This is a genomic window from Pseudomonas fluorescens (genome assembly GCF_002837185.1).
Classification (GTDB): domain Bacteria; phylum Pseudomonadota; class Gammaproteobacteria; order Pseudomonadales; family Pseudomonadaceae; genus Aquipseudomonas; species Aquipseudomonas fluorescens_AM.
On the sequence record NZ_KZ478001.1, the window covers coordinates 1 to 57671 of the forward strand.

The following is a 57671-nucleotide window of genomic DNA, read 5'->3' on the forward strand; positions in this document are numbered from 1 at the left end:
ATGGCCCATTGCGGCGGCCCACGGATTCAAGCCTGCGTTCGGGCACACCGAGCCTAGGCGAGGTGCCGAGTGGTGGGGCAAGAGCCTTTTTGGTTACTTTTGGGGCTCTTTTCCAAAAGTGACCCGCTGTAAAAGCGGAACCCATAGCAGCCGTTACCGCAGAAACGGATATGTACTCGGTCTGATCCAGCATCCTGGTCGGCCCGGAGGCCGCCATCGGGGGCAAGCCCCCTCCCACATTCGACCGCATTCTTTGGGCCAACTGGGTCAAATGTGAGAGGGGCGACTCACTTGCCCCCGATGCAGGTGATGCGGTCTTATTCAGTTGCCCATAAAAAAGCCCCGAACCAGTCGGGGCTTTTTCATGTGATCAACCTGTAGGACTTACTTGCCCTGCCAGCGTTTCAGCACCAGGGTGGCGTTGGTGCCACCAAAGCCGAAGCTGTTGCTCATCACGGTGTCGATTTTCACATCTTCAACGGTCTTGGTCAGGATCGGCATATCGGCGACGACCGGGTCGATCTCGTCGATGTTGGCCGAGCCGGCCATGAAGTTGCCTTCCATCATCAGCAGGCAGTAGATCGCTTCGTGAACGCCGGCGGCGCCCAGGGAGTGACCCGACAGGCTCTTGGTGGAGCTGATTTTCGGCGCGTTGTCACCGAATACCGCACGCACGCCTTCCATTTCCTTGGCGTCGCCGACCGGAGTCGACGTGCCGTGGGTGTTCAGGTAGTCGATCGGGGTATCCACGGTGGACATGGCCATCTGCATGCAACGGATGGCGCCTTCACCGCTTGGCGCAACCATGTCGTAGCCGTCGGACGTCGCGCCGTAGCCGACGATTTCCGCGTAGATCTTCGCGCCACGGGCCAGAGCGTGTTCCAGCTCCTCGACCACCACCATGCCGCCACCGCCGGCGATGACGAAACCGTCACGCTTGGCGTCGTAGGCGCGGGAGGCCTTCTCCGGGGTTTCATTGTACTGGGTGGACAGCGCGCCCATGGCGTCGAACAGGAACGACTGGCTCCAATGTTCTTCTTCACCGCCGCCGGCGAATACGATGTCCTGCTTGCCCAGCTGGATCTGCTCAACGGCAGTTCCGATGCAGTGGGCGCTGGTGGCGCACGCAGAGGAGATCGAGTAATTCACGCCCTTGATGGCGAACGGCGTGGCCAGGCAGGCTGAAACTGTGCTGCCCATGGTCCGCGTTACACGGTACGGGCCGACGCGTTTCACGCCTTTTTCGCGCAGGATGTCCAGCGCTTCCATCTGGTTCAGGGTAGATGCGCCGCCGGAGCCGGCGATCAGGCCGGTACGTACGTTCGACACCTGATCATCGCTCAGGCCGGCGTCGGCGATTGCGTCTTTCATGGCCAGGTAGGCATAGGCGGCAGCGTGGCCGACGAAGCGATAGATCTTGCGATCGATCAGTTCTTCGAGGGGCAGGTCGATGGAGCCGGAAACCTGGCTACGCAGACCCATTTCGGCATATTCCGGGTTGAAGCGGATGCCAGGGCGACTTGCACGCAGGTTAGCGGTGACGGTCTCTTTGTCATTGCCCAGGCAAGAAACAATGCCCAGACCAGTGATAACGACGCGGCGCATGCGGATAACCCTTAAAAGTTGTCAGTGGAAGTGAATACGCCGACCCGAAGGCCTTCGGCAGTATAGATCTCGCGACCGTCGACAGTCACCGAACCGTCGGCGATGGCCAGGTTCAGCTTGCCCTTGAGGACGCGCTTGATTTGAATGTTGTAGGTGACTTTCTTGGCGGTCGGCAAGACCTGGCCAAAGAACTTCACTTCGCCCGAGCCCAGGGCGCGACCGCGGCCCGGCAGGCCTTGCCAGCCCAGGTAGAAGCCGACCAGTTGCCACATGGCGTCAAGGCCCAGGCAGCCCGGCATCACCGGATCGCCTTCGAAGTGGCAGGCAAAGAACCACAGGTCAGGGGTGATATCCAGCTCGGCGACCAATTCACCTTTGCCGTACTTGCCACCTTCTTCGCTGATATGGGTGATGCGATCCACCATCAGCATGTTCGGGGCGGGCAGTTGCGCGTTACCTGGGCCGAACAGCTCACCGCGACTGCAGCGCAGCAGGTCTTCCCGAGTAAAGGCGTTTTGTTTGGTCATGCGAGCTCCTCAATAATCCCATGCGGCAGGGTAGGGCAAATCTTCCCGAACCGAATGAAGCGTTCATGCCTCATAGCGGCAGCCTACACATAGACTATTGCGTTGTAGTGAAAGTCACAGCGTCAAGGTACTCAATGTACACTTGTTCACTGAAATGTTAAACCGGACCTGTTTATCGGCCCGTTCGGGTGCCTAAGACTGCCGCACTTTCGTCCTCCACGCCAGTCGGACTTGGCTTAGCCACGACAGCTAGTGCACCCAGCGCTGGAGGATTTGCTGCAAATCCGTGCGTTTGAACGGTTTGGCCAGGTAATCGTTCATTCCGGCAGCCAGACAGGCTTCGCGGTCGCCCTGCAAAGCGTTGGCTGTCAAGGCGATAATCGGTAAATCGGCGCAGCCCGGCAGTCGGCGAATTTGCCGAGTGGCCTCGTAGCCGTCGATCAATGGCAGGCGGCAGTCCATCAGGATCGCGGTGAAGATCAGGCTTTCGGCGCTGCGGATCGCCTCGGCGCCATCGGTGGCCAGGCTGACTTCGAAACCCAGGCTGCGCAGCATGGCTTCGACCACCGTACGGTTAACCGGGTTGTCTTCCACCAGCAGTATATGCCGCCCGGCGCCAGCGCTGGTTTTGCCTACGGTGTCCGGGGCGATGGCAGGCAGGCTTTGCTGATCGATGGCCAGCGGAATTTCCAGGGTGAATACCGAGCCCCGGCCTTCTTCGCTTTGGGCGCGCAGGGTGCCACCCATGCGTTCGGCCAGGGTGCGGGCGATCGGCAGGCCGAGTCCGGTGCCTCCGTAACGTCTTGAAATAGAGCTGTCGGCCTGCTGGAACGCATCGAACATCAATTCCAGGCGCTCGGCGCAAATGCCGATACCGCTGTCGCGCACGGTGCAGGTGAACCACACCAGTTCATGGTCCAGGGTTTGCCAGTGGGGCTCCACATGCACGGTCCCGTGCTCGGTGAACTTCAAGGCGTTGCCGATCAGATTCACCAGGATCTGCCGGATACGGGTCGGGTCACCGCACACCCGCAGAGCCTCCATGCCCGGCGGAATCGACAGCTCCAGGGCCAGCCCGCGCTGCTGCGCACTGTGCTGGAACGCTTGGGCGCAGCTGCTGATCAGGTCGGCCAGGTTGAAGGCAATATGTTCCAGCTCCAGCGCGGCCCGTTCGATGCGCGAGAAGTCGAGGATGTCGTTGATCACCTTGAGCAGGTGCTCGGTGGACTCGGAAGCCAGCGCCGCGTATTCGGCCTGCTCTTCGGTCATCTCGGTGGTTTCCAGCAGTTGCAGCATGCCCAGCACACCATTCATCGGCGTGCGCAGTTCATGGCTCATCATCGCCAGGAATTCCGATTTGGCATTATTCGCGCGCTCGGCTTCTTCGCGGGTCTGGATCAACTGGGCCATGGCCTGCTGCTGCTCACGGCTGGCCTGATTGAGGCCTGCGGCCAGGTTGTTGATGTGCCGTGCCAGGTCGCCCAGTTCGGAGTCGTCGACAATCGGCAGCGGCGTCTTGTAGTCGCCCTGCTGGATGGCCTTCACCGCGTGGCCCATGGCGCTGATCGGCTGCGACAGGCTGGCGGCCAGGCGTCGCGCCAGGAGAAAGGTAAACAGCAGCGCGAACAGCGCCAGAATGCCGGCCTTGAACAGGATTTCCTGCTGACGCTGGCTGAACGCGTCGTTGGACATACCGACAATCACTCGGCCCAGGTAGTCCGCTCGCGGCGCCTTGGGTTCGTTGAGGTTGTCCTGGAAAAAGTCATTGCCCAGCTGGATATGCTGCAAGCGGATCGGTGCCTGGAACACTTTCACCGACAGCGACCGGTCGTGCTTCTCCGACGGCTGCTCGACATACACCAGAATGTTCTCGGCGCTGTCCTGAATCTCCAGGAAACGCACGTGGGGCGTGGCCAGCGTCGCGCGCAGCAAGGCGTCGAGCACATCGTTGTTGCCGGAAATAACGCCATACTCGGTGGCAGGCGCCAGTTGGTTGGCGATCAACTGGCCGGTGTGGTCCAGCTCCTGGCGCAAGTCCTGGATACGCACGAAGGTAAAGAAGCTGATCAACAGCAAGGTCAGCAGCAGTGCAGGCCCCAGGGTGATGAGTTGGGTGCGGGTGTTAATGTCCCAGCGACGGCGCAAGGTCATGGGCGTTCATCTCCTTCGGCCAGGCGGGCGGCGACGGCAGCTTCGTCGACCTGTTCGGTGCCCAGTGAGCGTGCGACTTGCGGGTTGCCCACCACTTTGAAGTGTTGCGGGTAAAGCGTGCGCGGCCAGGTGGCCGGCGGGTGGTCCAGCAGGCGATCGAGTACAGCGAGCCAGTCGGGCTGGTCGCTATAGGTGCTGGCCAGGCTGCCGGCCCGGACAAACCCGGCATTGGGCCCTATCAGCGGCAATTGCTGGGCATAGCTGCTGAGCAACAGGTTCTTGGCGGTTTTGGGGTTGTACAGTTGCGGGTCGTCCAGGCCCAGCAGCACGTCACTGTTCTTGAACAGGGTTTGCAGGGTGCGGCTGTCGTTGGTGTTGTCCCAGCGTTGGGGCACGATTTCCAGGCCCAGTGGCGCGGCGTACCGGTCAAGCTCAGGCAGCAGGAATTCGCTGTCGGCGCCGTAAAGCACGCCGATCCGTCGGGCCTGGGGCAAGATGCTGGCGATCAGGCGCAGCTGGCGCGCCAGCGGCGGGTCGCTCCACAGCAGGCTGATTCTGGCCGGGTGCGCGCTGCCCAGGCGCTGGTGAGCTTGCAGGCGGCTGATGCGCAGCACCAGGGTCGGTGGCCCCTGGGTATCCTGCAAGCGCCAGTCGAGGCCGGGCAGGTCCAGCAGGATCAGGCGGGTAGTGGCGGGCAACTGGCTCGGCGCCGGCAAATCTTCAAGCAGGGTGAAGACGACATGGTCTTCGGGGCGCTGCCGGGCGAGGGCCTGGGTAAATCCCTGGACACCGGCACTGTCCTCGGCGGCGGTCAGCAGGATATCGGCGCTCCACACGGTGGGGGTGAACAGCAGGCACGCGAGCAGCAAGCCGCGCCGCCACAGCCGTGAAACAAGAGGGAGGGTCATCCGTGACTGATCGCCCATGTCAGAACTCTAGCTGCGCGCTGAAGTAGAGCACATGGCGATGGTCGTAATGGTTGTCGGGCCAGGTGGTCGGCTGATTGTCGAGGCGTTGTTGCAGCATGCCGGCCAGCTCCACGTTGGTGTTGCCCAGTGCAATGCGCTTGGCCACCCGCAGGTCGACCCGTTCGAAGCGATACTCGTTGAGTGCGTCGTCACCGTAATAGAACAAGGCGCTCGACCAACCGTGGCCCCATTCACGCAACCAGCCGGCCGAGCCGCTGTTGCGTGCGGTCTGCGCCTTGTCCAGTGGGTTGCTGGCGCTCGCATCGACGTAAGCATAGGTCAGGCGCAGGCGGTCGGCGTCGCTGACGCGCCAGTCGAACTGTGATTCGGCACCGGTAAAGCGCGAGCTGTTGGCGTTGCTGGCGATGTATTGGTTGTTGCGCAGCGGCGAACTGATCATGTCGGTGATTTCGTCGTAGAAGAGCTTCACGTCGACATTCAACCCGAGGTCGGCAAAGAAGCCGTTGTAGCCCAGTTCGCGCGAGCGCATCAACTCTTTATCAAGATTGCCGGGGCCGCGTGTCACCACAAAATATTGCCCGGAATTCTGCCCGTAGACCGGCGAGCTGAGGTTGGTGACGCGGTAGCTCCAGTTGACGTTGTTCTCGAACATATCCGGCGAACGGATCGCCTCGGAGTACACCGCCCGCAGGCCGTGGCGCGGGTTGATCAGATAGTTGACCGCCACGCGAGGCGTCAGTGAGTTGCCGCTCAAGTGGGTGTCTTCGTACATCGCGCCGCCTTGCAGCAGCCAGTGTTCGCTGGCCCGCCATTCCAGGTGGCCGAACAGGCGCCAGGTGGTGTCGTCCAGCGTGCCGTTGAAGTAGGTGTCGGAGTCGGCGCGGTCGTAGCGGTAATTCATCCCGCTGACCAGGCGCAGGCTGTCGGAGAGGCTGAGGGTGTCTTGCAGCTCCACGTCGTAGCGGCTCTCCCTGGCACTTTGGTCGATATCGCCGCACACGCTCTGGTTGGCGCCGTTGCGCCACTGGTCCAGTACCTGGTTGCCCAACGCCTGTTCGGCGGCGCTGCCGGGCGGGGCGCTGCCTTGGCTGAATTTATCCATGTGCCGCGCCAGCTGTTCGGCGTAGTTGGGGTTGAGTTGCCACAGCCGGGTCAATTCCGGGCTGAACGAGACCTTGGCGTCACAGGCTTTCCAGATCTGCCGACGGTCCCATTGCTGGGCCGACCCCTGGATATACAGGCTGTGATCGGGGTTGATGTCGAAGTTCCAGCGCATCGAACCTGCGTAGTCCTTGGCGGTGACGTCGGAATTGGTACCGCCCTCGGTAATCCCGGCGAATACCGGAGCGTAGGTGTAGGGGCGCTGATTGGTCCCCTCCTTGGCATCCAGTTGCCAGTCGATGCTCTGTTGCGCATTCAACGTCTGGCTGACGGCCAGGCTGAAACGGCTGAGGCGGCGGCTGTCGCGGCGGTCGGCGCCGACGGCATCGCGGTCAAAACCATCGTCTTGCTGTCCTGACAGCGACAGGCGCAGATCGCCGGTTTCCCAGCCCACGCCCTGGCTGGCATAGACATCGTTGATCCCGCGTTCACCCTGGATGACCTTTACCCGCGTGCCCTGGCTGTTGGCCGGTGAGCGGGTGAGGATATTGACCACCGCCATCAGCGCATTGGCGCCGTAGCTGACGGTGTTGGGTCCCCGAAACACCTCGATACGCTCAATGTCTTCCATGGCGACCGGAATATCGCTCCAGTCCACCGTGGCCAGGCCTGCGCGATACACCGAGCGCCCGTCGATCAATACCTGCATGCGCCGCGCATCGCTGGCGCTGCTGCCGTGGTAGTTCACCGCCGCCTGATTGCCGGTGGTGTAGCCGACCATCATCCCGGGCACCAGGCGTAACAGCTCGGCAATGTCGCGCGCGCCGCTGGCCTTGATCAGCTCGCTGTCGATCACGGTCATGCTGCCGGGGACGGCGGCGGCCGATTGCTTGAGGCGGGTGGCGGTCAACACCTGCGGCAGCGGTTGGCTGTCGAGGAACAGGTCGTCAGCCGACGCACTGGCGCTGCACGCGAGCACCAAGGGCAGCATCAATTGCAGGGATGAGCGGAGAGGAGGGCCCGGATACACGGCACGGCCTTGATAATTGCGGATAGCCGCCCATGTTAACTGAGGTCGGGCATTTTGCCAGTCGTGAGACTTGCAATTACTTCACTCAAGTGTGGCATTTTCCGACAAGCGCACGAATTCACGCGGGGGCTGGCCGCAAGCGGGTCGCCCCGTATAATGCCGCCATCGCCACTGGTATGGATTAACGGATTGCATATGACTGAACAGCGCCCTATTGCGGTCCTGGGAGGCGGAAGTTTTGGTACCGCCGTGGCTAACCTGCTGGCTGAAAATGGCCACGCGGTGCGTCAGTGGATGCGTGATCCCGAGCAGGCCGAGGCCATTCGCGTGCACCGGGAAAACCCGCGTTACCTTAAAGGCATCAAGATTCATCCGGCGGTCGAGCCCGTTACCGATCTGCTGGCAACCCTTGCCGACTGCGACCTGTGCTTTGTCGCGCTGCCCTCAAGCGCCTTGCGCTCGGTGCTGGCGCCCCACGCCGAACGTCTGGCGGGCAAGCTGCTGGTCAGCCTGACCAAGGGTATCGAGGCGCAGACGTTCAAGCTGATGAGCGAAATCCTCGACGAGATCGCACCCCAGGCGCGCATCGGCGTGCTGTCCGGGCCGAACCTGGCGCGGGAAGTGGCCGAGCATGCGCTGACCGCCACGGTGATCGCCAGTGAAGACGAGCAGCTGTGCGAGCGCGTCCAGGCGGTGCTGCATGGCCGCACCTTTCGCGTTTACGCCAGTGGTGATCGCTTCGGCGTCGAGCTGGGCGGTGCGTTGAAGAACGTCTATGCCATCATCGCTGGCATGGCCGTGGCCCTGGGGATGGGCGAAAACACCAAGAGCATGCTGATTACCCGCGCCCTGGCTGAAATGACCCGGTTCGCGGTGAATCAGGGCGCCAACCCGATGACGTTCCTGGGCCTGGCGGGCGTCGGCGACCTGATCGTTACCTGCTCGTCGCCCAAAAGCCGTAACTATCAAGTCGGTTTCGCGCTGGGCCAGGGTTTGAGCCTGGAAGAGGCGGTGACACGCCTGGGCGAAGTGGCCGAAGGGGTCAACACCCTCAAAGTGCTGAAAGCCAAGGCCCAGGAAGTCGGTGTGTATATGCCGCTGGTTGCCGGGCTGCACGCGATCCTGTTTGAAGGACGCACCTTGAGCCAGGTCATCGAGCTGCTGATGCGCGCCGAGCCGAAAACCGATGTCGATTTTATTTCCACCAGCGGTTTCAACTGAGGAACGCGGCATGAACGATTCGAAAGCAGCCCCCAAGTATGAGTCCATTGTGCTGCGCATCCTGTGGATGCTGGTGTTTGCCCTGGTGTGGCAGGTGGCGCAGTTCCTGCTCGGCGCGTTGGTGATTGTGCAACTGATTTACCGACTGATCTACGGCGCGCCGAACCTGGGCCTGATGAACTTCGGCGACAGCCTCAGCCAGTTCCTGGCGCAGATCGGTCGCTTCGGCAGCTTCCACACCGAGCAAAAACCCTGGCCGTTTGCCGATTGGCCAACCCCGCGTGCACCGGAAGGCGAAGCCGCTCACAGCGTGCCGCCGGCACCGCACCCGGTGCGTGATGAAGAGCCCAAGCTATGAAGCTGTGGATCTTGCGCCACGGTGAAGCCGAGGCACACGCTCGCACCGACGCCGAGCGCAACCTGACCGCGCACGGCAGGGCCGACGTGTTGCGCAGCGCTGCGCACCTGATCGGCCAGCCGCTCAGCGCCATCATCGCCAGCCCCTATGTGCGGGCGCAGCAGACGGCGCACCTGGTGCGCGAGGCGCTGGGCTTCGAGCCGGACATTCGCACGGTGCCGTGGCTGACGCCGGAGGGCAACCCGTTGCAGGTGTTGGAACAGCTCGAGACCGATGACAATGTGCTGCTGGTCAGCCATCAGCCGTTGGTGGGTAGCCTGATCAGCGTTGCGCAGCATGGTCATCAGCGCCAGCCAGAGCCGATGCACACCGCCAGCCTGGCGGAGCTGGAAGGGGATTTCCCGCTGGCCGGGCTGATGAGCCTGGTCAGCGTAAAAAATCCGTAGTCGATATCGACAGGTTGTGTGTGCGCTCTCTGATTTGTGGCAGGATTAGGGTCGTAATAAAACCAATAAGGACACCCCTATGAGCCTGTGGCGCACGCAACCGAATATCGAACAACTCAACGCGAGTCAGAAAAACACCATCGGTGAATTGCTGGACATTCGCTTCGAAAGCTTCGACGAGCAATCCCTCACCGCCAGCATGGTGGTCGACCACCGTACCCATCAGCCCTACGGCCTGTTGCATGGCGGCGCCTCCGTGGTGCTGGCCGAAAGCGTAGGCTCCGTGGCGGCCTACCTGTGCGTCGATGCCAGCAAATTCTATTGCGTGGGCCTGGAGGTCAACGCCAATCACCTGCGCGGCGTGCGCAGCGGCCGAGTAACGGCGGTGGCCAAGGCCATCCATATTGGCCGCACGACCCAAGTGTGGGACATCCGCCTGACCAATGACGAGGGCAAGGCCAGTTGCGTTTCGCGCCTGACCGTGGCCGTGGTGCCGCTGGGCGAGCAGCCACCGGCGCGATAGGCATGGCGTGAGTGTCATCATTCCTGGCGGTTACGGTCATTGCCGTAAGGGCCGGGCATGGTGACAATCGAGGTCTGTTTCTGTAGAGCGAGCCGGTATGTCGCAGCACGTGTTTTTCGCCCACGCCAATGGCTTTCCGTCGGCCACCTATGGCAAGTTGTTCGACGCCCTGGCCCCCGAGTATGCAGTGGCGCATCTGCCGCAGCACGGCCATGATCCCAGGTTTCCGGTGGACGATAACTGGCAGAACCTGGTGGATGAACTGATCCATCATCTGCAGCAGCAACCGGAGCCGGTATGGGGCGTCGGCCATTCCCTGGGCGGCGTGTTGCATTTGCATGCCGCGATGCGCTGCCCGCAACTGTACCGTGGCGTGGTGATGCTGGACTCTCCGGTGCTGACCCGCGCGGATCGCTGGGTGATTCGCGCCGCCAAACGCTTTGGCTTCATCGACCGCCTGACCCCGGCCGGACGCACCCTGGGCCGCCGTGAGGAATTCAGCGACCTGGACGCCGCGCGCGCTTACTTCGCCGGCAAGACCCTGTTTCGGGGTTTCGACGCCGAGTGCTTTGAGGCGTATCTGCAACATGGCCTGCTGCAAGTGGGCGACCGTCTGCGCTTGCGTTTCGACCCGGCGACCGAAATCAGCATCTATCGAGGCGTGCCTCACACCAGCCCCGGCCAGGTGCGCCAGTTGAAAGTGCCACTGGCGGTGGTGCGCGGCCGTCAGAGCCGTGTGGTGATGCGCCATCATGCCAGCGGCGTCGGTCGCCTGCCCATGGGTGAAATGCTCACCATGCCCGGCGGCCATATGTTTCCCCTTGAGCGACCCCAGGACACCGCCACGTTGATCAAGAGTGTGTTTTCCCGCTGGCAGGCCCGTGAGCGCAGCTGCGCATGAGCACGCCCGTGGAAGAAGTACGCCTGAGCCTGCCGCATATCGAGCTGGCCGCGCATCTATTTGGACCTGAAGATGGTTTGCCGGTCATTGCCCTGCATGGCTGGCTGGACAACGCCAACAGTTTTGCGCGCCTGGCGCCCAAGCTGCAGGGTGTGCGCATTGTCGCCCTGGATATGGCCGGCCACGGGCACTCGGCGCATCGTCCGCCGGGAGCCGGTTATGCCTTGTGGGATTACGTGCACGATGTATTGCACGTGGCCGAACAACTGGGTTGGCAACGTTTTGCATTACTTGGCCATTCCCTGGGCGCCATCGTCTCCCTGGTGCTCGCCGGGGCGTTACCGGAGCGCGTGACGCATCTTGGATTGATCGACGGGGTGATCCCGCCGACTGCCGACGGCGAGAACGCAGCCGAGCGGCTGGGCATGGCCTTGCAGGCGCAATTGAGCCTGCAAGACAAGCGCAAGCCGGTGTACGCCAGCCTGGACCGGGCGGTCGAGGCGCGCATGCATGGCGTGGTCGCGGTCAGCCGCGAAGCCGCAGAACTGCTGGCCCAGCGCGGTTTGATGCCGGTGCCGGGTGGCTATACCTGGCGCAGCGACAGTCGCCTGACCCTGGCATCACCGATGCGCCTGACCGACGAACAGGCCATGGCTTTCGTACGACGAGTGAGCTGCCCTACGCAGTTGGTGGTGGCGGCTGAGGGCATGGTGGCGAAACATCCTGAATTGCTTTCACGGCTGCCCTTTACCGTGACGACGCTGCCGGGTGGTCATCATTTGCACCTGAATGACGAACCCGGTGCGGTTCTTGTTGCAGACTGTTTCAATCGGTTCTTCTCCGCGCCTTGACTTGGCGCGGTCAACTGCCGAGGCTGGGCGGATTGAAAGGGAGTCAACCATGCACCATCTTCAAACCGCTGCGACCCTCCATGGCCACGGCTCAGTGATCCGATGAGCCTGGGTAAAGGATGTTTACGTGCCCTTGGGCTGTGCTGTTTCAGCCCGCTCGTGTTCGCCGCCGATGTGCCGGGAAGCCAGGACTTACCGGCCATTGCCCGCCAGGTGGACGCGCAGATCGTCGACTATCGCCCCGCTGAAGACCGCGAACGCATCTACCCCATGGGCGCGATCCGCAAGATCAGCGGCCAATTGCGTTCCGAAGGCCAGGCCACGGCACGCGGTCAAACCACGGCGATCACCTACGAGCTGCCTGCCGAACACAGCTCCAGCGCCGCCTTTACCGCCACCCGCGAAGCCCTGCAGGCCAAGGGCGCGCAGTTGCTGTTCTGGTGCCAGGCCCGCGACTGTGGCGAAAGCAGCCTGTGGGCCAACGAAGTGTTCGGCAACGCCAAGCTGGTAGGGGCCGATGGCCAGCAGGAATATCTGCTTCTGCGTCTGGCGGCCCCGCAGGACAACGCGCTGGTGGCGCTGTACGGCATCACCCGGGGCAATCGCCGCGCCTATCTGCATGTCGAGCAGATGGACGCCAGCACGCCGCTGGGGAATCTTCTGCCCACCTCGGCAACGCTGTTGCGTGAGTTGAAAAGTACCGGTGAACTGGACTTCCCCGCGCTCGGCGCCGAGCCAGACGACACGTGGCTTACGTTGATCTCCAGGGGGCTGAACCTCGACACCACCTTGCGTGTCAGCCTGTCCGGTCCCAACGCCGAAGCCTGGCGTCAGGGGCTGATCGACAATGGTGTGCGCGCCGCACGCCTGGAAAACAGCCCGGGTGACGCCGAGGGCCTGCACGTGCGTCTGATACGCTAACGTCACTGGGCGAACGGACCCGCGCTGTTCGCCTAAGCTGTCTTCTGCCGACTCTTTTCGAGATACCCGATGCCCAATAACGATCGCCTGCTGGTGCAAATCCTGCTACTGGTGCTGTTTGGTGCCAGCTTCTGGGTCATGGCGCCGTTCTGGTCGGCGCTGTTCTGGGGCGCGGTGCTGGCGTTCGCGAGCTGGCCGCTGATGGTCCTGCTGACACGTGGGCTGGGTGGCCGTGAGTCGCTGGCAGCCGGTATCCTGACCTTGGGCTGGATGTTGCTGGTGGCGCTGCCGCTGGTGTGGCTGGGGTTCAACCTGGCGGACCATGTACGCGATGCTGTCGTGCTGATCAAGGATATCCAGGTCGACGGCCTGCCCAATGCGCCCACCTGGCTGGGCTCGATCCCGGTTATCGGTGAACGGCTGGTGGCGACATGGGACAGCATCGACCAACAGGGCGCGGCGCTGATGCTCAGCATCAAGCCGTACCTCGGCCAGGTCGGCAACTGGTTGCTGGCGCGCAGTGCGCAGATTGGCGGCGGTATCCTCGAACTGACCTTGAGCCTGGTCTTTGTGTTCTTTTTCTACCGCGACGGACCGCGCCTGGCGATGTTCGTGCATCGGCTGCTTGAACGCCTGATCGGCGACCGTGCCAGTTACTACATCGAACTGGTGGCGGGGACGGTGCAACGGGTGGTCAACGGCGTGATCGGCACGGCTGCGGCCCAGGCCGTGCTGGCGCTGATCGGTTTCCTGATCGCCGGGGTGCCCGGTGCGCTGCTGCTGGGCGGCGTGACGTTCCTGCTCAGCCTGATTCCCATGGGCCCGCCGCTGGTGTGGATCCCGGCCACGGCCTGGCTGGCGTGGAAGGGCGACTACACCTATGCAGTGTTCCTTGGCGTATGGGGCACCTTCATCATCAGCGGTGTCGACAACGTGCTCAAGCCTTACCTGATCAGCCGTGGCGGCAACCTGCCGCTGGTGATCGTGTTGCTGGGCGTGTTCGGCGGCTTGAACTGCTTTTTCCAGACAGGGTCTCAAGGATCAAAAATATCTGCATACAAATCAGTAGCTTGATAATTTTATGATCTTGGAGATTTGACACCGTTTATTCGCAGGCTACGGTTAGGACGATATGTCCATTCCGAGTGCCGTCATGCGCGTCGAGATCACCAAAATTGCGATCAAATTCTCTTGGCCTTCGCAACGCGCCAGGAGCAAGGTCGGCTCAGCTCAGATGAGATTTGTTCCGGGGATGGACAAGGAACAGCTTGAGAAGGTCGCCGATGCCATGACTTCTCTGTGCAACGGCATGAGCATATCCTTCATAAAGTTCTTCATGCATTCTTTGGCTGAGATCTTTAGGAAGTTAACTAAGTCTCCAGGCAAATGGCCCGTAAGTGAAGAATGGCCTCTTGCGATTTATAATATTTATGCAGCTCAAATTCTTGAAGGAAAGGGGTCTCGTTCAGTAGAATCCAGCAGAACTCGTTGGTCTGGAGTTAAAAGAGTCTTTGAGAGTTTGATGCTCATCGGTTTAGTGCCAGCCATGAATCTTCCTGGTAAGGCTGGAACTAATAGTAAAAAAAGAAGCGATCCCAGCGCAGCTGAAGTATTGGGTGAGAGTTACGTGCCTATATCGCCTGTAGGGATTTCGGATGTGACAATTCCTAAGTCCTATCTATGTGATTTGAACTACTCAAAAAATGATGAAGACTTTTTTGGCGCCATGCAAGCGCTCCTTCAGTCTGCCTCGGATACCGTGTTTCAAGTATCTAGAGCGTACTGGGATGAAATGCTGCGCTGTCATGAGGCAGGCGAGATTCTCCGAAGATCAGTAAGTCGGTCTGATTTATTGGTTGCTATGGAAGATTCGCAGTGGCAAGACGGTTCCCATAGTTGGAAGAATCATATCGCTTACCCTGGGACGCGCGAAGGATTAGCCTATTTCCTGGGAGCGATAGAGTATCACTTCTTTGAAACTGGACAATTTACGCGCCTTGGTTTATCTGAAGCGAGGGAATTACCATTTCTACGGAGCTTAATGGGGAACTCCCGAACGCCTATATTGTTCTATGAGGGCTTGAGGAAGGAGTTGGGTGCGAAGGATGATGCAACCAATACGTTATGTAGAGCTCTTGGAGTATTAACTACTCGAGATTGCGCTGCCGCTACCTCCATCTTGATTCACGAGCAGCCTAGGTTCAACCCCGAGTCAATTGAGCGGGCAGATGCCTACGACAGCAATGGCAAAACACTTATCTCAATCGTTTCTGAGGCACTATGGTTCGAAAGTGTTGGAGCACATACCAAACTCATCGAGTTCACAATACCAAAGGAGCGTGCTAAGGCTAGGAAGGGCGGGCTTCTGTCACCGATAGCTTCTGAGATGTTTTTTGATGTGGAACGCCTTACTAGCCGCCTTAGGGAAAAAGCTAAATGTGACCAGCCAGATATTTCTAGGAAGCTCTTTCTCGTCGGCTCTCAACATGGTTTTGGCCATGTTGGCCGGGTCGGCACTTATTTTAATTCTCGTCATAAACCTAGCGTATTGGCAAAGATGAGCAAGGAGCTTGAGCAGGCGGGTTTTGATAGCCACAATTTTCAGCTATCAAAGGTCAGAAACACTCAAGGCATTCTCGTCTGGCTCCGAACTGGATCCTTAGCTGCAATGGCTGCATCGATGGGGAATTCCATCCAGGTAGTTCTTGAAAATTATATTCCTGACTGGGTTTACCGTCGGATGTTGATTCGCGTGGCTCGAAGGTTTCAGCAAAAATTGATAGTCCTAGCTACTGCTGGATCTCCTTGGCAGCTGTCAGTTTCGGATTTTTATGATCAAGAAGGCCTAAAGAATCTGGTGCTCGAATTGCTCTCGACGGGGCACCCAGGAAGTCCGCTTGCGAAGGCGTTTCATAAAGCGTACGCAAGTTCAGATGATTCTGGTCTGGCCGCCGTTCCGGAGGGCGAGGCCTACATATCGTTATCTCCTGAATCAGTAGCGGCCCTCGAGGTTTTTGTGCGGGCGGGTTCAAGCGCGGGTTACCTGGGGAATGATGACCTCGCTACGAAACTCTACGATCTTTATGATTTGATCTATGCAGCTGTTCAATCTGTCGAGCTAGATAACGTTGATTCAGCTATCGCTGAGTTGATTTCCGGAGGCTCTCGGGCGCAGCTCAAAGCTATTTGGAAGAAGTCTCGAGAATACGTTTCGGTGTTCGAGGCCAAAGTCAAAAACCCGCTGATTAGGGATTCTTAAGATGAAATATTCTGCGGGTCAAATCTCTGAACAAGAAGTTGAAGAAATGCTCGCAGAGGCTCGAGCTATCTTTTTTCCTCCCGACTTTCCTTCCGCCAGTGGTGCCGATTGGCTTTTAGAGGGTAGCTTCAGTTCGGCGCTTTGGAAAACCAAGAATGGCGATAAAGAATTCTATGATGGTCATTGGCATCATACCTGCAATATTGATTTTAATCGGATGCTGCCTGATTACTCAACCTTAATGGATGTTGACAACGCAAAATGTCTCGATGCACTCCAGAAGTGGGCTTTCGCGCTTCGTTGCGGTTGGGTGGGCTCTGCTGTAGCTCCTGCTCGTTGGGCATATGCATGTAGCTGGGGCTTTAACTTTACTTCATGGTTGTATCTTCGAAAGGAAAGCTTTAAGCCTACAGAAGTAGGTTTTGGTCTTGTCGAAAAAGATGATGTCAAGCTTCTCATGGAGGAACTTTCGCAGGGTGGGTGGGTGCGCGCGCTTAAAATTATTCAGCGTAGCTATATCGCCATGTACAAGCTCGCGTTTGGAGTTGATCCTGATCCCTCCGAAGTGGATATGCTTCCAGACGTAAAGGCAAGCGTATTGCATCGAATAGTGGAGTCGTTGGAAAACGATGGCTGTTACATTAAACGTGATAAAACGGATCAAAGAATCATTTCTCGGACTTATTTGTGTGAACAAATAGGTTGTACTATGCGGGTTCTGGATGGCCGCGAAGTACGAAGTTTTCTGCGTTTTTTTGAGCATCAGGAGAATATGAGCAAGGTTCTTATCCCGGGCGCGCAGCGCACAAAACATCCTAACGCCAAAAATCTATTGCTTGATATGGACATAGTGCGCCCTACTCGGGCTGCGATGAATCAACATGTCAACAACTGTCAGCAGTTTTTCGCCGGCGGTTCTATGCCTGGAATTGAAATGCCGTCTCTGACTTTCAGGCGTGGTGAGCTGATAAAAGAGCTTGAGCCAGAATTAGCGCCTGGGGTGCATCAAAAACTGGTTCCATTGTCACAAGCACTAGCCTCATTGAATGAGGCAGCTTTATGGATTTCAGAATATGGCGATGCTTTAGTGGATGTCATAGCCAATCACCTTGTGGATCGAGCTATTGTTGATATCGATTTTGTAGATCTCGCATATGGTGCTAGGTTCAAATTGAAGCAAGAGGCCTTCACGGCACAAATCTGTAAATTGGGTATGAAGGAGCAACATGTCCCCGTCGGCTTCGGTTTGGTGAAATCGCTAGGGTTAATAGCGCCGCATCTAAGCGGCGAACGGCAGCCAAAAAAAGGGAGCCTTAGCCTAACGCAGGCTCTCTATATCTTAATCGGCGCATGCGCATACGCAATTGCAGTAATGAAGCCGATGCGAGACGGTGAATTGGGGATGATCGAATACGACTGCGTACTCCGAGACGATAAGTCTGGTGGGTGCTTCCTTAAGGTTCCTGTTGAAAAATCTGGTGACTTAGGATTATTAGACGAAGCGCTTCGTCCTATTCCTTACCTTACATACAAGGCTATCACCATTTTGCAAAAGCTCGGCGATTTCACCGCTAGGTTTTTCTATGGTGACGATGCGCGTCCAACTCGGCTTTTCTATTTTCCGAGTCTAGAGGGATTCAGCCCTCCGGTGAATGGTGCACCGAGAAAAAGGATCAACAGGTGCATGGATTGGCTTTGTGAATATATTAACTTTCCTCTTGATGCGCATGGTCGTCGTCACTACTTTCGCATTCATGAGCTCAGAAAATTCCATCTTCTAATGTTGAACTGGGACGACCGACTCCACGGTTGGGAGTGTGGGGCGTGGATGGCTGCCCATAAGGACGCAAGTCACATGCAAGCCTATACAGACGCTAACGTTGATGGCAGGGAATTGTCAGAGTGGGAAGCTGAGTATGTCGAAGAAAAAATTCTAGACTTGGAGTTGAATGGTTCGATCGAGCAATCTGGTGACCTGGCGAAACTGTATGGCAAGGTTAAGGCGCACTTCAATGTCAACAAAGTTTCGAGCCTTCCTGGTGCCAAGTTTAAATCGTATCTCAAAATGATGCTTGCGTCAGGAGATTTTGAGGTGGTGCCGATTGAGGTTCCAGGTGCGGATGGGATGATGATTGACTTGTTACTAATAGCAAAGGAGATTGTTAATGAATAAGCTTGAAAACGTGAGGCGCAGATTGCAATGGCTTCATCGAGTTCTAGATGAGGGGCTCCTGTTGAACGAGACAGAGTCTTCGGCTTTGAGAACGGCCAAGGGTTTCTGCGCTTTAGATGTCAGCGATGAGTTTTCTCCGATTTCATACAATACTGTAAAGAGCGTGTTAACGAAAGCGGGCCTCAAAGAGTTTAGGGCGCACCCCTATGGAAGTAATCTACAGTATTTCCTAGAGATGAGGGCGGCCTGCTACGAATCTGTGAAAGATATGAAACCCTCGCCGCTTGAGAAGAAGGCGCTCACTGTCGCTGATTGGAAGGAGCATTATAGGAATGTGCTTTGGCATGGTAATTTATGTTCGGAAGCTTACTTGGCTCTACGCCGAGACATACAGGGTGTTTTGGATCGATCCGCAGATCAAATGCTCGATTATAAGCGTATTGAACGGGCTTTGCAGAAGTCATCCGCAACATATTTTAAAATAGTCTCCGCAACCCCAGAGCCTTTTTCACCTGAACTTAAAGTCGTTTAGGAGGGGGTATGAATAAACTTTACCATGAATATGTCAACTGTTTGTTGCCAAGGGTTGGGCGAGCTGTGCCGAAACTGAAGCCTTCCTTCGCAATAATGACTTGGCCAAATGGAAAGCCTTGCTCATTTGTGAATTTTTGGCTGTCTGACTTGTCGAGTTCTACAACCGGTCAAACAGTTAAACAATATTGTGTCAACATTACGCCGCTCATACGTTATTGTTATGATTTTAAGATCGATATTATTGATTTTTCTGATGCTGACCTCTACAAGTTAGTAGGGGTAGTGGCTAAAGAGCGGCGTTCAAATGGTGAACGGCAAAAACAAAACAATCAAGTAAATGCCGTTATTGATGCTATCATATTGTTCTATGTATGGCTTCGAGATGTCGGCAGTCCTCGTGACTTCAAGCAAGCTATTGGAGATATCGCTCAATCACCAAACATTACAGTGAAGTCTGTGAAAGCTCGCTTTGGAAGAATAGGTTATGAACATGAGTCGCACTTGGCGCCAAACACTGATCTTCACTCCAAGCATCCCATGCCACAGTCCTCCATTTCTGCTATTGAAGACCAGATTTTTTTGGAATCTGAGCCAGACTACTATCCTGGGGTGACGAGGCATAAATTTCGGCCTAGCTCAGGCGCAGTTAATGCTTTCCAAAAATACTTGTTTGAAAGACGGAGCTTCACTGTTTGGATGTTTAGGCGAACAGGGTTGCGCCCTGATGAACTGTGCTCCATGCCTTTGTCTGATAACCTGAATGTGCTAAAATCTAAGTTGCTCTACATACCGACTAGGAAAAGACGTTCAGATGGGCTTACTCTACGGCCTTTCAAAATATCACCAGACGCCGCTCTGACAGTTTGCCACTATCTATCTGCTCGTGAAGAGTACGTTCAATCGTTGGTTGCTGCGGGGTGTGCTAATTCCATCGGGGGTGTCATGCTTTTGACAGAGGATGGAAACGGCCTTAGCGCAGCTTCCTTGACTCGTGATTTCAGTCGAGTGGTTAAACGGGCCGGTTTGTCCGATGTTCGGGCTTGTCTATCAATGTTCAGACACCGGTTTATAACTATGGAAATATTACTGCACCTGAAAGAGGTCTTGAGTGATAAAAAGCCTACACGGGCTTTGCTTTCGCCACCCGTTATTAAGAGTCTAGAAGAGCGGATCAGGAAGAAGACGGGCCATGGTCTAGGTTCTTCAATATGGACGTATTTTGATGCCGCTTTAGACATGATCAACCTGTGGACGGATGTTGATAGGGCTATCTTGAATTTAGGTCAGCTAGATGATATTGAGGATAAAATGCAGCGACTCAAATATAACATCAGAGATTCCTCAACAGAAAATTTAGCGTTAACGGAGCAACTCCAGGCGCTTCAGAAGGAGGTCTCGGCTATGCAGGCGAAATTAGCTCTTGGGCGCTGATTAGGTAGTTACTTTCTTTTCCATCAGGGGGTGTTATGGCGAACAATAGCCAACCGAAAAAAGGCTCAACTGAAATTGAGTGTTATCTGGAGTTTTTTGGAAAACTACCGGAGTCAGGAGTGACGCTCGAACTGGTGGAGTGTGCTGAAAAATTCGTGAAGATTTTGGACGAGTACGGGCGCAGCGTGCGAGACGCCGTGTGCTTGCTTGATCCAATTTCGCGTCTGCGCCTTCACACCCCGGCACCAGCAGTGACTGTAGGAACCAAGAATCGCACGAAACGCCTCAAAGCATATACCAACCCGCACACAGGCGAGGTGGTCTACAGCAAAGCGGGCAACCTTAGGATCCTTCGCGAATGGAGGAAACAGTATGGCGCAGAAGCAGTCCTATCTTGGCGAAGTTGAAGGGAGCAGGTCGGCGTCCCGTTACCCATGGCGTGTTCGTGGAGTTGGACAATTAAGGCTAACCGCATTACCAACCCGCCAACTGGATGTCTGCCGAGCAGACAGGTGATTCTATTTAACTATTCCAGCAGCCACGACCATGGCATGGCCTCAATTGGCAAGTCGCTCCCCGCATTTCCTCTTCGTCATTCCTCACCCGCTGGCTTCTCCGATAGCCACAGCCTGTTGATCGTCGTCCACGCGTAGCCGAGCTCGCGTGCAGCTTCGGCACGACTATAGCCCTGAGCTTTCAATCGCTGAACCTGATCCTTCCTCTCCCGAGCTTCTGCCGCAACTGGCGCTTCGAGCTTCTGAGGTTCTGCAGGAAGAACGGTATCCGCCAACCCCAGTGCTTCCATTTCAGCGATGGCTGAAAGCATCACCTCGCGAGGAGTCTGGTGTTGACTGGCTGCTATGACTAAGCCGAAGAAAGTTGCAGCATTCACATGTAGGGCGTCAGCCAGGGCTTTCGTGGAGTCCACGGTGGCTGTGGTTTTCGACGCCTCAAGGTTGCTGACAAACGACTGGGCAACCTCGCTGGCGATCGCGTGCTGGTGCAACCCTTTGGATCTGCGAAGTAGTTGGAGTACGGCTGCGTAAGGGCGGCGCAGTGACATCTTGGCGACTCTTCAAAAAGAGACGGTATGCCGCGTTTGCCAATAAACATACAAATATATATAGTGATCCGTATGTTGATTTTGCCTTTTCCCTGCTTTTCGTATCACCGTGCCTTCGTCCTCGCTGTCAATTGATGCATAACCATGATGGAGCGTTAGCTTGACCGGCCCAGTCCAGAGTGAGCTTTTCCTGGGAGGCAGTGAACCCCGACAGGGCTCTTCAGCTTCGGTGGAGGAAATTGTTGCAACGCTGGCTGTACGTGCGCCACCCAAGGCTTATTGCTTGGTGGAGGAGTGGACAATCTTTCGAGCTGATCTCACGCCTGCAGAGCTCACGCGTGTTCATGCCGCTGATCACCTACCGCTCATACTGTTTGCCCACAAGGTGGTAGTGGACTCGCGAGCTCGCTTTCAACCTGGCGATTGGGTGCGTTCTAGCATGTGTACTGCTTTCGACGACGGCATCATGTTCGAAACCAAGAATACGATTTACGTCCTGATGGGTGCGGGGCATGAGCAAACTGCCAGTCTCAAGACCATTTTTTCCTTTTTCTAATTTCCGTTCTATATGAGCTCTGCAAAGCAAAGGACATCCCATGTTCAGAACACAAAACTCAGATCTTATCGGCGTCCCGGGGATCTTTGGTGAAGGGCTTGCGCATTGGCATAGCGTGTCACGAATTCTCAGAACTCACTGGTACCACCTCACCGTCCGCGTGAGCGAGCAGGGGCGAAGCACTGAACTTACTCACATGATTGAGGGTGAGCATAGGCTGCAAAAAATGCTCGTTACCCAGAGCGCTGAACAAGAGATAACTGATGTTCAGGTTATGACGCCGGCATGGATGAACATGCGTGCAGGATGGGGATTGGAGCGCGTAACCAAAGTGACTGTAGGCTACGACAGTGATTTTGAGGTTTGTCTGATAGAGGTTGAGGGAGGGGCTGTCTACCACAACTCGCACCGTCCAGGCTTTCAAATCGATTCGCTGACAGACCTTCGCCCAATCTTCCTCTCGAGCATGATTCGATCAGTCTGAAATTACCAAGATTCCCGCACGATACCAGCGCGTCTGGTGGCGTGCGCAATTCTTGATAACGCCCTACGAACTACAACTGGAGCGCAATCATGCTCGACACGTTAGACGTCAATTTTCATGGGAAACGCCATACTGATTTCGATCTCACACGAATTATTAAGGCTGAGGCCCAAGGCTTCGATTTACCGGTAACGGCCTATCTGTGTGGAGTTTCAATTAAGGCACGTGCAGGCATCGGTGTGGTCTTCGGCCACAAGCGTAAAGACCAATATGGTCGGTTTGGTGATGGTCATCTGATCAGGACTTCTGATGTGTTGAAAGTCGAGCGCGAAGGGCGCTTCTGGGTGATGACGACCGAGAATTCGCGCTATGTGCTGGCCACGTTTCAGCGCGGCAATGGTCGTTCAAGCTTGCGTGAGTTCTTGCGCCTCTCCCGAACGCTCCACCCAACACCTCGGCTTCTGCAGTGATTTTTCGTCGGGCTATCGACGATACATCTCCCTGTCCAAACTGATCCTGAGGGCAGGTCATGATCGTCAAGAAGGGAGACGTTCTTACTTTGGCCTCAGGGGTCTTTGAGTCGTATAACCGTGAGGGGCCATTCATTGCCGTCCATGGTTTCGATCTTGATGCGTTTGTTTCGGAGAGGACTCATGGGGGCATGAAGAGGTTAGAAGTGGATGATCTACTTGAAGGCATTCCCGCAATGCTCATTGAGCTAGGGCTTCTTACAGAGTTGCCATGTCGCAGGATCTATCTCGGAGCGATGGGGGAGATCGATATCAAAGCCGAAAAGTGTGGCCCTTAGGGCACGTTTTTGTACGCCCCTTCGCCCGGGAATCAGGGTATCTCTGTCGTCTAATGCCAGCATTTAGTGGCGTGCCCTGCGGGCTGGCTGTCGTGAACCGAGCCTCGTGCCGAGTCTCGACCCTTCGGGCGTCCATCCTCACGCCTTCGGCTTTAGGCCTGCGCGCTCCGCTTGCCAAAAAAGCAGCTACGCGATCCCAGCAATACGGACGATGTTTCCACTAGAAAAATACGTGGAGACCCTCGCTGGAGATGCTGCTGCTCTGAAAACGCATGGGCGGGGCACGTAGGTTGTTGTGACGTCTACTTCGCCGGTTTGGAGCTTGGCTTCTACCTCGCTTTCAAGTGCGCCGCGTATCAGCCGCCTCTCTAAAAAGGGTGAGCATTCCTCAGACACTGTGAATGTCATGCCCTCAGGGTCACCGGCTGATCACTCTAATCGTTGTCGAAGATCTGCCAACCGTCCTCAAGGGGGAAGATCGGGCTATGTTGAAATTTTCCAAACGGTGACTGTGCATCGTGTGGGAGGAGCGGAAACGAATTCCGCCCATCCAATAACTCTGGGTAGATCTTGAAGATCTTCAGATGGTGCAAGGGGAGCGTCTGAATGTACGCAAGGAGATTGCCTAGGTTGATGCCCACTTTAGGGTTACCTGGAGCTTGAAGTTCAGCAGTCATTGCTTGCGAGATGTTCCACTCGACCGCGTTGATCTCGATGCCGGGGCGGGCGTCAGGCCAGGACGACGACAGTTCTTTGGCGTGATGGTAGCTTTTATAGCCAAGACCTTTGGCGAGAATACTTAGTGCTTGGGAGTGATTGATGGGCTTCAAGCCGGGCCAGGTTTTGAAGAGAACGCGAGCGGCTTTCTTCAGACCTGTGTGACGTTCAAGATCAACAGGGAAAACGGGAAGGATCATCGCAAACTCCGGTCGTTAGCGGTGTCGGCTGCCCGCGAATGACGACTGTCGAATGCGTGGATATGGAGGGTGTATCACCTGTGACAACGCCTTTGCGTGCCGACCGCGCGATTCAGGTAGTCGCTTGGCCGGATGCTACTGTTGCCTGGCTTACGGGTCAATAAGGGAGTGAGCTGTTGCTGACGCACGCCTTGAGTCGCCGTAGTCGTTCCTGATTGTTCTGTGTTGTCCCGAGCAGATTTAGCTCGATCAGTTGACTACGCCCAGGAACGCATAGCCCTATGTGATCATTGACTTATATGAGCGCTGAGGGGGGCGAAATTCGGCCTTCGAAAACCTTTTTAAAAGCTCGACAATCGGTTTAACAGATCTCCGAGTTGCGTCTCAGCATACCTAGCTTTCAGCTCTTCAAATTTCGCGGTTTTGCGATCCGCGGTGAGCAAGCTAACCCCATGCAGTGCGTTAACAAATTTCTGAGACTCGCTTATTTCGGCCATGAGTGGCAGCCAGGTCGACCGTGCTTGTTTGATCAGGGTCTCGGCCTCAAGACTTAAACCTTGGGACTCAATGAGTTTGTTCTCGTGAAGTGTTTTGCTGAGGTTGGCCAAGGCGTGCTCGAGCCTCTGCAACTGATCTGTTACGAGTTCAACTGCATCAAGTGATGTCGAGCGCCCGTCGACATAAATCTTGTCTTCCTGTACGCAATAGATCGCCAACGGGCCATCACCGCCACCGGTGCAATCAAGCGCCAGTACATTTCCGAGGCGCAGAGGGGAGGGTATCCAAGTGTGTCCGACGCATATCCTCCAAATGCCTTTAACGCCCTCGCGATAGTGCTTGATGATGCGCTCACGCCCCCACAGTGCGATCTCTGCAATTTGAGCGTTATCCAGGCTTCCGACAAAATCACTCCACGCCATGCCAGTGGGAACATCTGCATGCACGACCCCCACAAGTCCTTTCGCGGTTTCGATCTCGATCGCTAGAGGGAGGCTTTCAAGTCTTTCAATAATCATCGGCTTTGATTCATCAGCGATCGTCGACCACCAGCCAGCTCCCTGTGAGGCATATCGGGCACTAGGGTCTCGCCGATACGCGTCTATCAGCATCCATTCGTGATTGCCTTGGATTGTATAAAACCAAGGCTCACCGAGTAGCTTTAAACCATCCAGAACGCCGGGGCCACGATCAATCAGATCACCTACCGCTACGACCCTATCAACCTCCTTGTCGAAGCCGAGCGCGTAAAGACCTTTGTGAAGATCGATAGTCTTAAAATGGATGTCACCGACCACGAAGTCTCTGCCGTGGTCGTTCTTGGCTAGCCTCAGAACATTGGTCATGTCGTCACGAATTTCCTACGCTGATTGCTGCGGAGAGGGCGATTTCATGAGATATGCTGGGTCTCAAATTCGCAGCAGCGAGACATACGAATTATACTCTGCGAAGCCCTTCTCCATGCTCGTTTGCCAGCAGTGTCGGGGCTGAGAATTATCCCGCGAGGTATTTTCTCTGTCATATAGCGTGCATCTAAATTGTTCGGCGCCGGCGCTCGTTACCATTGAGTACATGGCACGGTTTGCACAACGCTTGGAGAGTTGCGGTCTGGTGAGCATCATGGAGGAGCTGTAACGCAGGGTGTCCTGGCGGCAAAGAGAACGGCTCTTTGTCCAGCCAGTCAAAGCGGGAAAATATTTCCTCAATCTGGGAAGTGCTGAGCGTCTGAATGATCTGGGCGACCATAACCTTGAACTCGGGGGACACATGGTCAACTTCGGTAGACGGATTGTTCTTGCATCGTTCACATACAGGATGCGTCGCTCTGTAGCTAGAAATTGTAGGATGCGCAGCATCCCGGAGTGCGCGATCCAACCAAGCCATTTCGTCTCGAGGGTTGATGCACTGCGTCCATGAGACTCCGTGCCAGCCATGACCCGGAAAGTAGCCTTGGAAATCGTAAACCGCTCCTGGGCGGGGTAGCTTTCGAAAGCGGGTAGGGCGCAGATCTTGCGCTGCACAGTGGTAATGTTTCTGATGAATTAGGTCGGCGATGATGGAGGACTCAAACTCTTGACCGAAATCGACCTCTGCGATCTTCCCCTGGATCATCTCTTTCAGTTGCGTCTTCGTCATTCCCTGGAAGAACTCTTTGCCTCGGCTCATTGTAATTCCTTGAGTACGGTGTTCGAGCAGTGCAGCGAGTAGCCAGTCACCGGGATAAGTGGCTTGCAATGGTGGTCGGCTCAGAGAGCGAACGGTAGGTGTGAGGCTCGTTGGCCACCCGCCAAGGCAAGGATCGATCAACCACCTGCGTGAGCAGGGCACAATTGGTCTGATAGCGAGTCATCGTCTCTACACGCAAGCCTCACTGCCTCGGCGACGCTGAGAGCGCGGGTAGGTATCCAAAGATTATCCATGACCAAATATCTCTGTTGTGTGACTTGATTGCGCAGCTTGAGGGCTTTCAAAATGTCATCAATGACTTTTAACGTAGCGTTTGCAGGCTCTGTCTCGAACGTGATGTCGAACACCGCCGCATCCAACTGCAGGTAGTTTTTGCTGTTAGTCGGAGGCATGATAAACGGGGTGACTTTATTAGCAGGTAAAATCCACCCATTCAGTTCGTCGAACTCAGTCACTGGAATCCAGCCACTGTTGCCACCTGGCAGCTCGTACCCCCCTGCGCCGGAAGCTTTTGCGACAATCGGGCGAGTGGCATGTGCAATGGGCTTTTGCGGTGGGTAATCTACTTTGAAACGCTTAACGATTTGATCTGCTGAACTATCGTTTTTCAGGTCGAAGTCGTAATAGCGGCCATGTGGTTTGACGAACGATAACGTTACGTCCCCTACCAAAAAATTGTAGGTTGTGGTTATCGCCAAACTGAAAAGTCCAAGCGATGCCACGGCAGCGATCGCTTTCGTGAACCATCGTTTTGGACGACCGTATGGGATTGGCCGCTTGAACGATTTTGGTGTTTTTGCTGCGCGTCGGTTTGCCAAGATTTCGAATCCATCGCTGAGTGAGTTTCATCCCTGTGGCCTCAAGCGCGAGGCGCGCTCGCGGTACTGAGATGAAAGTCTATCAGCTGGGGCGCGAGAAGGTAGGTTGCCGGCTTTCACGCCACGTGGAGTCAACGAGCTGCTTTCCTTTTTGTCATGAAATCTATCAGATCTTTCACAACAACATTAGCGGCGTTGTCGCTTGATAGCTCGGAGGCTCGAATCCTTCTGACCTCTACGCCTTCCCACGTCAAAGGAACCAAGCGCTTATCAGCATCGGCAGGTGATTCGCGATGATAGGTATCTCCGTCGACCTCTATAATGAAAGTCAGACCTTTGAACACCACTACGAAATCGGGCTCGAGACGATTGTAGGCTTTGCCTATCCGTACGAAGACTGGAAGCGGAGCGACTGCGAGCTGTGCTCGTGTCATTGCCGTGAATAGAGTGACCTCAGCCTGAGAGCGAAATAGAAGCCCCTGATGTTCCCTCGATGCAATATTGTCGCTTCGCACTCGTCCCTGGTTGGTGACACCTTCACCTTTCACATATCGGATAGCTTCTTCTCGCCAATTTTCGGAGGCTTCCCCAATACGTGGGGCAATGGTCACCCCATTTAGGGCCTCGTCATGAAGGGTTGAGTAGAACGGGGTCACTACGTCATAAATCGCTTTACCGGTAGCTTCGCGTTCTACATCTGTCATGGCGTAGTACAGGGGGATTGGAAGTGCCACCATGAGCTGCCAATAATTGACACCGAAATCGGTGTTGATCAACTCAGCTGTGCATTCGCCTGATACCAAAACGGCAATTGCACGAGCATCTCCCAGCAGTTTGAATGCCTCGACCGCCCCTGCTGCCAGATCTTCCATGTTGAACGGTGAAAACATCAAGTGCCTCCTAGCCTATGACGAAAAGGTGAGCATCTCGCCTGCAGAACTTTAAGTGATTCATTACGGTATAGCTCCCCCCAAGGGTTTTAGCCTTTCCACGCATGCAGCGAGCAGGTTTGATGCCTAGCAACGTGGCTGACGAACTCGCCGTGCTGAGTTCTTCGCTCGTCCCATCGCTTCTTTGAGCTCTTGGGTCGAGGGCGTAGCTCAGAGGTAGTCAGCACGAGCCTCTGCTTCGCCCTAGAAACGCCTACGAAGAAAACACATCGTTCTTCTGCAAGCTTGCCCCAGAAGGCCTGTGTTTCAACTCCAAGGAGGATTACAGAGTGAAACTCTAATCCTTTGCTCTTGTGCATTGTCAGGAGCCTGACAGAGTCGCTATCGGACAATCCCGCCAATACCTTGAGTAGATTCGGCTCTTCGGTAAGCTGGGCTCGGATACGATCTCGGACGTCGTGTACGACCTCGGTTAGACGTTGGCGCGATTGGTAGTCGGGCGAGAAGGCCGCTAAGTCGGATGCGCTCAGTCCCTTTAACAGCTCCAAAACAAGCTTCCACCAGGAAACATATGGAGTGTGAGTCTTGCTGTCGGCGACGACTTGTCTTTTGTGAGACCGAAATAATTCTTCGAATATCTGGGGCGCGCTGCCTTTACTGTTGTCGTCTTCAAACGGCGCAAGCTGCGACATCAACCTCGACCATGCCTCGGACTGCCCGGGCTCGTATAGGCAGCTTAGGTAGTCAACCACGAGTCCTACTGCAGGTTCCTTAAGCAGATCTTGTAGCTCGTGATCATTGCGAAACGGTATGCTTTTTCGCGAAAGTTGCTCCATCAACGCTTCAGCATATTCCTCTATTTGGCGAGGCATCAGGATCGCGATTTCGCTAGGTGGAATGCGCTCCTCAACTATCCAATGCTGAATGATTTCTGCGAGAGCCTCAGCCTCTTCAGCGGAGTTTCGGAAGTGACCGGTGAGTATGTTACCGCCGTTACCATCTACGAGATCGTCAGGCATCACAGCGGCAGCTTCAATCTCTCGGATCACATCGTTCTGCATGCGCAGCAAGCGAGGTTGAGAGCGGAAGTTCAGAAATAGTCGAAGAGGGCGGGCAGCGAAATCATCAGCGTAGGTTTTGAATATTTCATCCAATGCCCCCGCCCAACCCATGATTGTTTGCTTGGTATCACCAACGGCGGTTAGAATTATCGAGGTATCGTGAAATAAGAGCCTGATGAGTTCGTATTGGTCGCCAGTGCAATCTTGAAACTCATCGAGAAACACGTGGGAATAGGTTGTGCGTATAGCATTGAGGGCGACCTCACTGTCCCTCGAAATTCTCAAGGCAAAAGGTAAGAGCTGCTTGAACGTTACTTGTTTTCCGGGGACGTACTCGGGCCCGATTACGTAATCTTGGTCTAGCGCTTCGTCCACCAATATAGGCCGAAATTTATCGATAATTCGCTTTGCAAAACCGTGAAAAGTCACGCTATCGAAGCGTGAAGCATGCTCTACTCCGCAACGCATTTGTATCCGTTGCTTGAGGTTCCGACTCGCGTCTGTTTTGAAAGATACAGCGAGGATTCTTTTAGGGTATCGGCAGCTGTTGGTGCGCAGGAGGAAGTCGGCACGTTGAGCGAGAACTTCAGTTTTACCGGCGCCAGGCCCAGCAGTCAGTACGACTGATCTTTCGCATTCCCGAATGACCTCCCAAGCACTTTTCTCCAGGAGAATCCCTGGGGAGGGAGTCCACCGATCTGGATTGATCATTCAGGCGACTCCTCCAGCTTTGCAATCACTCTGTCGGCCAATCGGTCGAGGGCTTCGGGAAGAGAGGCTAGGAGCTGCTCGTCGGTAAGTCGTCCGAGCGCATCCAGGTGTGCAGCTGGTTTGCTACTCAGTTTGAATAGTTTGTGGTAAGCAGCGAACCAACTCTGCTCTACCTCGTCGTATTGCCCGGGGTTGAAATGGTTTTCGCCGAGCACTGATGTAAGGCTTTTTGCAGTAGCTGGAAATGCTTCTGCTCTGTATGCCTCAGGAAAGGCGGCTAGCATCGCAAAATCTAAGTCCAAGGGTGCAGAGTAAAATACATCGCGCTTTTCGAGTTCTGCGAACAAACTAACTTTGCAGTTGTTGAAAAAGTGATGGGACTTTATAGGTCGCTCGGGATCATCCCAAGCATGCCGAATCCAATCATGTGGAAGGTTGAGGTGAGGTGCATGCGCATCGAATTGATCTCGAATGTAACTTATACGACCCCACCCACCCTGATGGCGTCCAGTATCGAGATCTAGAAGGGTGATGTAGGGAGTACCGATTGCCGATAAAAGTTTCCAGAAGTGGTTCACGTGCCTCCCCCCTAGTGGAGCGATGGCTACCGCAAATTCGTCAACAGGAGCCCCCTTAGCCTGAAGAATCCTCGGAAGGACGATTTCCTCGCTGTCACCTTCACCCAAAACGACCAGTCTTGCGAAATACACCTCAGGAAACGCCTGAACAGCCTCTCTCACAAATTTGTAAGCATCACTGCGTTTGGGGGGCAGCAAGATCTTCGTGACTTGGGTTTGTCGATTGCTGTTAAGTCGAAGGTATCGGATGTGCTCCGGCTCTACTCGACGCAGCATCGACGGCGCTTGCGTTGCGATCAATGCTTGAGCATCAAGACCTACAGAGGATTTCAGAGAGTTAACGATACGGCCCAGATAATGAGGTGAGAGACTATTCTCAGGCTCTTCTACCGCAAGGATCGTGAACGCTGGTGGCTTGAGTTTGTGGGGGTCAAATGAGGTGTTTTTGCCTGATCTGACTTCCCTCCCAATCGCTAGTGCCGAGAACACAAGAGACAGATACAGCATGGATTTTTGTCCATCGCTCAGACGTACAAAATCCACCTGATTTTCACCATGACCTGGGCTGAACGAAACAGACAAATGCCTGAGCAAAGACTCTATTTCGGAGTTTTGAAACGTCAATCGCGGGGAAGCAAAGAAGTCGCCCCTGTGCAACTTTTGCCAAGCAGTGCTCAGGCTATCGCTCAACGCTTGCACAGACTTATTGCCCGTAAGGCACTCGGTAATTTGCTCCGTCAATCCTGCAACGGTTTCGCGATCGTCATTCCAGTTGGCTGCCCGCAGTAGCCTACCAAGAAGGGCCGTGGCGCCATACGCCACGTGGTCAGATGGATCGCGGCGTGCGGGAAGGTAATGAAGGTGGATTTTATCTCGATGTCTCTTCGGGACTGATGCGGTTGATGTAGGTTTGCCTGCATCGTCTGTCTTTGTCACAAACAGAAAACGCTCTTCGATTTCACCGTCCTCGTACATCGTCGCTTCTAAACGAAAGCGTACTCGTGGCACATCGTCGAAGGTGCGTAAGGCCATCTGATTGAAAAACTCTGGAACGGTATCTGCGTCCTCATCGTCCTGTGTTTCTTCAAAGCTGAAATCGGCCTCGAGCGAAAGCTCCCTTTGCTCTGGTGGATTTTCCTCAGATGCCGGGACGTGGAAGTCAGAGCGGCGGATACGTCGCAGATTTGATTCAAATGCGAACATCCGACAGAGGCCTTGAAGCGTTGTTGTTTTGCCTGCCCCGTTAGGGCCTAGTAAATAGGTCACATCTTCAAAAGTAACCTCTTCCCCTTCAGGCCCAAAGGATTGGAAATTGTTCACCCGCAGACTGCACAGCTTCATCGATAGCTTCCTTACTGAATGTCTGGTGTACACGCTTTCCCAAGATCATTGCATCCGGCCTTTGGTGCGGCTGTACAGTTTCAGAGCTGACCGGGAATAAATTTACACAAATTTCAAAAGGCCACCATCGAAATCGATTTTCAAAAACGGAGATCTATTATTTGAGAACAAAAAAAAGCTGCGTCGGCCCAGCCTTCCTAGGCGCGAACGCTAGTGGGTTTTTTGCCTTTCTTTTTAGGTGTTTTGCTTTACCTTTTCCTGGCGTGGCTGTCTTCGGTGTCACGATTCTGAGATCAAAACTTGGGAATAATGTGTGCTTGCGGCTCTGTTTAAATGCTCGTTCGTTGGGCCGTTACTTACAGGAGGGTTTAGAACCTGATGATCGTGATGGCTTCGTCATCATTAACGCTGCGAGTGGCAAAGACATGGTCGATATCCAGGATCGCAAGCCATTGGTCTTATCGCCTGAGCACGCTTGTGCACGGATCGATGCCGACACCTCAGCTGACGGGCTCGCGAGTCAGCGATGTAGCACTCCCGACCAGCTACCTTCTTTCACTGGTGCAGGGTGGGCAAGGATGTAGGTAACTTCCGGAACCATGGCCCAAATCCGATTGACCCAATTTCTCTAGCCTCGGATTTCGATGACTGAATTGAACCTCGATCGGGCGATAATGGCGGGGGTGGCGAACTCAGCCGAATCGGGGGATATCCGATATCTACGAACTATTCCGTATTAAAGCTTACTTATAACTATCACCAGTTTAATTTTTGACGCCGCTACAATCTAAGTATAAATTACGGATCTGCAATACACTCTTAGTTACCTATCTAATCGAGACCTGTCATGTCCAAACTCGCAGAATTCCGCCAGCTAGAAAAACACCTCGCCGAACAGCTCCAAGCTCTCGAAGCCCTCAAGGGGGATGCAGGCCTCAAGAAAGAAATCGAATTCGAAACGAAGCTGCGCGATTTGCTCGCAAAATACGGCTACAGCCTCAAGGACGTGATCAACCTGCTTGATCCGCAAGCCGGTCAACGGGCTCCAGTAGCCGAGTCCAAAGTGGGCAGTCGCAAGCCTCGCCAGTTGAAGGTTTATAAAAACCCTCACACTGGTGAAGTCGTCGAAACCAAGGGTGGTAACCACAAAACGCTTAAAGATTGGAAATCCAAGCACGGCGCCGCGACAGTTGAGTCTTGGCTGAGCAAGTAATCACCTTCTGCAAGGAGGCCCTTATGGGGCCTTCTTGCTCACAATTTTACTGTGCGGGATCAGCTATAACGCTCGTTGACGAGTAATATCAGCAGTCTGATGGTCAGACCGTACATTCATATGGTTGACTTAAATCTTTGGCGATACTCACTTGGAGTTACGCCAAAAAACTTCCAAAATTTCCTTATCAAACTTGCCTCATGTCCCAGTCCCGTCAAGTGTGCGATTTCCTTGAGAGGGCACTCGGTGCTCACCAGCAAGTGACGTACGGCATCAACTCTTAGTTTTTCGACCATCTTGCTCGGGGTCTGCCCTGTTGTTGTCCTGTACCTTCTTATGAAGGTACGCTCGCTCATATGCATTCGCTTGGCAAGCGCCGCGATAGACAAGTCTTCTACAAGGTTTTCATTTACCCATGCATGCAGATCAGAAAAAGTGCAACTTCTGGTTTGCAAATCTAAGCTAGAGCTAAACTGACTCTGGTCACCAGGCCTCTTTAAGAATACGACTAAGTGCTTCGCGACTTTCAAAGCTAAAGCGTGCCCTAAATCAGCTTCAACAAGTGCTAAGGCTAAGTCAATACCTGAGGTGACACCAGCTGACGTCCAAATGCGTCCATCGTTGACAAATATAGGCCCACGACGAAGTAAAACATCTGGATGAGTTTTCTCAAGTTCATCATACGCAGACCAGTGGGTTGTAACTTTGCAGCCTGAGAGCGCTCCGGCTGCGCCTAGTCCAAACACTCCTGTACAAACGGAGACCAGACGCGTCACTTTCTCAACGTGAGCCTTAAATACAGCGCTAAATTGGGGATGTTTACAGAATTCGTATATGCCTAACCCACCAGGAACGATTAGCGTATGTGGGGCTAGTGAGCTCTCATCTAGAAGGGCGGTGTGGATATAGGTATCAGGAAGCAAAGCGGCTACGCTATCAAGCGAAACCATCGATAGATGGTAGGGCGGAGCTTTCGGATCTGAAAAATAGTTGGCTGTTGAAAATACTTCTAGAGGGCCGGCCAGGTCGATCAAATTAGCTTGGGCAAAAGCGATGAACTGAATCGTTTTAGTTAGCATTCAGCGGATTCCTGCGCACCTATGTAGTGCGCATGAATCCATTTTTGGCGTGAATCGTCAAGCTGTTGTCATTTTTTTCGGACGAAATGATAGCGTATTATGATCACATCGCCACCTTCCTTGAGCCAACGTTAGATTGCAAAAACGGATTCTTTTAACAGTGTTATCGGTTTTAGACACGCATATGATCTGAATTGCGCGTAAATACATCTTCAAAGCGAGGGATAGTTAGCCATAAAATTTTGGTTCAGCTTCAGCGCGCTCGTCGTCATGGAAGACAAGAAAATAATAATTTCATGATAGTCAACGAACTCTGCTGGTTTCCTATAATGCCTAAATTAAAAAAATATATAGAAGCAACACAAAAATGCGAAGAACTTACCATGCAGATGGTAGAAGATGTAGGTGGGATTGTTTTTTCAGTGCGGGCGCTTGAGCATACCTTTTTGCTCGCTAATCTTGAGGTGGAAAAAGCTGCGCAACTCGACGTAAGTGATACCAATAAAACTACCTCGTTGCCTTCCTATATGCTTGCTAGAGAGTTGAAGAAACTGAATTTTTCACTTGAAGCATTGAAAACGTCTATTAAGCGTAACATCGGCGAAAGCCTTAGTTATCTCAATTCACTTACAGCCAATCTCGAAATGGAGATTCCGGATGACCCGGATGATCCGCTTTGGGAGGCATTTCGTGACTATAAGAAAGTGTTGATTAAAAGTGTCCGAACCTTGAAGAAGCTTGATGATGAATTATTTAATGCGGAAATTAGTCTTGTCGACGAATCGTGACGAAGCGCACTAGCATGCGAGCTACTTCCGTATCGCAGTAAAATTAGTTAAGGTTATTGCCTAGCGCAATAATATGCATTATTTCTATTAAAATACTTGTCCAGGCTAGCTAGCTTGTGATGAAAGACGACTGTCGGAGTCGCTATGAATTTCAAGAATTTAGGTATTTCAACTAAAGCTACTTTATGTTTCGGAAGTATCACTGCCATTCTCATTTTCTTAGGTGTTTTCGCTTACGTGCAGCTATCTCACTTAAGGGCCGCCGGACAACAGTTAGCAGAAAATGCTTTGCCGAGTACGCAGACTATCGATGATATCCAAATCTCCTTGCTTAACGCCCGGCTAGAAAGCATCAGGATGCTTGCTAACTCAACAAATGTGGCGGGGAAAAGCGCCGCCGAAGCTAAAGTCCAACATTCGGTGCAAATATTAGAAGAGCGTAGCGATTACTATCGTAAGAACCTCATGGCTGGTGAGAAGGATCGGGAGCAATTCGAGGCTGCAGATCAAGCAATGAAGATTTATATTGCAGGGCTTGCGCAATTGTCAAAGCTTGACTTGTCTGAGCATGAGCAGGCCTTGATATTTGCTAATTCTACCCAAGCGGATAATGCCAGCTCATTTCAGGAAAAACTTAATGTTATTAGGCAGTTCAATGCCGAACAAGCAAAAGCTTTGGGGGTCGAGGCGGACGTTGTTTATAATGAAAGCGTGAATGTACTTGTTACTATTGTTGTCGTTTCTCTTTTGCTTACTATTGTTTTAGCTATAGCATTGACGCGCAGTATAGTAAAGCCTGTGGGGGACTCGCTCAGGCTTGCTGAGGAAATTGCGTCGGGGGATCTTACGCGGCGTCTTGAAATTACGGGCACAGATGAGGTTTCTAGGCTAATGGTTGCCCTCAATCTTATGTCTAAGAATCTCCAGGACACAGTTTTAGAAATTTCTGAAGCGTCCATCCAGCTGAGTTCAGCTGCAGTCGAAATGACCTCCATAACTGAGGCTGCGGATCGGCATCTTCAGCAACAGAATAGCGAAATTGAACAAGCTGCCACTGCTGTAACAGAAATGACTTCCGCAGTTGAAGAAGTTGCTCGTAACGCAACCTCTACCTCCCAAGCAGCCCAGGAGTCTAGTGAGGCGGCTAAGCTCGGTAATCTCCGTGTTTCCGAAACTTTGTCTGCCGTAGAGACTTTGACAGAGCTCGTGGAAAGCTCCGCCTCTCAGGTGACAGAATTGGCGGGACAGGCGGAAGATATAAGCCAAGTCGTAGGCGTAATCAGAAGTATAGCGGAGCAAACCAACCTGTTGGCTTTAAACGCCGCAATTGAAGCCGCACGCGCAGGCGAACAAGGGAGGGGGTTCGCTGTTGTTGCTGATGAAGTGAGAGCGCTCGCGCATCGAACTCAAATTTCCACCTTGGAAATAGAGAAAATGATAACAGCAATTCAGAGTGGATCCTCAACAACAGTCGATTCAATACGTCGAAGCACTGAAGAAGTTTATAATACTAAAAGGACAGCTGAGGGGGCGGGTCAATCATTGCGGCAGATCACGGATTCCGTTCTTCAAATCAACGAGCGTAACCTACAGATCGCAGTCGCATCGGAGCAACAAGCACACGTCGCTAGAGACGTTGACAGGAGCTTGTTGAGCATTAGATCTTTAGCGATCCAAAGCAGCGAGGGTGCAAATCAAACAATTAAGGCCAGCAATGAACTCAGTCGGCTAGCGGTTAACTTGAACCATCTCGTTCAAAAGTTTAAAGTTTGATATTGGTGCATTTGAAAATACTTTAAGAGCTGCTTTATTGGAATGCGCGTACCAGGCGCGGTACCCTAGGTGAGCCCGCAGCAAAGCCCAGGAGCCGCCGCTGCGTGCTCGCTGATCTTCCAGCCGCCACCAATCACCTCTCTCAACTTGCTCGCACCTAATAAACCCGTGTGTGTCACGATTTCTTACGAAGAGAGGGCTGTCCTATGAACGAAGGATGAATGAAATATTTAAGACTGTAGTATTTGCAAAAGGATTGATAATTGGTGAAGCCACACGCGTATGCAATTTCTTTTGGAGTGAGGGAGTTATCCTCCATGTTTAACATACGCCTCGCTTTTTCCAGTCTCTGCTCTCGCAAAAAGACGATAGGCGTAGTGTTCTTAAATTTCTTAAACCCCATTTGCAGAGAGCGAACGCTAAGGCCTGCATGGGTGGCGACTTCGCACACGGTTAAGTGTGGGTCTACACTGGATACCATGTATTCTGCAGCCATGTTGATTAAGTGAGGCGTAAGCGTGATGGATCTTTTGGGGCCCAGGATACTCAAAGTGTAATTGTTACGAAAGTTGCAGAGAAAAAAACCTATCAAGCTTTCTTTTAGGCTGTCAGCAACTCTTTTTACAAATATTGGTGATTTTTCCGAAAAATCTAAAATGGTTTCTACGAGTCTTTGGATAGAATTAATCTGCCATCGTTCGCTTGTTCTTTGGTCGAAAAAAATTCTCGATTTAGGGGAGTAGCCTAAGATCAAGGTAAGTTGTTTTGCCATGTCAGCGTTGGAAATATATATCGTTGTGTAGTTTATTCCCTCGGCATAATTCGCGAGAAATATTTCTCTCTGGTCAGCGATTACGAGAGCTCCTCGCTCGACCCTGTGTATTCCATTATGGTTGCGCCATTGCATAAAGCCAGAATGTGGAACTGTAATAGAGAAACCATCCAGTTCGTTCGACGTTCTATATCCCCATCCAGACTGGCTATAAGAAAGACTTACGAATGACGTGCCCATAACACAAATCCTTTTTTCATAGTCTAGCGTCCCGTTCAAACCCGGAGTTATCGACATGAAATTATCGTAGCTTTGGAAGTGCTCTGACGCATCCCCTATGTCATGAAAATGTAGTTTGTTAGCGCCGTAGATATCCATCATTCATTCGTGGTCACAGAAAATTCTATTATAGCTTTTGCCCCGCCCTGCATTCAATTCCGTTTTTATTGCATTTGAATTGATAATCAAAGAAAAGCGCAATACTAAAGAAAAGCGCAGAATTATTTTTGCTTGTTGCTGGTGTTTATAAAAAGTCATATTTATCCTGGTCGCGAGTTGACGGTAGCCCTCTATTTTTAGCCCAATGGCTAGTTGATATTTAGGTGTGGATTGAGCTTGAGGGGTAGAGAGTTATCCATTAGGTTTTGCGCAATAACTATTCATTTCGTTATCATTTACTAAGGGCTGATCATGTTTAATAAAGCACTGAAAAGAAAACTATCCGATTTGGAAGCTAAAAGCAGCGAGCTTAACGAATTGTTTGTGGCTCTTGATCGGTCAACGGCTATCATTGAATTTAATGCAGAGGGAAATGTGGCAAGTGCGAATAATAATTTTTTGCGCTTGTTTGGTTATCATGCTGACGAGATTTTGTGCAAAACGCACAAAGACTTTTGCCTGGCGAGCTTTGGCCGAAGCCCTGAATATCCTTCTTTTTGGCAGAGGCTGCAGTTAGGAGAGTCATTGTCTGGCACCTTTCCTCGGATTACGAAGATTGGTGAAGTTATTTGGATTGAAGCCACTTATAGCCCACTGTTGGGCGCATCTGGGAAAGTCGAAAAAATAATAAAATTCGCCTTTGATGTAACGGAGCAAGTCGCTCGAGATTCAGAATTGCGCGCGAAATTGAATGCGATTGACAGGGCGATGGCAATTATTGAATTTGACACATGTGGAAATATAATATGTGCAAATCAGAACTTTTTAAATGTTGTGGGTTATGATGTGTCCGGATTAAAAGGGAAGCATCATAGTTTGTTTTGTGAGCCGGAGTTGACTCGCACAGAAGGATACATTGATTTTTGGCGACGCCTGAATGCGGGCGATTTTTTTAGCGGCCAATTCAAAAGAATAGCCAAGAGCGGCAAAACGGTCTGGCTGGAGGCAAGTTATAATCCTGTTTACGATCGTGATGGGAAGTTAATCAAGATTATAAAATTTGCTAGCGACATTACCGCTCGCATTGAGAAAATTGGCGAAGATGCCCAAGGTGCATCACGTGCGTACCATATTTCCGCTGAAACTGAGCGAGTTGCAAAACAAGGAGCGCAGGTCATTCACGAGACAGCGATTGAGATGCGCTCAATAGCTGAGAGCATTGGAATATCTGCGCGATTGGTTGGAGAGTTGGGGGATAGATCGGAGCAAATAACGGCTATCGTCAACACTATACGGGGTATCGCTGAACAGACCAACCTACTTGCGCTGAATGCTGCAATCGAGGCAGCACGTGCCGGTGACCAAGGTCGTGGATTTGCGGTAGTGGCGGATGAAGTCAGACAGCTGGCGGGACGTACAAGCCGCTCTACAGCGGAAATTGCAGAAATGATCGGTAGAATTCTTACTGAGACACGCGACGCGGTGGCGAGCATGGTTTCTACGCGCGAACGTGCACAGCGCGGCGTGATGCTGGCTGATCAAGCGGGAGAGGTTATATCCCAAATCCAAAGGGGAACAAGCGATGCGGTTGAGGCGGTGAGCATGTTTGCTTCTAAATGTGACTGAAAGCAATCTATTATAGGTTGAGTTTAGTAGACCCTCTGATAGGGCGTCTCCGGGTGTCAAAAATACTAGCAGGAATTTCTGCGCTTCAGTTGCGAAAGGCTCTCGAGTCGGCTTTTCGACCACTTTCGTGCGATTGTACATTGAGCGCAGATGGCACCCTTACTATCAAACTTTACGAACCTTGTTCTGGTCGTGTGGATCTTCTTGTTACCGCTGTCCGTGGTGATATCCTTGCGTCCAGTTCCGCACTTTCGTCGCTGATCGAAGAGCTGAGCTTTGAGATCGACGCTTGCCGACGTTCGTTCTCTCAGATCGGTAGGAGATAAGTCTTTTTCCATACCCCGACATTCTTTCCGCTCGTGTGCCTTCATCCTGCTCACGGTAAAATATTCATACCGATTTACCCGGAGCGACCGAAATTGTTTGCTAAAAGGCGATAAAGTCGGGTGGGAGACATCCCGTGCTATACTTATGCGTGCCCACCGTGTGTTTGGCACCCATTACTTTCGAGTGAAGTGATTAGATGAGAATGACCTCGTTTGGTAAACTCTAACTTGCATTAATGGACTGATTGAATGCCTCACATATGTTTTTCCAGACTCGAAGGGTCGGGCACGCCAAGCAAGTCCACATCACGTTTTATTTCTGTGCAAAGATCGGATTGCCGCGACGCGCAGCTTCGATCCGATAGCGTTTTTTTGAAACGTACCCAGACGAATACTGCTTTAGCGTCGTGACTCATCACTTTGATGGGCTGCTTTCATCGCTTGCCATCCATGTGTAATCCCTCCACCCGCTCGAAGCGCTGTCGCTAACATGATCGCCTCGGCTACATCTTGCTTCGACGCCCCCGCGCTGATGGCTCGCTTCGCATGGTCGGTAATGCAAGAAGAACACTGTGTAGTCACTGCTACGCCAACAGCGATTAATTCCCGCGTGGCTAAATTCAGGCTACCGACATCCTTGTTGAATACAGCTTTGTCAAAGTTGAAAAATGCCGCGACCATTTCGGGGGCAGCCTCTTGGAGATCTCGCATGAAGTTAGCATCAGCCTGATGGTTGTGCATTTTTGTATACCTTTAAATTCATTATTGGAGCGTGGAATTTGATGCTTGGTGCTGCTTGATTGAGTTCACGGTCATGCGGTGGCCAGACTCAAATACATTAAGCCCACGCTGTGTCAGCTTCCTACCGACCGGCGATGGCGGCTCGTATGCAGCGAGAAAGGCCAGACGCTCAGCCGCACGTTGTGTAAGCCAGTTGGCTGACAATCGCTTTTTCCGCATTTTTCCCAAGTCGGAATTAAGTGCTCTGATAATTCGTCGCTGCAGCCATGTGGCCTTGGGCGGCCCTAACAGATCAAACCCTGCGTACAGCAAGCCGAGGCCCGCTGCGATTCCCAGTCCCGTGGACAGGCATTGATCGACTGCAAATGTCATGTAGTTGCTCGGCTGAACAAGCACAGCCAAGGTGAGGCAGAAACCAAGCCCGTAGGGGGCGAGTGTCGGTGACGTCATGCTCATCAGCCCCAGAAAAAGAGGCGCAGAAAGCACCAGGATCAACATCTCGAAATCGCCCGAACCCTGCGCAAGCGAACTGAGTACAAACAGGATAGCGACAGGGATGGCGATCAAGGCTCCCCCAGTAACTTGGCGGTTGCCACGCGTGGCACTGGGTGTGAGGAGAATGCCTGGGAGAGCAAGACAGGTAGCACGATCATCATGATGAGTGCGGCTTGTTCTCCTGACAGAGTCCATACCCCGATAGCGCTCAGGAAAACAAGTGAGCCCAGGCGGTAGATCTGCCTCGCTCAACGGTGCAGCGCATCGTAGGAGCGCTGGAAGAGCAGGTAATGATTCGGAGTGAAGGAGCCGGAGGAATCAGTCTCGGGGCGGGTTTGTTAAGGCTTGTCGCGAATGCCCATGTCGACCGCATGACTGTCGTTCGCCCTTGGCTGCATAAGCTGAGCGAGGTGGTTCAAGAGACGGTTGTATTTTCGAGGCCTGCCGGCATCCAACTGATCGTTGAAGACCGTGTTGTTGCTGATCGTGAGTTACAGGTGGTGCCACGTCTTGGCCAGTTGGATACCCCGTTGTATGGGACATCTGCTGGACGGGCGCTCTTGGCTCTAGACAAAAATGAGGACTTAAGGCTCTGTTTGCAGCTGAAATCGCTACGAAGCAGGAGACGGCGGTATTGCTGACGCTGCTGAAACAGTTGGACAATATTCGCAAAATCGGGATTTCAAGCGATCACGGTGAACTCATCGAGGGCATCACCACGACAGCTGTCGCGCTGGATACAGTGTTAGGCCGTTTTGCAATCTCAATGCCAATCCCTACATTTCGTTTCGAAAGGGCTCGCGATACCTACATTGAGGAGTTATTGCGTTCCAAGGCTGGAGTGTTCAAAGAGATCGGTATAGTCGGCTAGCGCACAAGCGGGACGATCCTGACAAGGTATAGTCCGTCTGAATCTGAGGCGATGAATGCTTAACTCGTTGCCGGCGCCATCAAATTGCTAGTGCGTTGATGATGAAGGCAAGGGCCCCATGGGGCCCCGCAAAGTCAAGTCGTCGCGCGGTTAGGCCGACAGGTACTCGTCCACCGATTTGACAGTGGCGTAGCCGAACTCAAAGGCTGCCATCATCGTTGCATGTGCATGAGCGGCTGGAACGTTTACACCACCAAATTTGAGATCCAGGGTCGCGCAGGCATCGTGCAGCACAGTAACCGGATAACCCATATCCGCTGCCGCACGTACTACGGCGTCTATGCACATGTGGCTCATCGCGCCTATGACCACGATTTCCTGTACGCCTGAGCCATCCAGCTGCTGCTTTAGATCAGTTTCTCTGAAGGCGTTGATGTGTTTTTTTACGATTACAGGTTCATTACCTTGGGGAGCTACATCTGGTTGAATTTCCGCACCTGTGGATCCCTTTGCAAAGATCGGAGCGCCTTCAGCGGACTCATGCCGTATGTGGAAAACAGGAAATCCCGTATCACGGGCGTGGCTGATCACTCGGATAGCATTCTCGACAGCGGTGTCGATCCCGGTCAAAGGTAGCTTGCCAGTGGGTAGGTATTCGTTTTGCAGATCAACTACTACAAGGCCACGTTTCATGAACGATCTCCGGTCAATTTATCCGAGCTTAGGGAATGGGTGGCGAAGGCTCAGATCGGCAGGTATAGCACCTGCCTTATTCCGAACCCAAAAGGTTTGAGTCAGAACTCCAGTGAAGCGCCATCTTCCGGAATATCGACCCGGCTCTCGATACCTTGCTTTTTGACGTATGTGCGCAGCTCTTCACGAGTCAGGGACATGTGGTTAATTGCGTCCATGTGCACTGCGACGATTTTCGCGTCCTTCGCAGCCTTTGAGGCGCGTAAAACGTCTTCCTCGCCCATGATGATCGATCCCTTATAGCCGGTCATCATTGCTTTCCCGGCATTCAGTACGATGACTTCGGGATGATATTTCTCAATGGTCTGGTCGACCTCTTTACGCCAGACAGTGTCACCGGCCAGGTAAAGGGTCTTGTAGCCTGGAGCTTGAAAAACAACGCCCATTGCTTCGCCAAGAGGCTTCGCTAAAGCGGGTACTGCATACATTTCGTCGGTGCCATGCTGACCACCGGTCTTGGTGATTTTGACGCCGCCGAATTTAGCTTCGTCAGTCAGTACGCGCACATTCTTGAAGCCTTGGGAGCGAATCAACTTCGCATCGTCCTCATGCTGCGTGAACAGAGGGATGTCTTTCGGCAGTGCTTTTTGTGCGGCATCGTCCCAGTGGTCAAGATGCGTATGAGTGACGATGACAGCGTCTACACCAGAGATCACTTTTTCGGGCGACTCAGTCAGATCAACCAAGGGATTGCGCAGGTCACTACGGTAGGTATTTTCAAATCCTGGGTAGGTACCCTTTTTGGACAGCATCGGGTCGATCAGAAAGGTCGTGCCGCCGTAGGAGATTTTTACCGTTGCGTTCCGAACTTGCTGCAAGTCGACTTTATGGGCCGCGTCCGGGGAATTGAGAGTCTCGGAGCTCGCAAATGCCGATGAGGTTGCGGCAGTGCAGGCAAGGCCAAGGGCGATTGGAAGTGTTTTAAAGTTCATCTCGTTAATCCTGTTATTGCATCAGTGACTCCATTCTTGCCCAATACTCTGGGACTCAACAGTGGCCTGAATGACAGATTGCGATATAATCGGGCCATAAAACCTGCGCTGTTCTCGAATGTGAGGCTGACTGATGCAATCCACACGCGTTGCTGTTCTGGCTTTTGACGGAGTCAGCCTGTTTCATCTTTCCGTCCCTGGAATGGTGCTTGGAACAGCTCAATCTGCACCCGGTGAACCTCATTACGAGGTCAGTTACTGTGCAGAGGCTCCGGGAATGGTGATAAGCGACCAGGGCATAGGCTTAGCGGTCGATCATGGCCTGGAACTGATGGAGGCATCCGACGTAATTGTCATTCCGGCGTGGGGTGATCATTCGGTCGCAGCGTCTGCAAAGCTTGTGCAAGCCTTACAACGTGCAAATTTCCAGGAAAAGCTCATCGTCGGGCTATGTCTGGGAGCATTCGTGCTCGGCGATGCCGGGCTTCTTGATGGCAAAGAAGCAACCACTCACTGGGCAGTCAGAGACGAGTTTGGGCGACGGTTCCCAGAAGTTCGTTTCAGGCCTGAAGTGCTCTATGTCAGTGATGGCAACATCATTACCTCTGCAGGAACCGTTGCGGCAATAGATTGTTGCCTTCACTTGGTACGGCAGCGGCTCGGCGCCGATGTAGCGAATCGCACCGCAAAAATGCTGGTGACACCGCCGCACAGGCAGGGCGGCCAAGCTCAATACGTTGAGCATCCTGTGCCGCAGCTATCCAGCGAGACTCACTTGTCTGATGTGCTGGCATGGGCTCGTATGAATTTGGCCAGTGATCTGTCGCTCGACGTAATGGCGGACATGGCGAAAATGAGTAGGCGTACCTTCACTCGTCGATTCAGGGAATCGACTGGCAGTACCGTCTCAAAGTGGTTGAATGCTCAACGCGTTGTCAGAGCGCAGGAGCTGTTAGAAACGACTGACCTGCCTATCGAATGTGTAGCCGGTGAGGCAGGATTTGGAACGCCTTTATCGTTGAGGCAGCAGTTCGCTGTGCACCTCGGCACGTCGCCTTCTGAGTATCGGCGAATGTTTTTCCGTGAAAAAAAATTGGAAGAAAAAAAAGCGAACTAGGTGTTTTTCCAAGAATCAAGCTCGATATTACGCTTAATATATAAATACTAAGTTATTATAGTATTCAGTCCGCCGCTTAATGTGAAAAACCTTTCAGAGAAGCGACTTAAACCGCTCTCGATATTCCTTGGGCGTGACGGAGTATTTTTTTGTAAAGTTACGAATAAACGTTGACTCGTCACCTAGCCCACACTTATTGGCGATTGCTTTGAGTGGCGAGTTTGACGTCACAAGTAAGTGGCAAGCCGTTTCTAGGCGAATCTGCTCGACCATTTTACTCGGCGTGCAACCTGTGACTTCACTATATTTACGTGCAAAAGTTCTTTCACTCATGTTCATAAAATTTGCTAGTGAAGATATCGATAAATCGCTATTAAGATTGCTATTTAGCCAAGCGTGAAGGTCTGAGAATTGACTGCTTTTTGACTGTAACGTCAAAGATGAGCTGAACTGATCTTGATCGCCTGGCCGTTTTAAAAAAACAACCAGATGTCGTGCTACTTCGAGTGCAGCAGAATGCCCCAAGTCAGCTTCAACCATTGATAACGCCAAATCGATCCCGGAAGTAACACCCGCTGAAGTCCATAAGTCCCCGTCATTAATGAATATAGGGCCACGCCTTACGTTTACAAATGGAAAGTCTGTTTCCAATTTGTCATAGGCAGACCAATGAGTAGTAACGTGTCGCCCGTTTAGTTTTCCAGCTCTCGCTAGCGCAAATACCCCCGTACAAACGGAAACTAGACGCTTTGCATTTTCAGCATGCCTTACAAAATGTGTAAAAAACTTTGGATGATCACAAAATTTGTGGATGCCAGGCCCGCCTGGGACGATCAGCGTGTGCGCTCCCGGTGTTTCCGCTCCCAAAACCGCAGCGTTTAATGAGAAATTAGAGAAGATCTCAGTGGTTCTACTTAAAGAAAGGATCGATAAGGAGTAGGGGGGATGATCCGGGTCTGCAAAGTGGTTAGCCGCAATAAAAACATCCAAAGGGCCTGCTAAGTCGAGAAGGCTAACTTCGGGATAAGTCATGAACTGAACAGATCTTACAAGCATTTGTGTTACACCTTCCGGGAGAGCACCTTGTGGGTTCTGGTGATTTTGGCAGAAATCATCAATTTTTTGTCATGTTTTTAACTTATTTTCGTCTATCGTAACTTTAACCTAGAACGCTGCAGCATAGCCCAATCTCACCTAGGGATAAATTTAGTAGCACTTGAACATCCTTGTGCCATGTATTGGCAATTCGCACGGCCTAATTATTTTTTCGATTTGGAGATTGGTTTTATGTCGGGGCTTATGAAGAGCGCTATGGGGTTCGAAGTGAACATGGATGATGAATTTTCAGATAAGATTTGTAATATTCTTGGGCTGTTGGAGAGTGGTTCTTCAGGTGTTGCAGGATGTGAATTGAGGAAGGTCGCCGAATCGAATAGTTGGATTATTGAATTTTTTTGGCGCGACGAACAATCTATGCATGCTCATTTTCGATCATGTCAACTGCAAGAACTGATTAAGCTGTTGGCTTCTAGATCGCGTAAGATTGTATTCGAATGCGACAGTGAATGAGCCTAATACATATAGATTTCTCAGGCGATTAGTTACCAACCAGCTTTCTCTTAGTTAATCGGATTGCGGTGAGGAAGGCGCGCATTCCCTGGAGCTGTTGAGGCCTAATAGGCCTCAACAGAATTCCTCCTCAGAAGTCCAAAGTCACTCCTGTGTAAAGCGCACGGCCATCACCCGGGGAATGTAGGGATGCCTGGGCACCGTCCGGGTCATACCAAACATATTCATAATAACGATTTGTAAGGTTTTTCAGCTGTAGGTCGACACTAACTGATCGTGTCACTTTGTATGTTGCGCCGAGGTTCATCAGCACGTAACCGCCATACGTCCCTTTTTTATTTTCCCGTTCTAGGTAGTAATTGGTCTGGCCGTTCATCCAGGCCGTCAGATGTAATGCTGGTGTCGCGTCGTAGCTGATTCCCGCGTTGTAGAGGTGATGCGGGATGTGGTCGATTTCCTGACCTTTGCTGTTAGGCAACGTGGCACTCGGCTGGAGTATTTTCGAATATTGCCAAGAGTAGGCCATCCAGATATTGGTGCGTTCGTTCGGATACAGGTTCATCTGCAAGTCGTAACCCCAGCGCCGTGTTTCACCAACATTATCGGATTCGCCGCTTGGGTCGTTCAGCCTTCGACTAACTTCCCCCGAGGCCTCTTGCTGCCAATAAGCAACGCGCCCGTCTACCCAGTCATCCGGCGTGAACTTGATTCCGGTTTCCCAGCCCTCGTTGATCGAGGGTGCCAGATCGGTATCCCGGGGAGGTATCTTGTAAGCCGCCGCCCCGGTGCCCACTTGAAAGGTACGTCCCCAGTTCGCATAGAAGCTGGCAACGTCCCAGGGAGAATAGACAACGCTGATCTTCGGCTGCTTGATCAGCCCGTAGTCGTTGATGTCGTAATCTGTGCCGGTCATTTCATTAGTGAAGTCGCCCTGGATCTTGTCGACCCTGTAGGCGGGTACGATCTTCAGAGACTCGAAAGGTTTGATCTCTGCCTGGACATAAGCGCCATAGGTGTCGAAGTCGAACTGTTGGTCGCGGGTGGTAGCTAGACGTGTGCGGTCTCTAGTGCGATAGCGCTCACTTTTATTTTTCTGCTGCTGTACGTCTGCGCCTCCTTCCAAGGCGAAGTCGTAAAGCCAGCTGACTTGCGGTCGCCAGGTCACGGAGGTTAGCGCGCCATATTGCGTCTCGTAAGCGTCGCGTTCCTGTTGAGCGCTGGTGCTCCAGTATTGCGTCCAACGCCTGTCATCGAAGGTGTTGACGTAGGTCTTCGCTGACCAAGCGAGGTTATCAGCCAGGTCTGTATCAAAATGCAGACTGACTTGGTTCATGCGACGCGTACCCTTGTCAGTAGCGTTGAAGCTGTTGGTCATTTCCGGGTGATGACGTGCATCGTCTTCTCTTAGATAACCTGGCTCCTGAGCTTCAGTTTCGTAGTGACGAGCAATAAGGCCGATACGGTAGCTGTCATCGTCCGGCGTGTAGAACCATTTGCCAGACATTGAAAACTTGTCGGCTTCGGCATGATCCCGGTAGCCATCAGATTTTTGGTAGGCGAAAAAGTAATTCTGAGTCCAGTTGCTGCTCTCAATTCCCTTGGCCAGCTGTGCTTCTTGGGTATTGAAGCTTCCATAACGCAGCCGCGCCTTGTTGTAGTCGCCACCTGTGCGGGTGAACATGTTGACGTTGCCGGCAATGTTGTTCAGACCATAACGCGCATCGCTGGTGCCACGCACCACCTCAATGCTGTCCAGCTCCATGGGGAAAATCATGTCCATGAACGGCATATTGCCGTCGTTGCTGTTGCTCGGAATGCCGTCGATCAAAAGCTTTACGGCATTCACTTCGCCTTCACCGTTAAAGCCACGGAAGGAAATTTTCCCTGAGGTCGTGCCTTGGTTGAATTCGGTGAGCATGACACCCGGTGCGCGACTGAACAGTTCCCAGCTGTAATTTACTGGCATTTTTTCGAGGATGTCTCCTCCGAGAATATCCACCGAGCTGAGAACGTTGCTGGTACTCAAAGGGCCGCTTGCCGAGCCCTGAATGCTAACCGCACCTAGGGTCAGGGTTGAATTTTCGATTCTGCTGGCTTCAGCTAATGCCACTGACAGCGGGCTCAACGCGAGCACGCCTATAGAAAGCAGGGGCCAAAGGGGGCGGGACACAGACAATGCCTTTGCAGGGCGCAAAGTGGTTGAAGCAGGCATAGCACGCACTTCCTGATGATCAAGAAACTTTAAGGGCGTTCAGCGTCCATCGCAGGCCGCTAGAAGGATTTAAAGAGAGCAGCACCGCATGAGGTCAGCGGTGTTGTGATCAGGCGAAAGGGGATGCGCGTGGACTTAGGCTTGGCCAACGAACTCTCGGATGTAGCGTGGGCAACTCAGGATTTTCGAGGGCGGTATTGGGGGTGTACGGCGGTAGGTAGTGCCGGTAGTAGTTGGACGGTAACGCTGCAAGTCCCGCATGACCACAACAGCAGTCGCCGTGCTGCATGACAGGTTTCGATTGCGGCAGCTGCAGGGCATCAATTACTTTGCCGAGGTCTGCAGGAAGGGCGCTCAAGTTCCCACCTGAACAAAAACCACCCCAAAGCATCAGGCGCACGTCTGGTGCCTGTATCGCACGACTCATCGGCATGGCGAACAGATTGAGCAGGACAGCCAGACAGGCAATCCAGGGACGGAGACGTTTCAACGAGCTCATAAATGAAATCGCCGCGAAGGGGCAGCTATTTAGCCCGCTTTAAAGAGTGAAGTAAATTTTTCCTGGGTGCGCTATTTCGCCACAGGTCATATTGGATCGCAGGGAAGATCTCTGCGTCCAAACAAGACGCCTGCACCAACTGGTAAGCTCGCTCATCAACTTGTTGGATGATGGCTATGTCTCTACGCGCACTTCGAACACTGCTTGCTATTGCCCAACACGGTTCTTTCGTCAGAGCAGCGGACGCCGTTCATCTCACCCAGTCAGCGGTCAGCCTTCATGTTCGGTCATTGGAGGAGGATTTCAACGCGCTCCTGTTTGACCGTTCACGACGGTTGCCGGTACTGACGGATGCGGGCCATATCGCCGTGGAGCGCGCGAGAGAAATTCTAGCCTTGTATGACGGCATCTCCTCTGAGCTTGGCGGCGACAGCGAGTTACGGGGCAGGCTTAGAATCGGCGCCATCCAAACAGCACTGGCAGGCGTTTTGCCCCTCGCACTGTCTGCATTGCGCGCCCTGCATCCGCACCTGCGCATCACTGTTGCGTCGGGCATGTCTGCTGAGTTGGCCACGCGCGTAGAAGCGGGCGAACTAGATGTTGCGATCACCACAGAGCCGGTGAAACCACACCCTTATGGCCTGGTGAGCACGGTGCTTTACGAGGAAGGTTTCTGGATCATCGCGCCTGTGTCACTCGCGCATGAGGACTTGCAGCGTCTTCTCAAAAGTCAGCCGTTTATTCGCTTTGATCGTCGTGCCTGGGCGGGTCGAACCATTGAGCGGGAGCTTCGCACTATGCGGATGCGGGTGCAGACCAGCATGGAGCTTGATAGCCAAGATGCGATTATCCAGATGGTTTCAAGCGGACTTGGAGTATCCATCATTCCTCTCGCTCAGCAACAAGTCGAAAGCCTGACCACACTCGCCTTTGAGCCGTTCGGCACGCCTCAAAAAACCAGGCGCGTTGTATTACTGGAGCGCGAAGAGCGTCCGCTTAGGCGATTGGCTTCAGCCCTGGCGAACGCCGTGAAAGCTTATTCTCCGCACACCGACCCATGAGTGATAGTTGTTGTTTGCTGAATTTTAAATCGTTTTTATTTTAGAGTCCGACTTCTTATCGTGGTGCCCATCCAGACGCATTCTTGAGGGCGACATGAGCACTCCACCTACCGCAGACAATATCCTGCAGTCTCCTATCCTGATCATGGCAAAGCGAGCGGCGTTGATGCGAGCGCAGGGTAGGGATGTCATCGACCTGACATTGGGCGAGCCAGACTTCAACGCGCCGCCACACGTTCTTGAAGCTGCGCACGCTGCGCTCAGCGGTCGCCTGACCTACTCACCGTCTAACGGTATTGAACCACTTCGTCGCGCGATCCGAATGCGCATGAAAGAAATTCGAAACCTCGATTACGCCGATGATCAAGTGGCCGTCGGCTGTGGCGCCAAACAAATCATCTACAACGCTTTTCAAGCGACCCTCAAAAGTGGCGACGAGGTGATCGTGCCCGCGCCCTATTGGGCGAGTTATCCCGCCATGATCAAGATGTGCGGCGCGCGACCGCTGATTGTTTCGACTACAAGAGAACAGGGTTTTCGCCTCACTGCAGAGCATTTGGATGCAGCGCTTAGCCGGGCAACGTCGCCCAAGTGGATCGTCTTGAATGCGCCGGGCAACCCGTCAGGAGCGCTCTACTCACGTGAGCAACTGTTGGCCATCGCCGAAGTGCTGCGTCGATATCCAGGGGTGATGGTGCTATCAGATGACATCTATTCAGAAATTCGTTACACGGATGATCCCTACCAAACGTTGGCGACGGTGGCGCCTGATTTGAGAGACCGTATCCTGATCGTGGATGGCGTATCTAAAGTTTACGCAATGACCGGCTGGCGAGTGGGGTGGGGGTGTGGGCCAACGTCATTGATCACGACGATCAGCTCGGTTCAATCACAGAACTGTACTCAGACCAGCACCCTGAGCCAGTTGGCGGCGGTTTCCGCATTGACTGGGCCTCAAGCGTTGGTGGGCGAGCGAAATGCAATTTATCGACAGCGACGTGATGCCGCGCTCCAAATCCTGCGGGCCTGCGAAGCTATTGATGTCGCATGCCCAGAAGGCGCGTTTTATCTTATTCCTAGGATCAAAACGATCAATGATGATCAGGCCTTCGCGCTCAAGCTACTTGAGGCGGGCATAGCAACTGTTCCAGGTAGCGCTTTTGGGATGCCAGGACATCTCAGGCTTTCCTTTGCTACCGATGAGCCCATCCTGACCGCGGGCTGTGAACGTTTGGTGCAAAAAATCAAGGCGGGCGCATGACCCTTTCTTTGTTGATTGCCTTGTTACCCATCGCTTTTTTGATCGCGCTGGGCGCATGGCTCAAGCATCGTCAATTTCTAGCGGATACCTTCTGGGCGCAGGCAGAGCGCTTGGCATATTACGTATTGCTTCCTTCTCTTTTCTTTCACGGACTGGCGACCGCCAAGCTTGATGGAGTGCCCATTCAAAGCATGGTCTCGGTGCTTATATTGTCGACTGTAGTTGTGTCGCTAATGCTATTGGGAGCAAGAGCGTTGATCACTCGGGACAATGCGACATTCACGTCAGTTTTTCAGGGTGGCATACGCTTCAACAATTACGTTGGCGTTTCTGCCGCTGCGGGTTTGTTTGGTGTGCAAGGCGTAGCGCTGGCAGCCGTCGCGAACGCTGCGATAGTGCCTACAGTTAACATCCTGTGCGTACTTGTTTTCGCAAGGTTCGGATCTAGCGGCAGAATGACATTTAGCAAAGTGCTCAAGCAGTTGGCACTGAACCCACTTGTACTCGCTTGCTTCGCCGGCGGGTTGATCCAGGTCTTGGGCTGGGGGCTACCAGTTGGTATCGAGCCGATGCTCAAAGCCTTGGGTCAAGCGTCACTGCCGCTCGGTTTACTCTGCGTGGGTGCCGCGCTTGAGTTCGGGAGCATTAAGCAATGGCTACGCCCGGTCGGCTATTCGTCTCTGGTGAAGTTCTTAGTCATGCCGCTCGTCACGCTTGGAGCTTGTCATCTGTTCAGGCTTGAAGGGAAAGCTGCCATTGCAGCACTCCTGTTCCAGGCGCTGCCGACCGCTTCATCCTCCTACATCATGGCTCGTCAGTTGGGCGGAGATGCGCCACTAATGGCTGGGATCATCGCTTGCCAAACCCTTCTCGCAGGCGTCGCTCTTCCCATTGTCATAGTGGTAATGACCCAATGGATTGACTTCTAGGCATTTACGAAAAGCGTTCAACGATGCCGTCCTGATGCGGGATGTTTCGCGCACCACTTTTGAGCCGTATCCGTTTTATTCTTCTATTACGCCGAGATTGTTGCAGTAGTACGAATTCAGATTCTATCTCGAGCTTGGAGTCATCCGGGTCGCCGAGGGGGCTTCAGGATCATGTCCGCGATAGGTCGATGCTGATCCGCCTCCAACCGCCTACGCCATCTCCCGAACTCAGCCACATGGCGCATATCGAGATTAAAGAGGTTGACTGTCCTCCTGACCTCTAGAGAAAAAACCTCCGATAACCCCTATTTACAGGCAATTCTAGCTTCTTCTAAATACCCAGAAAGGAATCGATCAGATCAAAGGATGACTGATTGCCTAGTCCTGTCTGTACAAGTATGTAATTGCGCGCTAGAGTCGACCATGTGTTTCGACACGTTTGTCCGCAACCTGGGGGCTGTGTGTTCAGCGTAATGCCACACGCGCTCCATAACTGTACTCGTGCGCCCCAAGCGCTTCTGTTGGTTATTAGGAATAAAAACAATGAAAAAATCTATTTTGACCTTATCAGTATTGGCTCTGTGCGCGGCGGCTGGTATTGCCGTGGCCAAGGAGTACAAGGAGTTGCGCTTTGGAGTCGACCCATCCTATGCACCCTTCGAATCCAAGGCCGCCGACGGCAGCCTTGTGGGCTTTGATATTGATCTGGGTAACGCGATTTGCGCTGAACTGAAGGTCAAGTGCAAATGGGTAGAAAGTGATTTCGACGGGATGATTCCCGGCCTCAGGGCCAATAAATTCGACGGCGTGATTTCTGCCATGACCGTGACTTCTTCGCGGGAAAAAGTCATCGATTTCTCCAACGAATTGTTCTCGGTGCCAACATCCTTCGTCTTTAAGAAAGGCTCGGCCTTGAGCGAAGACATCACGACGCTGGCTGGCAAAACCGTTGGCTATGAACAAGGCACCACCGAGGAGGCCTACGCCAAGGCCGTGCTGAACAAAGCCGGGGTAAAAACCCAGGCCTACGCCAACCAGGATCAGGTTTATGCTGACCTGGTCACGGGTCGCCTCGATGCCTCGATTCAGAACATGCTGCAAGCTGAAATGGGTTTCCTGAAGTCCCCGCAAGGCGCTGACTTTGAAGTGAGCAAGCCAGTCCATCACGAACTGCTGCCAGCAAAAACGGCGATCGGTCTGCTCAAAGGCAATGCCGAGCTTAAAGCCCTAGTGAACAAAGGCATACAGGCGCTCCACGACGACGGCACCTACGTGGCCATCCAAAAGAAACACTTCGGTGATCAGAATATTTACAGCGGTAAATAACGACGCTGCGCCCATTCACGGATGGGCGTTTTCCTGATTGACGAAGGGCTTCCCCATGTTAGAAAACCTATTGCAGATGCTGGGGCTGTCGGGCTTCAGCCTTAAGGGCTTTGGCCCACTGTTGCTGCAAGGCACCTGGATGACGGTCAAGTTATCCTTCCTTTGCTTGCTGCTAAGCGTGATTTTGGGCCTGATCGGTGCCAGTGCCAAGCTTTCAACGTCGGCGCTGTTGCGCGTCCCTGCACAGGCCTACACCACGCTGATTCGTGGAGTGCCGGATCTGGTTCTGATGCTGCTGATCTTCTACAGCTTACAGACCTGGCTCACCCAGCTGACCTCAGCCTTAGGGTGGGATTACATCGAGATCAATCCATTCAGTGCCGGCGTGATCACGCTGGGCTTTATCTATGGTGCGTATTTCACTGAGACTTTCCGAGGCGCCATCCTCGCCGTGCCGCGTGGCCAGATGGAAGCGGCCACTGCTTACGGCCTTACCCGCGTGCAGCGTTTCCGCTACGTACTGTTCCCGCAGATGATGCGTTTTGCCTTACCGGGTATCGGCAACAACTGGATGGTCATCCTCAAAGCCACCGCGTTGGTCTCGATTATTGGGCTGGCCGACCTGGTGAAAGTGGCTCAAGACGCCGGCAAGACCACCTATCAACTGTTCTTTTTCCTGGTGCTGGCGGCCTTGATCTATCTGGTCATCACCACTGCATCGAACTACGTCTTGCGCCGGCTGGAAATCCTCTATGCCGCAGGCACCCGGGAGGCCGTGCGATGATCGAACTTCTGCAGGAATACTGGAAGCCTTTCCTCTACAGCGATGGCTATCACATCACCGGGTTAGCGATGACCCTGTGGCTACTAAGTGCTTCGCTTTTCCTGGGCTTTTTGATGGCACTCCCGCTGTCGATTGCCAGGGTCTCAAGCAACGTATGGGTGCGCTGGCCGGTACAGTTCTACACTTATCTGTTTCGCGGTACGCCACTGTATATACAGCTACTGATCTGCTACACCGGTATCTACAGCCTTGCAGCGGTGCGCGCGCAACCCATGCTCGACGCATTCTTCCGCGATGCAATCAACTGCACCATTCTTGCCTTCGCTTTGAGCACTTGCGCCTACACCACGGAAATTTTCGCCGGGGCGATCCGTAACATGAATCACGGCGAGGTCGAAGCGGCCAAGGCATTCGGACTGCGCGGCTGGAAGTTGTATGCCTACATCATCATGCCATCTGCGCTGCGCCGATCGCTGCCGAACTACAGCAACGAAGTCATACTGATGCTGCACTCGACCACAGTCGCGTTCACTGCGACTGTGCCGGACATTCTCAAGGTCGCCCGGGATGCCAATTCGGCAACGTTCCTGACATTCCAGTCGTTCGGTATCGCCGCCGCGATTTACCTCGCAGTCACTTTCTCTCTGGTTGGCCTGTTCCGTCTGGCTGAACGCCGCTGGCTGTCTTTCCTCGGCCCGGCTCATTAATTCAGGGTGTTTGAACATGTACAAATTGACCGTTGAAAACCTGCATAAAAGCTATGGCAGCCACGAAGTACTCAAAGGCGTTTCCCTAAACGCCAAGACCGGCGATGTGATTAGCCTGATTGGCGCCAGCGGGTCGGGCAAGAGCACCTTCTTGCGTTGTATCAACTTTTTGGAAACGCCCAACGATGGCGCCATGGGCCTGGATAACCAGCCGATTCGCATGATGCATGACCGCCACGGCATGCATGTGGCCGACGCTTCTGAACTGCAGCGGCTGCGCACACGGCTTGCGATGGTGTTCCAGCACTTCAACCTCTGGAGCCACATGACCGTGCTCGACAACATCACGATGGCTCCACGCCGCGTCCTGGGTATCAGCAAGAAAGATGCTGAGGAGCGTGCTCGGCGGTATCTGGACAAGGTAGGTTTGCCGTCTCGCGTTGCCGACCAGTATCCGGCTTTTCTCTCTGGCGGGCAGCAACAGCGGGTCGCTATCGCTCGGGCTTTGGCCATGGAGCCTGAGATCATGTTGTTCGACGAGCCGACTTCGGCGCTTGATCCAGAATTGGTGGGCGAGGTGCTCAAGGTTATCCAGGGTCTGGCCGAAGAAGGTCGAACCATGATCATGGTGACTCATGAGATGAGCTTCGCGCGCAAGGTGTCGAGTCAGGTGTTGTTCCTCCACCAAGGACTCGTGGAAGAGCAGGGCTTACCTGAAGATATCTTGGGTAACCCCAAGAGCGAGCGCCTGCAGCAGTTCCTTAGCGGCAACCTCAAGTAACCGCTATGCCTTCGAGCGACTCTTCGGTCGCTCATTAGCTCCAAATTACCTTGCCCTTCGTCAGTGACCATGCTCGAGTAAAATTCGCTTGATTATGGTTGTATATACATGATTATATTTATGCGTGACCTGTAGCGTTAAACCAATAAATAGGCTGAGAAAGTCATTTCGAGAGGATTACCGGTGAGCAAGCCATCCCATTTCCGTAATGTCGAAATCCGCGCCGCGCGTGGTAACGCGCTGACCGCCAAAAGCTGGCTGACCGAAGCTCCACTGCGCATGTTAATGAACAACCTCGACCCGGAAGTGGCCGAGAACCCAAAAGAACTGGTGGTCTATGGTGGCATCGGCCGCGCTGCGCGGAACTGGGAGTGCTACGACAAGATCGTTGAAAGCCTGACTAATCTGAACGACGACGAAACCCTGTTGGTGCAGTCGGGCAAGCCGGTCGGCGTATTCAAGACTCATAGCAACGCGCCGCGCGTGCTGATCGCCAACTCCAACCTGGTGCCGCACTGGGCGAGCTGGGAACACTTCAACGAACTCGACGCCAAAGGCCTGGCCATGTACGGCCAGATGACCGCCGGCAGCTGGATCTACATCGGCAGCCAGGGCATCGTTCAGGGCACCTACGAAACCTTCGTCGAGGCCGGGCGCCAGCATTACAACGCTGACCTCAAGGGCCGCTGGGTGCTCACCGCCGGCCTCGGTGGCATGGGCGGCGCGCAACCGCTGGCCGCCACCCTGGCCGGCGCCTGCTCGCTGAACATCGAATGCCAGCAAGTCAGCATCGATTTCCGCCTGAAGAGCCGTTACGTCGACGAGCAAGCCAAAGACCTCGACGACGCTTTAGCGCGTATCGACAAATACACCAAAGAAGGCAAAGCGATCTCCATCGCTCTGCTCGGCAACGCGGCGGAAATCCTGCCGGAACTGGTCAAGCGTGGCGTGCGCCCGGACATGGTCACCGACCAGACCAGCGCCCACGATCCGCTCAACGGCTACCTGCCGGCCGGCTGGAGCTGGGACGAATACCGCGCTCTCGCCAAGACCGAACCGGCCGCTGTGATCAAAGCCGCCAAGCAGTCGATGGCGGTGCATGTGAAAGCCATGCTGGAGTTCCAGAAGCAAGGCATTCCGACCTTCGACTACGGCAACAACATCCGTCAGATGGCTCAGGAAGAAGGCGTCGAAAACGCTTTCGATTTCCCGGGTTTCGTGCCGGCCTACATCCGTCCGCTGTTCTGCCGTGGCATCGGCCCGTTCCGCTGGGCTGCGCTGTCGGGTAACGCTGAAGACATCTACAAAACTGACGCCAAGGTCAAAGAGCTGATCCCGGACGACGCGCACCTGCATAACTGGCTGGACATGGCGCGCGAGCGCATCAGCTTCCAGGGCTTGCCGGCACGAATCTGTTGGGTAGGGCTGGGTCTGCGCGCCAAGCTGGGCCTGGCATTCAACGAAATGGTGCGTAGCGGTGAGTTGTCGGCGCCGATCGTCATCGGTCGCGACCATTTGGACTCCGGTTCCGTGGCCAGCCCAAACCGCGAAACCGAATCAATGCAGGACGGTTCCGACGCCGTGTCCGATTGGCCGTTGCTCAACGCGCTGCTGAACACCGCCAGCGGCGCGACCTGGGTTTCCCTGCACCATGGCGGCGGCGTCGGCATGGGCTTCTCTCAGCACTCGGGCATGGTGATTGTCTGCGACGGTACCGACGAAGCGGCTGAGCGCATTGCACGCGTACTGCACAACGACCCGGCGACCGGCGTGATGCGTCACGCCGACGCGGGTTACCAGATCGCAATAGATTGTGCCAAAGAACAAGGCTTGAACCTGCCAATGATCACCTCTGTTAAAGGAGCAAAAGCATGAACACACTCAACATCATCCCTGGCCAACTGAGCCTTGCCCAACTGCGCGACGTCTACCAGCATCCGGTCAACATCTCCCTCGATGACAGTGCTTCGGCCCAGATTGAAGCCAGCGTTGCTTGCGTGGAACAAATCCTCGCCGAGAACCGCACCGCCTATGGGATCAATACCGGTTTCGGCCTGCTGGCCTCGACCCGCATCGCTACCGAAGACCTGGAGAACCTCCAGCGCTCACTGGTTCTGTCCCACGCTGCCGGTGTTGGCGAACCGATCAGTGACGCGCTGGTCAGGCTGGTCATGGTGCTCAAGGTCAATAGCTTGAGCCGTGGTTTCTCCGGCATCCGCCGCACCGTCATCGAAGCACTGATCGCTTTGATCAACGCCGAGGTTTATCCGCACATTCCGTTGAAAGGTTCGGTCGGTGCATCCGGC

General features: G+C 53.6%; 56 protein-coding genes and 1 pseudogene (1 of these 57 running past the window's edge). 35 read left to right on the plus strand and 22 right to left on the minus strand.

All coding sequences use genetic code 11. From position 1 onward, the window contains the following. Positions 1-384: 384 nt before the first annotated feature. The 5 genes from fabB to CIB54_RS16585 form a co-directional block, all read right to left on the minus strand. Positions 385-1605, minus strand: coding sequence for a beta-ketoacyl-ACP synthase I (fabB, locus tag CIB54_RS16565; protein ID WP_065949118.1), 1221 nt, complete (start codon positions 1603-1605; stop codon positions 385-387). 11 nt (positions 1606-1616) lie between these two features. After that, positions 1617-2132 (minus strand): 3-hydroxyacyl-[acyl-carrier-protein] dehydratase FabA, encoded by a 516-nt coding sequence (gene fabA, locus CIB54_RS16570; RefSeq protein ID WP_003210552.1) that lies wholly within the window; start codon positions 2130-2132, stop codon positions 1617-1619. Positions 2133-2381: 249 nt separating this feature from the next. Further along, entirely contained in the window at positions 2382-4283 is a 1902-nt protein-coding gene (locus tag CIB54_RS16575; RefSeq protein WP_065949117.1) for an ATP-binding protein, read from the minus strand. Continuing rightward, entirely contained in the window at positions 4280-5209 is a 930-nt protein-coding gene (locus CIB54_RS16580; protein ID WP_101220318.1) for an ABC transporter substrate-binding protein, read from the minus strand. Before CIB54_RS16580 ends, CIB54_RS16575 begins: the two co-directional genes overlap by 4 nt. 1 nt (position 5210) lies before the next feature. Next, a complete protein-coding gene (locus tag CIB54_RS16585) occupies positions 5211-7343 on the minus strand; it encodes a TonB-dependent receptor plug domain-containing protein (RefSeq protein ID WP_101220319.1) in 2133 nt (710 codons plus the stop codon). 195 nt (positions 7344-7538) lie between these two features. On the opposite strand from CIB54_RS16585, the gene CIB54_RS16590 reads away from it, so the two are divergent. The 13 genes from CIB54_RS16590 to CIB54_RS27315 all read left to right on the plus strand — a co-directional run bounded on the left by CIB54_RS16590 (position 7539) and on the right by CIB54_RS27315 (position 20368). Next, the gene (locus tag CIB54_RS16590) at positions 7539-8564 is read left to right on the plus strand and encodes an NAD(P)H-dependent glycerol-3-phosphate dehydrogenase (RefSeq protein WP_065949114.1); all 1026 of its coding nucleotides are present in this window, start codon (positions 7539-7541) and stop codon (positions 8562-8564) included. A 10-nt stretch (positions 8565-8574) separates the two neighbouring features. Continuing rightward, positions 8575-8922, plus strand: coding sequence for a DUF4389 domain-containing protein (locus CIB54_RS16595; protein ID WP_065896341.1), 348 nt, complete (start codon positions 8575-8577; stop codon positions 8920-8922). Further along, complete coding sequence (gene sixA, locus CIB54_RS16600; RefSeq protein ID WP_065949113.1) at positions 8919-9368, plus strand: phosphohistidine phosphatase SixA; 450 nt, start codon at positions 8919-8921, stop codon at positions 9366-9368. Before CIB54_RS16595 ends, sixA begins: the two co-directional genes overlap by 4 nt. A gap of 79 nt (positions 9369-9447) precedes the next feature. Then, positions 9448-9891 (plus strand): hotdog fold thioesterase, encoded by a 444-nt coding sequence (locus CIB54_RS16605; protein ID WP_065949112.1) that lies wholly within the window; start codon positions 9448-9450, stop codon positions 9889-9891. A gap of 97 nt (positions 9892-9988) precedes the next feature. Beyond that, a complete protein-coding gene (locus CIB54_RS16610) occupies positions 9989-10792 on the plus strand; it encodes an alpha/beta fold hydrolase (RefSeq protein WP_065949111.1) in 804 nt (267 codons plus the stop codon). After that, entirely contained in the window at positions 10789-11643 is an 855-nt protein-coding gene (locus tag CIB54_RS16615) for an alpha/beta hydrolase (RefSeq protein WP_065949110.1), read from the plus strand. The genes CIB54_RS16610 and CIB54_RS16615 overlap by 4 nt, the downstream gene beginning before the upstream one ends. Before the next feature lie 102 nt (positions 11644-11745). Further along, the gene (locus tag CIB54_RS16620; protein WP_101220320.1) at positions 11746-12564 is read left to right on the plus strand and encodes a DUF4892 domain-containing protein; all 819 of its coding nucleotides are present in this window, start codon (positions 11746-11748) and stop codon (positions 12562-12564) included. A 69-nt stretch (positions 12565-12633) separates the two neighbouring features. Next, entirely contained in the window at positions 12634-13638 is a 1005-nt protein-coding gene (locus CIB54_RS16625) for an AI-2E family transporter (RefSeq protein ID WP_232790562.1), read from the plus strand. Positions 13639-13717: 79 nt separating this feature from the next. Beyond that, the gene (locus tag CIB54_RS16630; RefSeq protein WP_157829724.1) at positions 13718-15823 is read left to right on the plus strand and encodes a hypothetical protein; all 2106 of its coding nucleotides are present in this window, start codon (positions 13718-13720) and stop codon (positions 15821-15823) included. A gap of 1 nt (position 15824) precedes the next feature. Continuing rightward, complete coding sequence (locus tag CIB54_RS27305; protein WP_122671748.1) at positions 15825-17996, plus strand: hypothetical protein; 2172 nt, start codon at positions 15825-15827, stop codon at positions 17994-17996. After that, a complete protein-coding gene (locus CIB54_RS16645; protein ID WP_101220324.1) occupies positions 17989-18528 on the plus strand; it encodes a hypothetical protein in 540 nt (179 codons plus the stop codon). The genes CIB54_RS27305 and CIB54_RS16645 overlap by 8 nt, the downstream gene beginning before the upstream one ends. Positions 18529-18536: 8 nt before the next feature. Continuing rightward, positions 18537-19961, plus strand: coding sequence for a site-specific integrase (locus CIB54_RS27310; RefSeq protein ID WP_157829725.1), 1425 nt, complete (start codon positions 18537-18539; stop codon positions 19959-19961). A gap of 35 nt (positions 19962-19996) precedes the next feature. Next, entirely contained in the window at positions 19997-20368 is a 372-nt protein-coding gene (locus tag CIB54_RS27315; protein WP_122671745.1) for a transcriptional regulator, read from the plus strand. Positions 20369-20553: 185 nt separating this feature from the next. Here the strand turns inward: CIB54_RS27315 and CIB54_RS16655 are convergent, their stop codons facing one another. Further along, positions 20554-21024, minus strand: coding sequence for a helix-turn-helix domain-containing protein (locus CIB54_RS16655; protein WP_101220326.1), 471 nt, complete (start codon positions 21022-21024; stop codon positions 20554-20556). A gap of 160 nt (positions 21025-21184) precedes the next feature. On the opposite strand from CIB54_RS16655, the gene CIB54_RS16660 reads away from it, so the two are divergent. From CIB54_RS16660 to CIB54_RS16675, 4 genes are all read left to right on the plus strand, one after another. Beyond that, positions 21185-21580 carry a DUF6957 family protein gene (locus CIB54_RS16660; RefSeq protein ID WP_007245848.1) on the plus strand — a complete coding sequence of 132 codons (396 nt, stop codon included), beginning with the start codon at positions 21185-21187 and terminating at the stop codon, positions 21578-21580. Positions 21581-21620: 40 nt separating this feature from the next. Continuing rightward, a complete protein-coding gene (locus CIB54_RS16665) occupies positions 21621-22064 on the plus strand; it encodes a hypothetical protein (RefSeq protein WP_101220327.1) in 444 nt (147 codons plus the stop codon). An 89-nt stretch (positions 22065-22153) separates the two neighbouring features. Continuing rightward, on the plus strand, positions 22154-22534 hold the full coding sequence (locus tag CIB54_RS16670) for a hypothetical protein (RefSeq protein ID WP_053479755.1): 381 nt from the start codon (positions 22154-22156) through the stop codon (positions 22532-22534). A gap of 59 nt (positions 22535-22593) precedes the next feature. Beyond that, complete coding sequence (locus CIB54_RS16675; protein ID WP_053479754.1) at positions 22594-22872, plus strand: hypothetical protein; 279 nt, start codon at positions 22594-22596, stop codon at positions 22870-22872. Between the two features lie 434 nt (positions 22873-23306). Here CIB54_RS16675 and CIB54_RS16680 read toward each other — a convergent pair whose 3' ends face one another. From CIB54_RS16680 to CIB54_RS16710, 7 genes are all read right to left on the minus strand, one after another. After that, complete coding sequence (locus CIB54_RS16680) at positions 23307-23789, minus strand: hypothetical protein (protein WP_053479753.1); 483 nt, start codon at positions 23787-23789, stop codon at positions 23307-23309. Between the two features lie 341 nt (positions 23790-24130). After that, complete coding sequence (locus tag CIB54_RS16685; RefSeq protein ID WP_101220328.1) at positions 24131-25132, minus strand: metallophosphoesterase; 1002 nt, start codon at positions 25130-25132, stop codon at positions 24131-24133. Between the two features lie 187 nt (positions 25133-25319). Continuing rightward, the gene (locus CIB54_RS16690; protein ID WP_068933355.1) at positions 25320-25952 is read right to left on the minus strand and encodes a hypothetical protein; all 633 of its coding nucleotides are present in this window, start codon (positions 25950-25952) and stop codon (positions 25320-25322) included. Between the two features lie 137 nt (positions 25953-26089). Then, complete coding sequence (locus tag CIB54_RS16695) at positions 26090-26791, minus strand: hypothetical protein (protein WP_157829726.1); 702 nt, start codon at positions 26789-26791, stop codon at positions 26090-26092. Positions 26792-26922: 131 nt separating this feature from the next. Beyond that, on the minus strand, positions 26923-27681 hold the full coding sequence (locus CIB54_RS16700; RefSeq protein WP_101220329.1) for a hypothetical protein: 759 nt from the start codon (positions 27679-27681) through the stop codon (positions 26923-26925). A gap of 89 nt (positions 27682-27770) precedes the next feature. Beyond that, positions 27771-29453 (minus strand): UvrD-helicase domain-containing protein, encoded by a 1683-nt coding sequence (locus tag CIB54_RS16705; RefSeq protein WP_101220330.1) that lies wholly within the window; start codon positions 29451-29453, stop codon positions 27771-27773. Further along, positions 29450-31372 (minus strand): ATP-dependent nuclease, encoded by a 1923-nt coding sequence (locus CIB54_RS16710; RefSeq protein WP_101220331.1) that lies wholly within the window; start codon positions 31370-31372, stop codon positions 29450-29452. The genes CIB54_RS16705 and CIB54_RS16710 overlap by 4 nt, the downstream gene beginning before the upstream one ends. Before the next feature lie 847 nt (positions 31373-32219). Between CIB54_RS16710 and CIB54_RS16715 the strand changes: the two genes are divergently transcribed. After that, on the plus strand, positions 32220-32585 hold the full coding sequence (locus tag CIB54_RS16715; protein ID WP_012723702.1) for a histone-like nucleoid-structuring protein, MvaT/MvaU family: 366 nt from the start codon (positions 32220-32222) through the stop codon (positions 32583-32585). Between the two features lie 116 nt (positions 32586-32701). Here CIB54_RS16715 and CIB54_RS16720 read toward each other — a convergent pair whose 3' ends face one another. Further along, the gene (locus CIB54_RS16720; protein ID WP_012723703.1) at positions 32702-33664 is read right to left on the minus strand and encodes a GlxA family transcriptional regulator; all 963 of its coding nucleotides are present in this window, start codon (positions 33662-33664) and stop codon (positions 32702-32704) included. A 329-nt stretch (positions 33665-33993) separates the two neighbouring features. Here CIB54_RS16720 and CIB54_RS16725 point away from each other — a divergent pair, with 329 nt between their 5' ends. The 3 genes and pseudogenes from CIB54_RS16725 (at position 33994) to CIB54_RS27990 (ending at position 36225) form a co-directional block, all read left to right on the plus strand. Further along, complete coding sequence (locus CIB54_RS16725; protein WP_137201177.1) at positions 33994-34452, plus strand: hypothetical protein; 459 nt, start codon at positions 33994-33996, stop codon at positions 34450-34452. A 144-nt stretch (positions 34453-34596) separates the two neighbouring features. Beyond that, positions 34597-35370 (plus strand): annotated as a pseudogene (locus tag CIB54_RS27985) (MCP four helix bundle domain-containing protein); the annotation flags it as partial. A 66-nt stretch (positions 35371-35436) separates the two neighbouring features. Beyond that, entirely contained in the window at positions 35437-36225 is a 789-nt protein-coding gene (locus CIB54_RS27990; protein WP_371915019.1) for a methyl-accepting chemotaxis protein, read from the plus strand. A gap of 175 nt (positions 36226-36400) precedes the next feature. On the opposite strand, the gene CIB54_RS16735 is transcribed toward CIB54_RS27990, so the two are convergent. Next, positions 36401-37375 (minus strand): helix-turn-helix domain-containing protein, encoded by a 975-nt coding sequence (locus CIB54_RS16735; RefSeq protein ID WP_101220332.1) that lies wholly within the window; start codon positions 37373-37375, stop codon positions 36401-36403. Between the two features lie 312 nt (positions 37376-37687). Here CIB54_RS16735 and CIB54_RS16740 point away from each other — a divergent pair, with 312 nt between their 5' ends. Both CIB54_RS16740 and CIB54_RS16745 read left to right on the plus strand, forming a co-directional pair. After that, complete coding sequence (locus tag CIB54_RS16740; protein WP_065945822.1) at positions 37688-39001, plus strand: methyl-accepting chemotaxis protein; 1314 nt, start codon at positions 37688-37690, stop codon at positions 38999-39001. Positions 39002-39054: 53 nt separating this feature from the next. Then, entirely contained in the window at positions 39055-39327 is a 273-nt protein-coding gene (locus tag CIB54_RS16745; protein WP_224265959.1) for a DUF1652 domain-containing protein, read from the plus strand. A gap of 399 nt (positions 39328-39726) precedes the next feature. Here CIB54_RS16745 and CIB54_RS16750 read toward each other — a convergent pair whose 3' ends face one another. Together CIB54_RS16750 and CIB54_RS16755 are read right to left on the minus strand one after the other, a co-directional pair. After that, on the minus strand, positions 39727-40068 hold the full coding sequence (locus CIB54_RS16750; protein ID WP_065945823.1) for a carboxymuconolactone decarboxylase family protein: 342 nt from the start codon (positions 40066-40068) through the stop codon (positions 39727-39729). A 21-nt stretch (positions 40069-40089) separates the two neighbouring features. Further along, entirely contained in the window at positions 40090-40758 is a 669-nt protein-coding gene (locus CIB54_RS16755) for an FUSC family protein (RefSeq protein WP_083207114.1), read from the minus strand. A gap of 176 nt (positions 40759-40934) precedes the next feature. On the opposite strand from CIB54_RS16755, the gene CIB54_RS27995 reads away from it, so the two are divergent. Next, positions 40935-41204: an IclR family transcriptional regulator domain-containing protein gene (locus CIB54_RS27995; RefSeq protein ID WP_420094159.1), complete on the plus strand. Its 270-nt coding sequence runs from the start codon at positions 40935-40937 to the stop codon at positions 41202-41204. Continuing rightward, positions 41198-41434, plus strand: a complete 237-nt coding sequence (locus CIB54_RS16765) for an IclR family transcriptional regulator domain-containing protein (RefSeq protein WP_157829727.1) — start codon at positions 41198-41200, stop codon at positions 41432-41434. The genes CIB54_RS27995 and CIB54_RS16765 overlap by 7 nt, the downstream gene beginning before the upstream one ends. 150 nt (positions 41435-41584) lie before the next feature. Here the strand turns inward: CIB54_RS16765 and CIB54_RS16770 are convergent, their stop codons facing one another. Continuing rightward, positions 41585-42127 carry a cysteine hydrolase family protein gene (locus tag CIB54_RS16770; RefSeq protein ID WP_065945825.1) on the minus strand — a complete coding sequence of 181 codons (543 nt, stop codon included), beginning with the start codon at positions 42125-42127 and terminating at the stop codon, positions 41585-41587. Positions 42128-42228: 101 nt separating this feature from the next. Next, complete coding sequence (locus CIB54_RS16775; protein WP_065945826.1) at positions 42229-43119, minus strand: MBL fold metallo-hydrolase; 891 nt, start codon at positions 43117-43119, stop codon at positions 42229-42231. 133 nt (positions 43120-43252) lie between these two features. Here CIB54_RS16775 and CIB54_RS16780 point away from each other — a divergent pair, with 133 nt between their 5' ends. Further along, the gene (locus CIB54_RS16780) at positions 43253-44236 is read left to right on the plus strand and encodes a GlxA family transcriptional regulator (protein ID WP_065945827.1); all 984 of its coding nucleotides are present in this window, start codon (positions 43253-43255) and stop codon (positions 44234-44236) included. A 93-nt stretch (positions 44237-44329) separates the two neighbouring features. On the opposite strand, the gene CIB54_RS16785 is transcribed toward CIB54_RS16780, so the two are convergent. From CIB54_RS16785 to CIB54_RS16800, 3 genes are all read right to left on the minus strand, one after another. Further along, complete coding sequence (locus tag CIB54_RS16785) at positions 44330-45268, minus strand: GlxA family transcriptional regulator (protein ID WP_224793209.1); 939 nt, start codon at positions 45266-45268, stop codon at positions 44330-44332. 667 nt (positions 45269-45935) lie between these two features. Further along, positions 45936-48017 (minus strand): TonB-dependent receptor, encoded by a 2082-nt coding sequence (locus tag CIB54_RS16795; RefSeq protein ID WP_101220333.1) that lies wholly within the window; start codon positions 48015-48017, stop codon positions 45936-45938. Between the two features lie 109 nt (positions 48018-48126). Continuing rightward, the gene (locus CIB54_RS16800) at positions 48127-48516 is read right to left on the minus strand and encodes a DUF2946 domain-containing protein (protein ID WP_101220334.1); all 390 of its coding nucleotides are present in this window, start codon (positions 48514-48516) and stop codon (positions 48127-48129) included. A gap of 176 nt (positions 48517-48692) precedes the next feature. Here CIB54_RS16800 and CIB54_RS16805 point away from each other — a divergent pair, with 176 nt between their 5' ends. The 9 genes from CIB54_RS16805 to hutH all read left to right on the plus strand — a co-directional run. Then, a complete protein-coding gene (locus tag CIB54_RS16805) occupies positions 48693-49577 on the plus strand; it encodes a LysR family transcriptional regulator (RefSeq protein WP_101220335.1) in 885 nt (294 codons plus the stop codon). A 94-nt stretch (positions 49578-49671) separates the two neighbouring features. Further along, positions 49672-50838, plus strand: a complete 1167-nt coding sequence (locus CIB54_RS16810) for a pyridoxal phosphate-dependent aminotransferase (protein WP_101220336.1) — start codon at positions 49672-49674, stop codon at positions 50836-50838. Next, the gene (locus CIB54_RS16815; RefSeq protein ID WP_101220337.1) at positions 50835-51767 is read left to right on the plus strand and encodes an AEC family transporter; all 933 of its coding nucleotides are present in this window, start codon (positions 50835-50837) and stop codon (positions 51765-51767) included. The genes CIB54_RS16810 and CIB54_RS16815 overlap by 4 nt, the downstream gene beginning before the upstream one ends. Positions 51768-52310: 543 nt before the next feature. Next, entirely contained in the window at positions 52311-53093 is a 783-nt protein-coding gene (locus tag CIB54_RS16820; protein WP_101220338.1) for a transporter substrate-binding domain-containing protein, read from the plus strand. 55 nt (positions 53094-53148) lie between these two features. Further along, positions 53149-53877 (plus strand): ABC transporter permease, encoded by a 729-nt coding sequence (locus CIB54_RS16825; protein ID WP_101220339.1) that lies wholly within the window; start codon positions 53149-53151, stop codon positions 53875-53877. Then, positions 53874-54584: an ABC transporter permease gene (locus tag CIB54_RS16830; protein WP_068933319.1), complete on the plus strand. Its 711-nt coding sequence runs from the start codon at positions 53874-53876 to the stop codon at positions 54582-54584. Before CIB54_RS16825 ends, CIB54_RS16830 begins: the two co-directional genes overlap by 4 nt. A 16-nt stretch (positions 54585-54600) precedes the next feature. Then, positions 54601-55365: an ABC transporter ATP-binding protein gene (locus tag CIB54_RS16835; protein ID WP_101220340.1), complete on the plus strand. Its 765-nt coding sequence runs from the start codon at positions 54601-54603 to the stop codon at positions 55363-55365. A 183-nt stretch (positions 55366-55548) separates the two neighbouring features. Then, complete coding sequence (hutU, locus tag CIB54_RS16840; RefSeq protein WP_101220341.1) at positions 55549-57240, plus strand: urocanate hydratase; 1692 nt, start codon at positions 55549-55551, stop codon at positions 57238-57240. Continuing rightward, on the plus strand, positions 57237-57671 hold the 5' portion of the coding sequence (gene hutH / locus CIB54_RS16845; RefSeq protein WP_101220342.1) for a histidine ammonia-lyase. The gene runs 1098 nt beyond the window's last position; only the first 435 of its 1533 coding nucleotides appear in the window; the start codon lies at positions 57237-57239; its stop codon lies off the right edge, out of view. The genes hutU and hutH overlap by 4 nt, the downstream gene beginning before the upstream one ends.

Coding starts and splice junctions, on each gene's coding strand:
- fabB (WP_065949118.1), bottom strand. CDS start 1,605: ATGCGCCGCGTCGTTATCACTGGTCTGGGCATTGTTTCTTGCCTGGGC.
- fabA (WP_003210552.1), bottom strand. CDS start 2,132: ATGACCAAACAAAACGCCTTTACTCGGGAAGACCTGCTGCGCTGCAGT.
- CIB54_RS16575 (WP_065949117.1), bottom strand. CDS start 4,283: ATGACCTTGCGCCGTCGCTGGGACATTAACACCCGCACCCAACTCATC.
- CIB54_RS16580 (WP_101220318.1), bottom strand. CDS start 5,209: ATGGGCGATCAGTCACGGATGACCCTCCCTCTTGTTTCACGGCTGTGG.
- CIB54_RS16590 (WP_065949114.1), top strand. CDS start 7,539: ATGACTGAACAGCGCCCTATTGCGGTCCTGGGAGGCGGAAGTTTTGGT.
- CIB54_RS16595 (WP_065896341.1), top strand. CDS start 8,575: ATGAACGATTCGAAAGCAGCCCCCAAGTATGAGTCCATTGTGCTGCGC.
- sixA (WP_065949113.1), top strand. CDS start 8,919: ATGAAGCTGTGGATCTTGCGCCACGGTGAAGCCGAGGCACACGCTCGC.
- CIB54_RS16605 (WP_065949112.1), top strand. CDS start 9,448: ATGAGCCTGTGGCGCACGCAACCGAATATCGAACAACTCAACGCGAGT.
- CIB54_RS16610 (WP_065949111.1), top strand. CDS start 9,989: ATGTCGCAGCACGTGTTTTTCGCCCACGCCAATGGCTTTCCGTCGGCC.
- CIB54_RS16615 (WP_065949110.1), top strand. CDS start 10,789: ATGAGCACGCCCGTGGAAGAAGTACGCCTGAGCCTGCCGCATATCGAG.
- CIB54_RS16620 (WP_101220320.1), top strand. CDS start 11,746: ATGAGCCTGGGTAAAGGATGTTTACGTGCCCTTGGGCTGTGCTGTTTC.
- CIB54_RS16625 (WP_232790562.1), top strand. CDS start 12,634: ATGCCCAATAACGATCGCCTGCTGGTGCAAATCCTGCTACTGGTGCTG.
- CIB54_RS16630 (WP_157829724.1), top strand. CDS start 13,718: ATGCGCGTCGAGATCACCAAAATTGCGATCAAATTCTCTTGGCCTTCG.
- CIB54_RS27305 (WP_122671748.1), top strand. CDS start 15,825: ATGAAATATTCTGCGGGTCAAATCTCTGAACAAGAAGTTGAAGAAATG.
- CIB54_RS16645 (WP_101220324.1), top strand. CDS start 17,989: ATGAATAAGCTTGAAAACGTGAGGCGCAGATTGCAATGGCTTCATCGA.
- CIB54_RS27310 (WP_157829725.1), top strand. CDS start 18,537: ATGAATAAACTTTACCATGAATATGTCAACTGTTTGTTGCCAAGGGTT.
- CIB54_RS27315 (WP_122671745.1), top strand. CDS start 19,997: ATGGCGAACAATAGCCAACCGAAAAAAGGCTCAACTGAAATTGAGTGT.
- CIB54_RS16655 (WP_101220326.1), bottom strand. CDS start 21,024: ATGTCACTGCGCCGCCCTTACGCAGCCGTACTCCAACTACTTCGCAGA.
- CIB54_RS16665 (WP_101220327.1), top strand. CDS start 21,621: ATGTTCAGAACACAAAACTCAGATCTTATCGGCGTCCCGGGGATCTTT.
- CIB54_RS16670 (WP_053479755.1), top strand. CDS start 22,154: ATGCTCGACACGTTAGACGTCAATTTTCATGGGAAACGCCATACTGAT.
- CIB54_RS16675 (WP_053479754.1), top strand. CDS start 22,594: ATGATCGTCAAGAAGGGAGACGTTCTTACTTTGGCCTCAGGGGTCTTT.
- CIB54_RS16680 (WP_053479753.1), bottom strand. CDS start 23,789: ATGATCCTTCCCGTTTTCCCTGTTGATCTTGAACGTCACACAGGTCTG.
- CIB54_RS16685 (WP_101220328.1), bottom strand. CDS start 25,132: ATGACCAATGTTCTGAGGCTAGCCAAGAACGACCACGGCAGAGACTTC.
- CIB54_RS16690 (WP_068933355.1), bottom strand. CDS start 25,952: ATGAGCCGAGGCAAAGAGTTCTTCCAGGGAATGACGAAGACGCAACTG.
- CIB54_RS16700 (WP_101220329.1), bottom strand. CDS start 27,681: ATGTTTTCACCGTTCAACATGGAAGATCTGGCAGCAGGGGCGGTCGAG.
- CIB54_RS16705 (WP_101220330.1), bottom strand. CDS start 29,453: ATGATCAATCCAGATCGGTGGACTCCCTCCCCAGGGATTCTCCTGGAG.
- CIB54_RS16710 (WP_101220331.1), bottom strand. CDS start 31,372: ATGAAGCTGTGCAGTCTGCGGGTGAACAATTTCCAATCCTTTGGGCCT.
- CIB54_RS16715 (WP_012723702.1), top strand. CDS start 32,220: ATGTCCAAACTCGCAGAATTCCGCCAGCTAGAAAAACACCTCGCCGAA.
- CIB54_RS16720 (WP_012723703.1), bottom strand. CDS start 33,664: ATGCTAACTAAAACGATTCAGTTCATCGCTTTTGCCCAAGCTAATTTG.
- CIB54_RS16725 (WP_137201177.1), top strand. CDS start 33,994: ATGCCTAAATTAAAAAAATATATAGAAGCAACACAAAAATGCGAAGAA.
- CIB54_RS27990 (WP_371915019.1), top strand. CDS start 35,437: ATGACCTCCATAACTGAGGCTGCGGATCGGCATCTTCAGCAACAGAAT.
- CIB54_RS16735 (WP_101220332.1), bottom strand. CDS start 37,375: ATGGATATCTACGGCGCTAACAAACTACATTTTCATGACATAGGGGAT.
- CIB54_RS16740 (WP_065945822.1), top strand. CDS start 37,688: ATGTTTAATAAAGCACTGAAAAGAAAACTATCCGATTTGGAAGCTAAA.
- CIB54_RS16750 (WP_065945823.1), bottom strand. CDS start 40,068: ATGCACAACCATCAGGCTGATGCTAACTTCATGCGAGATCTCCAAGAG.
- CIB54_RS16755 (WP_083207114.1), bottom strand. CDS start 40,758: ATGGACTCTGTCAGGAGAACAAGCCGCACTCATCATGATGATCGTGCT.
- CIB54_RS27995 (WP_420094159.1), top strand. CDS start 40,935: ATGACTGTCGTTCGCCCTTGGCTGCATAAGCTGAGCGAGGTGGTTCAA.
- CIB54_RS16770 (WP_065945825.1), bottom strand. CDS start 42,127: ATGAAACGTGGCCTTGTAGTAGTTGATCTGCAAAACGAATACCTACCC.
- CIB54_RS16775 (WP_065945826.1), bottom strand. CDS start 43,119: ATGAACTTTAAAACACTTCCAATCGCCCTTGGCCTTGCCTGCACTGCC.
- CIB54_RS16780 (WP_065945827.1), top strand. CDS start 43,253: ATGCAATCCACACGCGTTGCTGTTCTGGCTTTTGACGGAGTCAGCCTG.
- CIB54_RS16785 (WP_224793209.1), bottom strand. CDS start 45,268: ATGACTTATCCCGAAGTTAGCCTTCTCGACTTAGCAGGCCCTTTGGAT.
- CIB54_RS16795 (WP_101220333.1), bottom strand. CDS start 48,017: ATGCCTGCTTCAACCACTTTGCGCCCTGCAAAGGCATTGTCTGTGTCC.
- CIB54_RS16800 (WP_101220334.1), bottom strand. CDS start 48,516: ATGAGCTCGTTGAAACGTCTCCGTCCCTGGATTGCCTGTCTGGCTGTC.
- CIB54_RS16805 (WP_101220335.1), top strand. CDS start 48,693: ATGTCTCTACGCGCACTTCGAACACTGCTTGCTATTGCCCAACACGGT.
- CIB54_RS16810 (WP_101220336.1), top strand. CDS start 49,672: ATGAGCACTCCACCTACCGCAGACAATATCCTGCAGTCTCCTATCCTG.
- CIB54_RS16815 (WP_101220337.1), top strand. CDS start 50,835: ATGACCCTTTCTTTGTTGATTGCCTTGTTACCCATCGCTTTTTTGATC.
- CIB54_RS16820 (WP_101220338.1), top strand. CDS start 52,311: ATGAAAAAATCTATTTTGACCTTATCAGTATTGGCTCTGTGCGCGGCG.
- CIB54_RS16825 (WP_101220339.1), top strand. CDS start 53,149: ATGTTAGAAAACCTATTGCAGATGCTGGGGCTGTCGGGCTTCAGCCTT.
- CIB54_RS16830 (WP_068933319.1), top strand. CDS start 53,874: ATGATCGAACTTCTGCAGGAATACTGGAAGCCTTTCCTCTACAGCGAT.
- CIB54_RS16835 (WP_101220340.1), top strand. CDS start 54,601: ATGTACAAATTGACCGTTGAAAACCTGCATAAAAGCTATGGCAGCCAC.